General features: G+C 71.3%; 49 protein-coding genes. 25 read left to right on the top strand and 24 right to left on the bottom strand.

The genetic code is table 11. The features are described 5' to 3' along the window. Positions 1 to 464 precede the first annotated feature (464 nt). Positions 465 to 2465, top strand: a complete 2001-nt coding sequence (gene tkt / locus H0E84_RS17760) for a transketolase (protein ID WP_180679984.1) — start codon at positions 465 to 467, stop codon at positions 2463 to 2465. A 156-nt stretch (positions 2466 to 2621) separates the two neighbouring features. Here the strand turns inward: tkt and H0E84_RS17765 are convergent, their stop codons facing one another. From H0E84_RS17765 to H0E84_RS17775, 3 genes are all read right to left on the bottom strand, one after another. After that, a complete protein-coding gene (locus tag H0E84_RS17765) occupies positions 2622 to 3359 on the bottom strand; it encodes a M23 family metallopeptidase (protein WP_180679985.1) in 738 nt (245 codons plus the stop codon). A gap of 4 nt (positions 3360 to 3363) precedes the next feature. Beyond that, a complete protein-coding gene (locus tag H0E84_RS17770) occupies positions 3364 to 4299 on the bottom strand; it encodes a L,D-transpeptidase family protein (RefSeq protein WP_180679986.1) in 936 nt (311 codons plus the stop codon). 207 nt (positions 4300 to 4506) lie between these two features. After that, positions 4507 to 6468, bottom strand: a complete 1962-nt coding sequence (locus H0E84_RS17775; protein WP_180679987.1) for an acetyl-CoA hydrolase/transferase C-terminal domain-containing protein — start codon at positions 6466 to 6468, stop codon at positions 4507 to 4509. Positions 6469 to 6553: 85 nt separating this feature from the next. Here H0E84_RS17775 and H0E84_RS17780 point away from each other — a divergent pair, with 85 nt between their 5' ends. Beyond that, on the top strand, positions 6554 to 6922 hold the full coding sequence (locus H0E84_RS17780) for a BlaI/MecI/CopY family transcriptional regulator (protein ID WP_180679988.1): 369 nt from the start codon (positions 6554 to 6556) through the stop codon (positions 6920 to 6922). Beyond that, positions 6912 to 8282: a TonB family protein gene (locus H0E84_RS17785; RefSeq protein WP_180679989.1), complete on the top strand. Its 1371-nt coding sequence runs from the start codon at positions 6912 to 6914 to the stop codon at positions 8280 to 8282. The genes H0E84_RS17780 and H0E84_RS17785 overlap by 11 nt, the downstream gene beginning before the upstream one ends. Before the next feature lie 20 nt (positions 8283 to 8302). Here H0E84_RS17785 and H0E84_RS17790 read toward each other — a convergent pair whose 3' ends face one another. Genes H0E84_RS17790 through H0E84_RS17800 form a run of 3 tightly spaced genes read right to left on the bottom strand, consistent with a single transcriptional unit; the run spans position 8303 to position 10591 of the window. Beyond that, the gene (locus H0E84_RS17790) at positions 8303 to 9052 is read right to left on the bottom strand and encodes a sulfite exporter TauE/SafE family protein (RefSeq protein ID WP_180679990.1); all 750 of its coding nucleotides are present in this window, start codon (positions 9050 to 9052) and stop codon (positions 8303 to 8305) included. Between the two features lie 52 nt (positions 9053 to 9104). Continuing rightward, a complete protein-coding gene (locus tag H0E84_RS17795) occupies positions 9105 to 9911 on the bottom strand; it encodes a S1/P1 nuclease (RefSeq protein ID WP_180679991.1) in 807 nt (268 codons plus the stop codon). A 53-nt stretch (positions 9912 to 9964) separates the two neighbouring features. Next, the gene (locus H0E84_RS17800; RefSeq protein ID WP_180679992.1) at positions 9965 to 10591 is read right to left on the bottom strand and encodes an OmpW/AlkL family protein; all 627 of its coding nucleotides are present in this window, start codon (positions 10589 to 10591) and stop codon (positions 9965 to 9967) included. 174 nt (positions 10592 to 10765) lie between these two features. On the opposite strand from H0E84_RS17800, the gene gap reads away from it, so the two are divergent. The 12 genes from gap to H0E84_RS17860 all read left to right on the top strand — a co-directional run bounded on the left by gap (position 10766) and on the right by H0E84_RS17860 (position 26083). Beyond that, positions 10766 to 11770, top strand: a complete 1005-nt coding sequence (gene gap / locus H0E84_RS17805) for a type I glyceraldehyde-3-phosphate dehydrogenase (protein WP_180679993.1) — start codon at positions 10766 to 10768, stop codon at positions 11768 to 11770. Positions 11771 to 11905: 135 nt separating this feature from the next. Then, complete coding sequence (locus H0E84_RS17810; RefSeq protein ID WP_180679994.1) at positions 11906 to 13903, top strand: protein-L-isoaspartate(D-aspartate) O-methyltransferase; 1998 nt, start codon at positions 11906 to 11908, stop codon at positions 13901 to 13903. A gap of 264 nt (positions 13904 to 14167) precedes the next feature. Next, positions 14168 to 14356: a hypothetical protein gene (locus tag H0E84_RS17815; protein WP_180679995.1), complete on the top strand. Its 189-nt coding sequence runs from the start codon at positions 14168 to 14170 to the stop codon at positions 14354 to 14356. Positions 14357 to 14463: 107 nt separating this feature from the next. Next, the gene (locus H0E84_RS17820) at positions 14464 to 15003 is read left to right on the top strand and encodes a cysteine hydrolase family protein (RefSeq protein ID WP_180679996.1); all 540 of its coding nucleotides are present in this window, start codon (positions 14464 to 14466) and stop codon (positions 15001 to 15003) included. Then, positions 15004 to 15273 (top strand): hypothetical protein, encoded by a 270-nt coding sequence (locus H0E84_RS17825; protein WP_180679997.1) that lies wholly within the window; start codon positions 15004 to 15006, stop codon positions 15271 to 15273. It abuts the gene before it with no gap. Between the two features lie 143 nt (positions 15274 to 15416). Further along, positions 15417 to 15917 (top strand): YciE/YciF ferroxidase family protein, encoded by a 501-nt coding sequence (locus tag H0E84_RS17830; protein ID WP_180679998.1) that lies wholly within the window; start codon positions 15417 to 15419, stop codon positions 15915 to 15917. Between the two features lie 144 nt (positions 15918 to 16061). Continuing rightward, positions 16062 to 18476 (top strand): DEAD/DEAH box helicase, encoded by a 2415-nt coding sequence (locus H0E84_RS17835; RefSeq protein ID WP_180679999.1) that lies wholly within the window; start codon positions 16062 to 16064, stop codon positions 18474 to 18476. After that, positions 18473 to 19474, top strand: coding sequence for a ribonuclease H-like domain-containing protein (locus H0E84_RS17840; protein ID WP_180680000.1), 1002 nt, complete (start codon positions 18473 to 18475; stop codon positions 19472 to 19474). Before H0E84_RS17835 ends, H0E84_RS17840 begins: the two co-directional genes overlap by 4 nt. A gap of 197 nt (positions 19475 to 19671) precedes the next feature. After that, positions 19672 to 19860 (top strand): DUF6229 family protein, encoded by a 189-nt coding sequence (locus H0E84_RS17845; RefSeq protein WP_180680001.1) that lies wholly within the window; start codon positions 19672 to 19674, stop codon positions 19858 to 19860. A 78-nt stretch (positions 19861 to 19938) separates the two neighbouring features. Continuing rightward, positions 19939 to 22761, top strand: a complete 2823-nt coding sequence (locus tag H0E84_RS17850; RefSeq protein ID WP_219339814.1) for a type 2 lanthipeptide synthetase LanM family protein — start codon at positions 19939 to 19941, stop codon at positions 22759 to 22761. Positions 22762 to 22865: 104 nt separating this feature from the next. Then, a complete protein-coding gene (locus H0E84_RS17855; RefSeq protein ID WP_180680003.1) occupies positions 22866 to 24656 on the top strand; it encodes an ABC transporter ATP-binding protein in 1791 nt (596 codons plus the stop codon). Further along, positions 24653 to 26083: an FAD-binding oxidoreductase gene (locus H0E84_RS17860; RefSeq protein ID WP_219339815.1), complete on the top strand. Its 1431-nt coding sequence runs from the start codon at positions 24653 to 24655 to the stop codon at positions 26081 to 26083. The genes H0E84_RS17855 and H0E84_RS17860 overlap by 4 nt, the downstream gene beginning before the upstream one ends. Before the next feature lie 176 nt (positions 26084 to 26259). Here H0E84_RS17860 and H0E84_RS17865 read toward each other — a convergent pair whose 3' ends face one another. Continuing rightward, positions 26260 to 26745: a GNAT family N-acetyltransferase gene (locus H0E84_RS17865; RefSeq protein WP_180680004.1), complete on the bottom strand. Its 486-nt coding sequence runs from the start codon at positions 26743 to 26745 to the stop codon at positions 26260 to 26262. A 346-nt stretch (positions 26746 to 27091) separates the two neighbouring features. Here H0E84_RS17865 and H0E84_RS17870 point away from each other — a divergent pair, with 346 nt between their 5' ends. From H0E84_RS17870 to htpG, 4 genes are all read left to right on the top strand, one after another. After that, positions 27092 to 30139: a ligand-binding sensor domain-containing diguanylate cyclase gene (locus H0E84_RS17870; protein ID WP_180680005.1), complete on the top strand. Its 3048-nt coding sequence runs from the start codon at positions 27092 to 27094 to the stop codon at positions 30137 to 30139. A 209-nt stretch (positions 30140 to 30348) separates the two neighbouring features. Continuing rightward, positions 30349 to 31590, top strand: a complete 1242-nt coding sequence (locus H0E84_RS17875) for a diguanylate cyclase (RefSeq protein WP_425600505.1) — start codon at positions 30349 to 30351, stop codon at positions 31588 to 31590. Positions 31591 to 31755: 165 nt separating this feature from the next. Then, on the top strand, positions 31756 to 33747 hold the full coding sequence (locus H0E84_RS17880; RefSeq protein WP_180680006.1) for an SLC13 family permease: 1992 nt from the start codon (positions 31756 to 31758) through the stop codon (positions 33745 to 33747). 152 nt (positions 33748 to 33899) lie between these two features. After that, entirely contained in the window at positions 33900 to 35786 is a 1887-nt protein-coding gene (gene htpG, locus H0E84_RS17885) for a molecular chaperone HtpG (RefSeq protein ID WP_180680007.1), read from the top strand. Positions 35787 to 35950: 164 nt separating this feature from the next. Here htpG and H0E84_RS17890 read toward each other — a convergent pair whose 3' ends face one another. The 5 genes from H0E84_RS17890 to H0E84_RS17910 form a co-directional block, all read right to left on the bottom strand. Next, positions 35951 to 36721, bottom strand: a complete 771-nt coding sequence (locus tag H0E84_RS17890; protein WP_180680008.1) for a MauE/DoxX family redox-associated membrane protein — start codon at positions 36719 to 36721, stop codon at positions 35951 to 35953. A gap of 232 nt (positions 36722 to 36953) precedes the next feature. After that, on the bottom strand, positions 36954 to 37748 hold the full coding sequence (locus tag H0E84_RS17895) for an MOSC N-terminal beta barrel domain-containing protein (protein WP_180680009.1): 795 nt from the start codon (positions 37746 to 37748) through the stop codon (positions 36954 to 36956). Between the two features lie 189 nt (positions 37749 to 37937). Beyond that, positions 37938 to 38432, bottom strand: a complete 495-nt coding sequence (locus H0E84_RS17900; RefSeq protein ID WP_180680010.1) for a transmembrane transport protein — start codon at positions 38430 to 38432, stop codon at positions 37938 to 37940. Next, entirely contained in the window at positions 38429 to 38983 is a 555-nt protein-coding gene (locus H0E84_RS17905) for a sigma-70 family RNA polymerase sigma factor (protein WP_180680011.1), read from the bottom strand. Before H0E84_RS17905 ends, H0E84_RS17900 begins: the two co-directional genes overlap by 4 nt. 66 nt (positions 38984 to 39049) lie before the next feature. Further along, positions 39050 to 40156, bottom strand: a complete 1107-nt coding sequence (locus H0E84_RS17910) for a prephenate dehydrogenase (RefSeq protein WP_180680012.1) — start codon at positions 40154 to 40156, stop codon at positions 39050 to 39052. Positions 40157 to 40459: 303 nt separating this feature from the next. On the opposite strand from H0E84_RS17910, the gene H0E84_RS17915 reads away from it, so the two are divergent. After that, positions 40460 to 41020, top strand: a complete 561-nt coding sequence (locus H0E84_RS17915) for a DNA-3-methyladenine glycosylase (RefSeq protein ID WP_219339816.1) — start codon at positions 40460 to 40462, stop codon at positions 41018 to 41020. 66 nt (positions 41021 to 41086) lie between these two features. Here H0E84_RS17915 and H0E84_RS17920 read toward each other — a convergent pair whose 3' ends face one another. After that, positions 41087 to 41455, bottom strand: a complete 369-nt coding sequence (locus H0E84_RS17920) for a RidA family protein (RefSeq protein WP_180680013.1) — start codon at positions 41453 to 41455, stop codon at positions 41087 to 41089. A 182-nt stretch (positions 41456 to 41637) separates the two neighbouring features. Between H0E84_RS17920 and H0E84_RS17925 the strand changes: the two genes are divergently transcribed. The 3 genes from H0E84_RS17925 to H0E84_RS17935 all read left to right on the top strand — a co-directional run bounded on the left by H0E84_RS17925 (position 41638) and on the right by H0E84_RS17935 (position 43364). Further along, positions 41638 to 42069 (top strand): Lrp/AsnC family transcriptional regulator, encoded by a 432-nt coding sequence (locus H0E84_RS17925; RefSeq protein WP_180680014.1) that lies wholly within the window; start codon positions 41638 to 41640, stop codon positions 42067 to 42069. Between the two features lie 116 nt (positions 42070 to 42185). Continuing rightward, positions 42186 to 42563, top strand: a complete 378-nt coding sequence (locus H0E84_RS17930) for an RcnB family protein (RefSeq protein WP_180680015.1) — start codon at positions 42186 to 42188, stop codon at positions 42561 to 42563. Between the two features lie 243 nt (positions 42564 to 42806). Beyond that, a complete protein-coding gene (locus H0E84_RS17935; RefSeq protein ID WP_180680016.1) occupies positions 42807 to 43364 on the top strand; it encodes a hypothetical protein in 558 nt (185 codons plus the stop codon). 30 nt (positions 43365 to 43394) lie between these two features. Here the strand turns inward: H0E84_RS17935 and H0E84_RS17940 are convergent, their stop codons facing one another. The 3 genes from H0E84_RS17940 to H0E84_RS17950 form a co-directional block, all read right to left on the bottom strand. After that, the gene (locus tag H0E84_RS17940; protein ID WP_180680017.1) at positions 43395 to 44381 is read right to left on the bottom strand and encodes an NAD-dependent epimerase/dehydratase family protein; all 987 of its coding nucleotides are present in this window, start codon (positions 44379 to 44381) and stop codon (positions 43395 to 43397) included. 74 nt (positions 44382 to 44455) lie between these two features. Next, positions 44456 to 44965, bottom strand: a complete 510-nt coding sequence (locus H0E84_RS17945; RefSeq protein WP_180680018.1) for a nuclear transport factor 2 family protein — start codon at positions 44963 to 44965, stop codon at positions 44456 to 44458. Then, the gene (locus H0E84_RS17950; protein WP_180680019.1) at positions 44962 to 46173 is read right to left on the bottom strand and encodes a serine hydrolase domain-containing protein; all 1212 of its coding nucleotides are present in this window, start codon (positions 46171 to 46173) and stop codon (positions 44962 to 44964) included. Before H0E84_RS17950 ends, H0E84_RS17945 begins: the two co-directional genes overlap by 4 nt. 317 nt (positions 46174 to 46490) lie before the next feature. On the opposite strand from H0E84_RS17950, the gene H0E84_RS17955 reads away from it, so the two are divergent. Further along, positions 46491 to 46931 (top strand): Lrp/AsnC family transcriptional regulator, encoded by a 441-nt coding sequence (locus tag H0E84_RS17955; protein ID WP_219339817.1) that lies wholly within the window; start codon positions 46491 to 46493, stop codon positions 46929 to 46931. Positions 46932 to 46988: 57 nt separating this feature from the next. Here the strand turns inward: H0E84_RS17955 and H0E84_RS17960 are convergent, their stop codons facing one another. Further along, positions 46989 to 48428, bottom strand: coding sequence for an MATE family efflux transporter (locus H0E84_RS17960; RefSeq protein WP_180680021.1), 1440 nt, complete (start codon positions 48426 to 48428; stop codon positions 46989 to 46991). Positions 48429 to 48757: 329 nt separating this feature from the next. On the opposite strand from H0E84_RS17960, the gene H0E84_RS17965 reads away from it, so the two are divergent. Then, the gene (locus H0E84_RS17965; RefSeq protein WP_180680022.1) at positions 48758 to 49381 is read left to right on the top strand and encodes a dihydrofolate reductase family protein; all 624 of its coding nucleotides are present in this window, start codon (positions 48758 to 48760) and stop codon (positions 49379 to 49381) included. 66 nt (positions 49382 to 49447) lie between these two features. Here the strand turns inward: H0E84_RS17965 and H0E84_RS17970 are convergent, their stop codons facing one another. The 7 genes from H0E84_RS17970 to thiS form a co-directional block, all read right to left on the bottom strand. After that, positions 49448 to 49759 (bottom strand): hypothetical protein, encoded by a 312-nt coding sequence (locus H0E84_RS17970; RefSeq protein WP_180680023.1) that lies wholly within the window; start codon positions 49757 to 49759, stop codon positions 49448 to 49450. A gap of 49 nt (positions 49760 to 49808) precedes the next feature. After that, positions 49809 to 50969, bottom strand: coding sequence for an AAA family ATPase (locus tag H0E84_RS17975; RefSeq protein ID WP_180680024.1), 1161 nt, complete (start codon positions 50967 to 50969; stop codon positions 49809 to 49811). 33 nt (positions 50970 to 51002) lie between these two features. After that, on the bottom strand, positions 51003 to 52670 hold the full coding sequence (gene hutU / locus H0E84_RS17980; protein WP_180680025.1) for a urocanate hydratase: 1668 nt from the start codon (positions 52668 to 52670) through the stop codon (positions 51003 to 51005). A 165-nt stretch (positions 52671 to 52835) separates the two neighbouring features. Continuing rightward, entirely contained in the window at positions 52836 to 54680 is a 1845-nt protein-coding gene (locus H0E84_RS17985) for an SLC13 family permease (protein WP_180680026.1), read from the bottom strand. A gap of 212 nt (positions 54681 to 54892) precedes the next feature. Next, positions 54893 to 55633 carry a tRNA (guanosine(46)-N7)-methyltransferase TrmB gene (gene trmB, locus H0E84_RS17990; RefSeq protein ID WP_180680027.1) on the bottom strand — a complete coding sequence of 247 codons (741 nt, stop codon included), beginning with the start codon at positions 55631 to 55633 and terminating at the stop codon, positions 54893 to 54895. Positions 55634 to 55760: 127 nt separating this feature from the next. After that, the gene (locus H0E84_RS17995; protein WP_180680028.1) at positions 55761 to 56558 is read right to left on the bottom strand and encodes a thiazole synthase; all 798 of its coding nucleotides are present in this window, start codon (positions 56556 to 56558) and stop codon (positions 55761 to 55763) included. Positions 56559 to 56661: 103 nt separating this feature from the next. Then, positions 56662 to 56862 (bottom strand): sulfur carrier protein ThiS, encoded by a 201-nt coding sequence (gene thiS / locus H0E84_RS18000; protein WP_180680029.1) that lies wholly within the window; start codon positions 56860 to 56862, stop codon positions 56662 to 56664.

A 56862-nucleotide genomic window follows, 5' to 3' on the forward strand; every position in this document is an offset into this window, starting at 1 on the left:
GGCCGGACTCAGGGCCGCTGCACATCCATGTGCAGCTCTCCGCAACCCCCCCGGCGCGACTCCCGCTTGAACGTTTGTGGGCTTCGGACGGATGGGCCGCCATGCAGCCGGCAGTGAATCGCCGGTGCGGCGCCTGGGCCGGGAATATGCGGACAGCAGACCATGGATGGTCTGCGGCGGCGAGTCGGGCCATGGATGGCCCGACCGAGCCGGGGAGCATATCCCGGCCCGGGCGCCGCCGGCTCCGAAGCCCACGAACCCGCCGTTCTTTCCAGGCAGCGAAGCAAGAGCGTCTTCGTTAGCGCGCGCTGACGAAAGCCGCGCCAACCAGTCGCCGTCGCCCCAACGACGGTGATGCCACATCGTGACGGATGGGGCTGGGTGGCCCGCCGCGGGCATGACCCGCGCGGGCATGGGACAATGGCGGCCCGCCCGCCGCGCAGCCGCCAGACATTCCCCAATCCATGACCAAGCCGACCCGTCGCGACCTCGCCAACGCCATCCGTTTCCTCGCCGCCGACGCGGTCGAAGCCGCCAAATCCGGGCACCCCGGCATGCCGATGGGTATGGCCGACATCGCCGAAGTGCTGTGGAACGACTACCTCGGCCACAGCCCCGACAACCCGAAGTGGTTCAATCGCGATCGCTTCCTGCTCTCCAACGGCCACGGCTCGATGCTGCAGTACGCGCTGCTGCACCTGGCGGGATACGACCTGACGCTGGAGGATCTGAAGAACTTCCGCCAGCTCGGCTTCCGCACCCCGGGACATCCCGAGAACTTCGTCACCCCCGGCGTCGAGACCACCACCGGCCCGCTCGGCCAGGGCTTCGCCAACGCGGTCGGCTTCGCACTCGCCGAGAAGCTGCTGGCGCAGCGCTACAACCGTCCCGAATACGCCGTCGTCGACCACCGCACCTGGGTCTTCATGGGCGACGGCTGCATGATGGAGGGCATCTCGCACGAAGCCGCCTCGCTCGCCGGCACACTCGGGCTCGGCAAGCTGGTCGCCTTCTGGGACGACAACGGCATCTCCATCGACGGTGAGGTCGAGGGCTGGTTCACCGACGACACTCCGGCCCGCTTCGAAGCCTACGGCTGGCTGGTGATCCGCGACGTCGACGGTCACGACGCCGACGCCATCCGCAAGGCGATCGACCAGGCCATGGCCCAGGACGAGCGTCCGGTGCTGCTCTGCTGCCGCACCACCATCGGTTTCGGTTCGCCGGCGAAGGCCGGCAAGGAGTCCTCGCACGGTGCGCCGCTGGGCGCCGACGAGATCGCCGCCACCCGCAAGGCGCTCGGCTGGGAGTACGGCGCCTTCGAGATTCCCGACGCGATCTACGACGGCTGGCGCGCCAACGGTTCCGGCAAGGTGCGCGAGGAGCAGTGGAACCGCCTGTTCGACGCCTATGCCCAGCGCCATCCGCAGCTGGCCGCCGAACTGACCCGCCGCTCCCACGGCGAGCTGCCGGAGGACTTCGCCGCCGCCGCCGCCGCCTACATCGCCAAGCTTCAGGCCGATGGTCCCACGGTCGCCTCGCGCAAGGCCTCGCAGATGGCGATCGAGGCGTTCGCACCGCACCTGCCCGAGCTGCTCGGCGGTTCCGCCGACCTGGCCGCCTCCAACCTCACCCTGTGGAGCGGCAGCAAGACCGCGGCCGGCGACGATCCCGACGCCAACTACGTGTACTACGGCGTGCGCGAGTTCGCGATGACCGCGATCAGCAACGGCCTGGCGCTGCACGGCGGCTTCATCCCCTACGACGCCACTTTCCTGGTGTTCAGCGACTACGCGCGCAATGCGGTGCGCATGGGTGCGCTGATGGAGGCGCACGCGATCCATGTCTACACCCACGATTCGATCGGCCTGGGCGAGGACGGCCCCACCCACCAGCCGGTCGAGCACCTCGCCAGCCTGCGCCTGATCCCCCACAACGACGTCTGGCGCCCGTGCGACGCCGTCGAGTCGGCGGTGGCGTGGAAGGCCGCGATCGAGCGCAAGGACGGGCCCAGCTGCCTGGTGTTCTCGCGCCAGAACCTGCCGCACCAGGCGCGCACCGATGGGCAGCTCGGGCAGATCGTCCGTGGTGGCTACGTGCTGGCCGATGCCGAGGGCGGCGCACCGGACCTGATCCTGATCGCCACCGGCTCCGAGGTCGGCCTGGCCATGCAGGCGAGGGCGGCGCTGGATGCCGACGGCGTGCGCACGCGCGTGGTGTCGATGCCTTCGAGCGATGTGTTCGACCGCCAGGATCCCGCGTACCGCGAGTCGGTGCTCCCTGGCGGCTGCCGCAGGCGCTTGGCGATCGAGGCCGGCGTCACCGATTTCTGGCGCAAGTACGTGGGCCTGGACGGTGCGGTGATCGGCCTGGATCGCTTCGGCGCTTCGGCGCCGGCGGGCGCGCTGTTCGAGCATTTCGGGTTCACCGTGGAAAAGGTGCTCGAGGCGGCGCGGTCGCTGTAGCGCGGGCAGATCGGTGAAGGCCGGCGGCTGCCGGCCTTCGCGCGCCCCGGGTCCCGAGCAGCCCGCGAGGCGGGCTCCATGCTGTCGTCGGCCATGGCCGGCGCGACGTCCGACTGCTTGGGCAGGGCTCGTCGCCCGACGCGCCGGAGGCACGCCCTAGCGCGGCGCCGTGCCGTCGCGCAGAAACGGGAAGGGATTCACCGGCTCGCCCTGCCACCAGTTGCGCTCCGGGCCGAGGCGGAAGATCGCGAAGTGCAGGTGCGGCGCCTCCACGTCGGCGTTGCCGGAGCTGCCGACCGTTCCGATCACCTGCCCGCGGCGGAGTGCCTGGCCTTCCTCCAGCCCCGGCGCATAGGCCTGCAGGTGCCCGTAGTAGTACGCGTAGCGGCCGCCGGGCTCGAACTGATAGATCGTCAGGCCGCCACGCTCGCTGTCGAACAGCTTCTCGACGTGGCCGTCGGCCACGGCCAGCACCGGTGTGCCGGCGGGCGCCATGATGTCGATCGCATCATGGCGGCGTCCCCGGCCGCGGGCATCGCTGTAGGTGTCGAGCAGCGCGCTTCGGGCAACGCCCTGGACAGGGACCAGAAGTCCTCCTGACCCGGCTGCCGTGGCGGGCATTGCGGGAACGGTCGGCCGGGGAGCCGGCTGCCGGCGCGCGCCGGGGGCGAGGCCGGGTTCGCCGTGCTTTTCCGACGCCGCAGGCGCAGGCACGGGTGCGGCTTCGCGGCCGCTCCGTGGTCGTATCGGCGCGGGTGCGGCCGCCGGCTGGTCCGGCCGACCCGCTGCTGGCGCGGGCGGTACGGGGCTCGGGGACACGTGCACCGGCCGGGTCCACCAGAGCCACAGCGCCAGTGCGGTCGCAGCGACGACGGCGGCGACGACCGCGCGCACAGCGCTATTCCTGCATCACCACGGCCGTGCCCACCTCGAGCGCCGCGGCCACGGTCAGCGCGTCCCAGTTGGTCAGGCGCACACAGCCATGCGATGCGGTCTTGCCGACGCTGGCGGGCTCCGGCGTGCCATGAATCCCGTAGTGGGGCTTGGACAGGTCGATCCACACCGTGCCGACGGGATTGTTGGGGCCGGGCGCGATGTTGGCCTTGGCATCCGAGTCGTCGGCGTCCCAGAACAGTTCGGGGTTGTAGTGGAAGGTGGGGTCGTGGGCGATCGCCTCGACGGTCCATTCGCCGATCGGCAGCGGATCGTTCTCGCTGCCGGAGGTGACGGGAAACTGTGCCATGGTCCGGTCGTTGCCGTCGAGCAGCACCAGCGTGCCGCCGGACTCGTCGACGACGACCCTGGCCGCCTTCTCCAGCGCCGGCAGGTCGCGGACGTTGGGCACGCGCAGGGTCGCGCCGGCCGTCGGTTCGACATCGGGATTGAGGGAGCGCAGCAATTCGGGACTGGCCTGGAAACGCTCGCCGAGCGCCTCCCAGGCCGAGGCGTAGCCGAGCCGGTCCAGCTCGGCCTTCTCGAGCATGTCTTCCGGGATCTCCGCGTAGGGGGCGGCGAGATCCTCTCCGGTCAGCGCGTGCTCGACGAGCGCGGGAGCGCCGTCGTCGAGCGCCTCCCAGGTCGCATCGTCCAGTTTCCCGCTTGCCGGCAGGTCGCGCGCAGCCTGGAACCCGCGCAGCGCCCGCGCCTGGTTGGAGCCGGCGATGCCGTCGATCTCGCCTGGCGAGAAGCGCGCGCGTGCCAGCAGCACCTGAGCGTGCAGGTCGCCGCCGGCCTGCGCCGGATCCGCGTCGTCCGTAGCCGGATCGGCGGCGCGTGCGGCCGGAAATGCGCAGGCCATCGCCAGGAAGATCGCAACGACGAAGCGGATGGACATGGGCGTCTACTCCGTGCTTGGGAGGCCGCACCATGGCGGGACCGATGCATTTCGCGCGTGAAGCGCCGACGCAGAGCCGACGGAGCGTTCAGGCAAACGGGCGGTGACGATGGCCCGGGCGGCGCAGCGCCCGCCACGCGGCAGGGCGGCGCGCGGCTGCAGGGCCCGCTTCCGGGAGGCGACGAAGGCGCCCGCGGTCTCCCAGGTTCAGGGGCCATGCGCGGCTGTCGCCAACGCCAGCGCCAGCAGCCGACGCTCGATCCACGCGCGTGCCGAGCGCGGTCGTTGCAGATCCATGCGCGCGAGCGCCGCGTCGTCGCCGGCTGCGGTCGCGCGCAGCAGCGCCCGTGCCAGGGTGCGGGCCTTGCCGACCGGCGTGGCGGTCTCGTCGCGCAGCCATCCGAGCGCACGAACGAGGCGTTGTTCCACTTCGGTGAAGTCGCTGCCGAGCGGATAGTCGGGGAGAGTGCCGTCGCCGCGCAGCGGCGCCAGCGCCGCGCGCAGCCGCGCCGGGGCGTTCCGGCGCCAGCGCGCAGGGGCGACGAAGTCCTTACGCAGCTTGCCCGCCCGCTGCGCGCGCTCGAGCAGCCCGCCCTGGAAGCGCGCGTCGGCGATGCCCGCCATCGCGATCACGCAGTCCTCGTCGGCCAGGCCGCGCACGTCGGCGATGCCGTACTCGGTCACGTAGAGGTCGCGCAGGTGGCGCGGGATGGTGACGTGGCCGTAGTTCCAGCGGACGTTCGACTCGGTCGCCCCGCCGGCCCCGCGGGTAGCGCGCAGCAGCAGCGCCGAGCGACCGTCCGCAAGCGCATGCGCCATCGCCACGAAGTTGTACTGGCCGCCGACTCCGGACACCACCCGTCCGTCTTCCAGCCCGTCGGAAACGGCGGCACCGAGCGCGGTGGCCATCATGCAGGAGTTGAAGAAGCGCGCGTCGCGCCGCTGCAGGCGCTCCAGCGCTTCGTCGAGCCCGTAGAGCTCGTTGACCTCGGACACGCGCTTCATGCCGATGCCGCGCCGGGTATCGTCGTCCAGCCCGCGCAGCCAATCGTAGAACTCCGGTGAACCGAGGTAGAACGCGCCATGCAGAAACTCGCCGTCGCGCTCGACCAGTTCCCGGTCCAGCGCGCTGGCGCTGCCGTCGTTCATCCGCTGCATCAGCGCTGCCTTGTCGACCACCTTGCGGCGGATCACCCCCGCCTCCACCAGGCGCTTGAAGCCCTCGTTGATCATCTCGCTGCAGCCGTACAGGCCCTGCTCGAACGGGCCGAGACCGCCGCAGGCGCGCACCGCCGGATGCGATTCCAGGTCCGGGTCCAGCGCACCGAGCACGCGCCGGTAGGCGGCGTTGTCGGTGTGCCGCAACGCCAGCGCATGACAGAGCGCGTCGGCCAGCGCACCGATGCCGATCTGCAGTGTGCCGCCGTCGCGCACCAGCGCGCTGGCATAGAAACCGATCGCGTAGTCGGCGTCGCCCAACGGCTGCCTGGGCAGGCCGAACAGCTGCGGATGCGGCGGCGGCGGCGCCACCACCGCATCGAAGAACGCCGCATCCACTTCCGCGGCGCCGCCCAGCCAGGGCAGGTGCGGATCGATCTCCGCGACCAGCAGCGGGCGCGGCAGGCCGCGTGCCACCACCGCATCCACCGCGTCGAAGGTGAGGTCGGTGTTGGAGGAGAGCGACAGTCGGCTGCCGTCTTCACTGGCGGCGACCTTCTGGACCACGCAGTTGAGTCCCCGGTCGGCCAGCGCGCGGGCGACGTGGGTGTAGTTGAGGCTGGCGTAGCGGCGCTGTGCCTGCACCGAGCCGAGCAGCGCGCCGGATTGCAGGTAGAACTCCTCCACCTCGATGTGCGCAGGCAGGGCGTCGCGGCGCATCGCGGCGACGTAGGCCAGGCGCGGAAAGTCGTCGCCGAACTGCCGGGCGACGAAGGGTGCGAGGAAGCGCCCTTCCAACCCGGCGCCTCCCGTCGGCGGGTCCAGCGAGAGCGCGGTGTACAGCGCCAGGGGCCGCGACGGGTCCGCTTCGATGCGCGCGTAGAGGGCATTGAGCAGCCGATGCGGCTTGCCGAGGCCGAGCGGGGCGCCGATGCGCAGCGGTCCGTCGATGCGCCCGAGCATGAAACCGACGGCGTCGTCGAGCGCCTGGAACCGCTGTGGCGTAGTCATGTCCCGAGTATCTCACCCGGTCCGCGAGCGCCTTGACAAGATCGATTACAGGCGTAATCTATCGTAAAGATTACGGATGTAAACGATGCAGATCAGCGAGGCGGAATCGGCGGTGATGGACGTGCTCTGGAGCCGCAGCCCGCGGACGGCCGAGGAGGTGGCCGAGGCCCTGCGCGAATCGCGCGACTGGCAGGAGCCCACGGTCAAGACCCTGCTCAACCGCCTGCTGAAGAAGGGCGCGATCGCGGCGGAGCGCGACGGACGGCGCTACCTCTACGCGCCGGTGCTGGCGCGCGAAGCCTGGGTGGCGCAGCAGAGCCAGGGTTTGGTGCAACGCATCTTCGGCGGCCGGGTCGCGCCGCTGGTGGCGCACTTCAGCGAACAGGGCCGGCTCACTCCGGAGGACATCGCCGAACTGCGGCGGCTGATCGACGGACTCGACGATGGACACTGAATTCCTGCTGCGCTGGCTGGCGGAAAGCACGGCGGCGACCGCCGTCGCCGCCTGCCTGGTGCTGATGCTGCGCCGGCCGCTGCGGCGCGCGTTCGGCGCCGGCGCGGCCTACCTGGCGTGGGCGCTGGTGCCCGCCGCGCTGCTTGCGGCTTCGCTGCCGCGCCCCGCCGTGGATTCGCCGCTGCTGCAGGCCCTGCCGCTCCACCCGGGCGTGCTCGTGGGCGGCGCCATGCCGCTGGACGGGCAGGGCGCCGGCGTCTCCGATGCGGCATCGGCGGCGGCGCTGCTGTCCGCCTGGGCCGTCGGGGCGGTGCTGCTCGGACTGCGGCTGGTAGCCCGCCAGCGGCGGTTCAACGCCGCCCTGGGCGCGCTGCGGCGCCGGCCCGACGGCGCCTGGGAATCGAGCGGCGGCCAGGGTCCGGCGGTGGTCGGCGTCTGGCGTCCGCGGATCGTGGTGCCGCCGGATTTCGATGCGCGCTATCCGAAACGACAGGCGGCGCTGATCCTCGAGCACGAGCGCGTCCATGCCCGGCGCGGCGACGTGCCGGCCAGCCTCGCGGCCACCGTGCTGCGCTGCCTGTACTGGTTCAACCCCCTGCTGCACGCGGCAGCCGCGCGCTTCCGCCTCGACCAGGAACTGGCCTGCGATGCGGCGGTGCTGGCGCGACACCCCGGCGCCGGGCGCAGCTACGGATACGCGATGTTGAACACGCAGCTGGCCGTCCCCGGACTGCCGGCCGGCTGTCATTGGCAGTCCAGCCAATCCTTGAAGGAGCGCATCACCATGCTCGGAAATCCCCAACCAGGCGTCATCCGGCGTCATCTCGGAAGCTCGATGCTTTGCGTCCTGCTGGCCGGCAGTGCCTACGCCGTGTGGGCGGTGCGGCCGGCACTGGCCACTGCGTCGCCGGCAGCGCCGGCATCGTCCCTCCAGGCTGGACCAGCGGCGGCGGGCGCGGAGAGGGCGCCCGCTGCAGCCCGGCCGGCCGGAGCAGGCATTGCCGACGCAGGCGCCGGCGATGGCGGACCGGATTCCGTCACCCCGCCACCCCGGTATCCCGCCGCGGCGGTCGCCGCGAAGCAGAGCGGGCGGGTCGTGCTCAGACTGCTGGTGGGGGTCGACGGCAGCGTGAAGGACGTGGTGGTCGAGGCCTCCGAGCCGGCAGGGGTCTTCGATGCGGCGACCATCGATGCGGCGCGGCAGTGGAAGATCGCGCCGCGGATGCAGGAGGGCGAGGCCATCGAAGGCTGGGTCAGGGTGCCCGTCACGTTCGAGATACCGCCCGAGGAACCGGCCGGGAACGCCGTCGACGGGGTGGCGCCGGCGCGGGCTGCAGACCGGCACGGAGCGGCCGGCTGAGCCGGTGCTCCGTCCCCGCCTCACGCCAGTAGCAGCTTGCCGGCGGCCACCAGCAGCACCAGGCCCAGCACCCGCCGCAGTCCCGTCAGCGGCAGCCATGACAGCCCGAACTGGGTGCCGAGCAGCGCCCCGACCGCCACCACGCACAGCCACAGCGGCAGCGCGTCGGGCAGGGTGCCCTCGGCGCGCAGCAGCCCCGCCAGCGCGGCGAGGGAGTTGATCCACACGAACGCCACGGAGGTGCCGCTGGCCTCGCGCGTGGGCATCCAGTGCATGAACAGCAGCAGCGGGGTGAGGAAGATCGCCCCGCCGGTGCCGGTCAGTCCCGACAGGGCACCGATCGCCGCGCCCGCGATCAGGCCCGGCAACCACGGGACGCGCCGGCCGGCGGCGCGCGCGTCGCTGGCGGCGGCGGCGCCGGCGCTGCGGAAGACCCCGGCGGCTGCGACCAGAAGGACCACGCCGAGCAGGACCGAAAACTCGCGCTCCGGCAGGGAGACCCCGGCGGCGAGGAACGCGGCCGGGGCGGAGGCGAGCGCGAAGGGCAGCACGTTGCGCCAGCGCACGTGGCCGGCGCGGTGGAACCGCACAAGGCCGATCCCGCCCACCAGCAGGTTGAGCGCCAGCGCGGTCGGGCGGATCTGTTCCGGCGCCAGCCCGGCCAGCGCCATGGCGGCGATGTAGCCGCTGGCCCCGGCGTGTCCTACGGACGAGTAGAGCGTGGCGACGAGGAAGAACAGCAGGGCCAGCAGCAGGACGGTCTCGCTCATCGCGAAATGGTAGCGGCTGACTTGCTGTGGCAGCGTCGCGCCGCCGCGCCGTTCAGTCGTCCAGCGCCTGGTTCAGCAGCATCGCCAGTCTGCGGCCGCCGAGCACGAGCTGGCGCTCGGCCACCGGGCGCCATGTCCGGTAGTAGGCCGGATCGAGCGTCGCGCGAGCGGGGTAAACGCCCGGACGGCGGACGATGCGACACGATTCCTCGGCCCAGCGGGCCGGGTCCACCCCGGCGCCGGCCGTCGCGGTCGCGGCCGGCAGCGCCCGCAGGCGCGCCAGCTGGCGGGACTGCGACTCGTGCCGGCTATCGAACAGGCCGCTGTCCCACAGCGCGTGCAGGTTGCTGCCGCGGCCGTCGCGGCTGCCGTCTGGAAGGTTGACCTGCACCGTGTTGCCGCCCTTGTCGCGGGCGTAGCCGGCATGCATCGGCTGGTGCACGTCGCCGACGAAATGCACCACGAACTTCAGCGCCTGGAGGCGCTCTTCAGGTGGGCGGGCGCGATCGGCGAGGATCGCGGTCTGGTCGACGATCGCCTCGACCACGCAGGCGCCGTCGGGGCAGTCGCGGGCGGCGACGTAGCTGCAGCCGGACTCGCCGAGGTTGACGTAGTGCCACGGGGCGCTGGCGCGGCCGAGGTCGGGGTCCTCCGAGCGCAGCGCGTCGGCCCAGTTGGCCACCCCGGCGAGGGTGGGCTCGGATTCGTCGCGCAACAGCGCCTGGACTTCGGCGCGCGCCGATGGGGTGAGCCCGGCGTCGGCCAGTTCCGCCACCAGGCGGTGGCCGCGCGGCCCCCAGGCGGAGGCGGGCGCCATCGCCAGGGACAGCAGCAGTACGGCAAGAAGGGAGCGGACCATCCAGGCATTCTACCGGCACGGCCGCTCCACCCCCTGTCCATTCGAACGTCCGCTCAGAACCGCAACACCCAGGCGGCGCCGTAGACCAGCGGATCGATCTGCGCGGTGCCGAGCCGGACGCCGTCGACAGACACGTCGGTGTCGATATCGATCCAGCGTGCGTCGATGCGCAGCGAGCCGCGCTCGCCGATGCGGAAATCCAGGCCGGCGTGAGCGGCCAGGCCCCAGGAGTCGCCCAGCGACAGGTCGCCGCCGGCCAGCGCGCCGCTGGTGTCTTCGCTGAAGAACTTCGTGTAGTTGAGGCCGATGCCCAGCAGCGGCGAAACGCGTCCGCCGCGGTTGAAGTGGTACTGCAGGCTCGCCGTGGGCGGCAGGTGCCGGGTGCTGCCGACGCGGCCCAGCCCGTCGATGGAGACGTCGTGCTGGAACGGCAGCGCCGCCAGCACCTCCAGGCCGAAACCGTCTCGCAGGAAGTACTCCACTGCGAAGGTGGGGCGGACGTCGCTGCCGACGTCCAGCGGCAGGGTGCCGCCGGCGAGCGCGCCGTTGTCGGACTTCGGGTCGATCCGGTGGGCGCCGAGGGCCAGGGTCCAGTCGCCGGCCGGCTGCGCGGCGGCGGGCAGGGCGGCGGCGGAGAAGAGCGCGGCGGCGAGGAGAGTGGCGAGCGGTTTGCGGGTCATGGGCGTGCCTCGATCGGGAATGCCGGCAGTGTTCGCGCCGCAGCGCCGGCGCGCCTTGATCGCGATCAAGGCGGCGGCGCCCGGGTACGGCCCGGGGCGGGCGGCGCGGGCCTGCTAAAATCCAGGGTCCGTCCACCCCCACCGCGCCTCGGCGCGACCGCAGGAGTCCGCTACATGACGATCAAGGTTGGCATCAACGGCTTCGGCCGCATCGGCCGCAACGTGCTGCGCTCGGCGTTCCAGAACTTCGGCGACGACATCGAGATCGTGGCGATCAACGACCTGCTGGAGCCGGACTATCTGGCCTACATGCTGCGCTACGACTCGGTCCACGGCCGCTTCGACGGCGAGGTCTCGATCGACGGGGCCACCCTGGTGGTGAACGGCAAACGCATCCGGCTGACCCAGGAGCGCGATCCCGCCAGCCTCAAGTGGGACGAGATGGGCGCCGAGGTGGTGATCGAGTCGACCGGCCTGTTCCTGACCAAGGAGACCTGCCAGAAGCACCTGGACGCCGGCGCGAAGAAGGTGATCCAGTCGGCGCCGTCCAAGGACGACACGCCGATGTTCGTGTTCGGCGTCAACCACGAAAAATACGCCGGCGAGGCGATCGTCTCCAACGCCAGCTGCACCACCAACTGCCTCGCCCCGGTGGCGAAGGTGCTCAACGACAAGTGGGGCATCGAGCGCGGCCTGATGACCACCGTGCATGCGGCGACCGCGACGCAGAAGACCGTCGACGGCCCCTCCAACAAGGACTGGCGCGGGGGCCGCGGCATCCTGGAGAACATCATTCCGTCCTCCACCGGTGCGGCCAAGGCGGTCGGCAAGGTGATTCCCGAGCTCAACAAGAAGCTCACCGGCATGGCGTTTCGGGTGCCGACCTCCGACGTGTCGGTGGTCGACCTGACCGTGGAGCTGGAGAAGGGCGCCAGCTACGAGGAGATCTGCGCCGAGATGAAGGCGCAGTCGGAGGGCGCGCTGAAGGGCATCCTCGGCTATACCGAGGACAAGGTGGTCGCGACCGATTTCCGCACCGACCCGCGCACCTCGATCTTCGACGCGGATGCGGGCATCCAGCTCGATCCCACCTTCGTCAAGCTGGTCGCCTGGTACGACAACGAGTGGGGGTATTCCAACAAGTGCCTGGAGATGGTGCGGGTGGTGGCGGCGAAATAGTCCCGCCGCTGCCGCGTCAGCATGCGAAGGCCCCGCCCAGGCGGGGCCTTCGCTTTTTCCGCTGCGCTCGGCGGTGACGCCGGCTGCACGGCAGGCCTGATAGAACGCAGGCGTCATCCGGCCGGTACGGCAGACATGCGCGATCCGCAACGCGCCCGCGAACGCATGGTCGAAACGCACATCGCCGCCCGCGGCGTGCGCGACCGTGCCGTACTCGACGCGATGGCCACGGTGCCGCGCGAGCGCTTCGTCGAGCCGGGGATGGAAGAGTTCGCCTACGAGGACAGCCCGCTGCCGATCGGCGCGGGCCAGACCATCTCGCAGCCCTACATCGTCGCGCTGATGATCGAGGCGGCCGGCATCGCCACCGGCGACCGCGTGCTGGAGGTCGGCGCCGGTTCGGGCTACGCGGCCGCCGTGATGAGCCGGATCGCCGACCGGGTGCATGCGGTAGAACGCCACGCTTCGCTCGCGGAAGCGGCACAGCGGCGCTTCGACGCCCTCGGCTACCGCAACATCGAGCTGCGCACCGGCGACGGCAGCCGGGGCTGGCCGGAGGTGGCGCCGTTCGATGCGATCCTCGTCGCCGCCGGCGCACCGGAGCCGCCGCGCGCGCTGCGCGAACAGCTCGCCCTCGGCGGCCGGCTGGTGGTGCCGGTCGGCGACGACGTCGCCGGGCAGCGGCTGCGCCGGATCACCCGCGTCGCTGACGACGACTACGACGAGGAGGACCTGGGCGGCGTGCGCTTCGTCCCGCTGATCGGCGAGCAGGGGTGGGCCGAGGACGGCAGCCGCGCGGCCAGCAACCACAGTGCCGGGCATGCGCGCGGGCGCTCGCTGCCGCAATTGATCGCCGAGGCCGCGGAGCCGTTGCCGGCGCCCGATGCGCCGGACTTCGCCGCCGCCTTCGACCGTTTCGCAGCCTGTCGCGTCGTGCTGCTGGGCGAATGCAGCCACGGCACGTCCGAGTTCTACCGCGCCCGGGACGCCATCACCCGGCGTCTGATCGAGCGGCACGGCTTCCGCTTCGTCGCCGTGGAAGCCGACTGGCCCGACGCCGCGGCGGTCAACCGCCACGTGCGCCACCTGCCGCAACGCGCCGGGGCCGAACCGATATTTCAGCGCTTCCCCACCTGGATGTGGCGCAACGCCGAGGTCGCGGCGCTGGTCGACTGGCTGCGCGCGCACAACCGCGAGCGGGACGCCGCGCGACAGGCCGGTTTCTATGGCCTGGACATCTACAACATGAGCGACTCGATCGCCGCCGTGCTGGCCTATCTGGACGAGATCGATCCCGAGGCCGCGGCGGTCGCGCGTGAGCGCTACGGCTGCCTGACGCCGTGGCAGAGCGACCCCGCAACCTACGGCCGCGCCGTGTTGCGCGAGGGATACCGCAAATGCGAGCAGGCGGTGGTGCGCCAGTGCCGCGACCTGCTGGAGAGACGGTTGCGCTACGCCGAGGCCGACGGCGAGCGCTTCCTCGATGCCGCCCAGAGCGCGCGCCTGGTCGCATCCGCGGAGCGCTACTACCGGGTGATGTACTACGGCGGCGCGGAGAGCTGGAACCTGCGCGACACCCACATGTTCGAGACCCTGAACCATCTGCTCCAGGCGCACGGCGACGACGCGAAGGCGGTGGTCTGGGCGCACAACTCGCACATCGGCGACGCCCGCCACACCGAGATGGGCGCCGCGCGGGAGGAGCTGAACATCGGCCAGCTGTGTCGCGAACGCTTCGGCGACGCGGCGGCGCTGATCGGTTTCGGCACCCATGCCGGTACCGTCGCCGCAGCCAGCGACTGGGGCGGCGACATGCGGATCGCGCGCGTGCGGCCTTCGCATCGCGACAGCGTCGAACGCCTGTGCCACGACGCGGACGTGCCGCGCTGCCTGCTCGACCTGCGCGCCGGGCGCCACGAGGCGTTGCGGCGCGGCCTGCTGGCGCCGCGGCTGGAGCGCTTCATCGGCGTCATCTACCGCCCCGACACCGAGCTGCAAAGCCACTACGCCGAGGTTTCGCTGCCGCAGCAGTTCGATGCCTACGTCTGGTTCGACCAGACCCGGGCGGTGACGCCGCTGGGCCCGCAGCACCCCGAGGCAGGACCGCCGGAGACCTTCCCGTTCGGCCTGTAGGACAGCGCGGACGTGCACCGCGGGCGGCCGCCCGCGATCGCTGGAAGGGCGACTCCAGGACGTGCCGAATCGCTCGGCCGCCTGTGCCGCGACATTCGGCCACGAGCGGTGGGCCCCCGGCGCCTCGAAAGACGAACCGCCCACGGCGACTCCGATTCGTGCTGAACGGTTCAGTCCGGCATAGACGGACCGTTGCTCGCTTCACGCCGTATCGCGCGCGCCCTGCATAGCCTGTCCCGCCAGATCGAGAACGACGGAGGACAGATGGCAAGCCAGCAACAGGGAACGCCGCTCCCGGGCGGTTCCGGCCCGGCAGACGCCCCGGACCTCAACAACCCCGGCCGCAACCCGGACGACCCGTCGCGACAGCCGCCGGACCATCCCGGGCGCGACGACCGCCGCGGGGGCGAGCGTGGCCAGGAGCCGCCGGGGCAGGGCCATCCGCGCGACTGAGGCGCGGACATCGTCTGCCGGCGCCGCCATCGGGTGCCTGCACCTTCCCTGGACGCGGGCGCCGCGACGATCGCGCGCCGCCGTTACCCGGAACGCCGCCAGCCCCCATGCCGAACCGTGCCGTCTCGCTGCTGATCCTCGACATGATCAACCCGTTCGATTTCCCCGCCGCGGGAAAACTGCGCGCGCGTGCGCTGCGGATGGCGCCGCGCCTGGTGCGGCTCAAGCGCCGGGTCAAGGCGGCGGGTGGCAGCTGCGTCTACGTCAACGACAACTTCGGCCTGTGGCAATCCAACTTCCGCGAGCTGCTGGCGAGGGTCCAGGAGACGCCCGGCGCGGAACTGGCCAATCGCCTCGCCCCGGACGAGGACGACCGCTTCGTGCTCAAGCCCCGCAATTCCGGCTTCTTCCAGACCCCGCTGGAGCTGCTGCTGCAGCACCTGGGCGCGAAACGGGTGATCGTCAGCGGCATCGCCGCCGAGTCCTGCGTGCTGGCGACCGCGCTCGACGCGCACATGCGCGAGCTCGACTGCCGGGTCCCCTCCGACTGCACCGAGTCGGTTTCGGACGCGCGCAAACAGGCGGCGCTGCAGGTGCTCCGGGCGGCACGGATCGAGACCGGCGCCTCTGCGGGGCCGACTGCATGAATGGAGCGCTTCGCAGTGTCGCCTGACATCGTCGGCTGGGCTGCCTCTGCGATCCTCCTGGCCACCCTGTCCCGGCAGATCCATACCCAGTCGAAGGACCCGGACGCCCGCGGCGTCTCGAAGTGGCTCTTCGCCGGCCAGATCGCCGCCTCCACCGGTTTCATCGTCTACAGCTGGCTGCTCGACAACTGGGTGTTCATCGTCACCAACGCCGCGATCCTGGTCACCGCGATGGTCGGGCAGGTGGCGGTGGCCAGGAAGAAGCGCTGAGCCCGTCCCCGGGGTCCCGCACCCAGGAAATTGCTCCGATCCGGTGAAGGCAGGGAGGCGTTTTTTTCACCGCGGTTTTGCCCCGCCGGCCGTAACTTGCGCCGGCACCATCCCCCGAAACGACCAAGCAGGAGATTCCCCCGATGTCCGTGAAAACCATAGAAGACCTTTTCATCCACGAGCTCTCCGACATACACAGTGCCGAGCGGCAGCTGACCAAGGCGCTGCCGCGGCTGGCCAAGGCGGCCGACGCGCCGGAGCTGGCGTCGGCGTTCGAGGCGCACCTGGAAGAGACCAACGGCCAGATCGAGCGCATCGACCAGGTAGTCGAGCTGCTGGGCATCAAGCTCAAGCGGATCAAGTGCGCGGCGATGGAAGGATTGATCGAGGAGGGCAAGGAAGTGATCGACGAAGTCGAGGCCGGCCCGCTGCGCGACGCCGCGCTGATCGGCGGCGCGCAGAAGGTCGAGCACTACGAGATCGCCTCCTACGGCACGCTGTGCGCGCTCGCCAAGCAGCTCGGCTACAAGGATGCGATCCCGCTGTTGCAGGAGACGCTGGACGAGGAAAAGGCCACCGATGAGAAGCTGACCATGCTGGCCGAGAGCGGCGGCAACGCGCGCGCGGCCAGGCAGGCCGCCTGACCGCAAACCGGGTGGCCAGGGCGCGCCGCAAGGCGCGCCTTTTTCGTGTCGCAGCCGCGGGAACCCTGGCTCAGCGGCATTGCAGACTCATCGAGTGAGACGCGACCGGCCTACAACGGCATTCCCTGCCGCCACGGGCCGACCTTGAACGCGATCCTCCGCTCCGCCGACCATCCCATCGTCCGTCCCCGCGCCGCCGGCGACGGCACCGCGCTCGCCGAGCGCCTGGCCCGCCGCTACGGGGAACGCATCACCGGCAGCTTCCTGGTGCCCGGCCGGGAAGGCCGCTTCGCGCCGTTCCCCGCCGATCTCCCGCCCCGACTGTGCGCCGCCCTGCGCGCGCGCGGGCTGGAGCGCCTGTACAGCCACCAGGCCCAGGCCTGGGAAGCCTGCCGGGCGGGACGGAGCATCGTGGTGGCAACCCCCACGGCCTCGGGCAAGTCGCTGTGCTACACCCTGCCGGTGGTGGCGGCGGCGCTCGAGGCGGGCAGCAAGGCGCTGTACCTGTTCCCGACCAAGGCGCTGGCGCAGGATCAGGTGGCCGAGCTGCTCGAACTCAACCGCGCCGGCGCGCTGGGCCTGCGCGCGGCCACCTTCGACGGCGACACCCCGGGCGATGCGCGCCAGGCGATCCGCCTCAACGGCGACATCGTGGTCAGCAACCCCGACATGCTGCACCAGGCGATCCTGCCGCACCACACCAAGTGGGCGCAGTTCTTCGAGAACCTGCGCTACGTGGTGATCGACGAGGTGCACACCTACCGCGGCGTGTTCGGCTCGCACGTGGCCAACGTGGTCCGGCGGCTGAAGCGGGTGTGCGCGTTCTACGGGGTGGCGCCGCAGTTCATCCTCTGCTCGGCGACCATCGGCAACGCCGCCGCGCACGCCCGGGCGCTGGTGGAGGCGCCGGTGGAAGCGGTGACCGAGAGCGGCGCTCCCCACGGCGACCGGCACATCCTGCTATGGAACCCGCCCATGGTGAACCCGGGCCTGGGCATCCGCGCCTCGGCGCGCTCGCAGTCCAACCGCATCGCCCGGATCGCGATCAAGGCGGGGCTGAAGACGCTGGTGTTCTGCCAGTCCCGGCTGATGGTGGAGGTGCTGACCAAGTACCTGAAGGAGGTGTTCGACCACGATCCGCGCAAGCCGCGGCGGATCCGTGCCTACCGGGGCGGCTACCTGCCCACCGAGCGCCGCGCGGTGGAGCGGGCGATGCGCGCCGGCGACATCGACGGCATCGTCAGTACCTCGGCGCTGGAGCTCGGCGTCGACATCGGCAGCCTCGACGTGGTGGTGCTCAACGGCTATCCCGGCAGCGTCTCGGCGACCTGGCAGCGCTTCGGCCGCGCCGGCCGCCGCCGCAAGCCCTCGCTCGGGGTGCTGGTGGCGAGCTCGCAGCCGATGGACCAGTACATCGTGCGCCATCCGGAATTCTTCGCCGCCGCTAATCCGGAGCACGCGCGGATCGAGCCCGACCAGCCGCTGATCCTGATGGACCACATCCGCTGCGCCGCGTTCGAGCTGCCGTTCGCCGACGGCGACGCGTTCGGACCGGTCGAGCCCGGCCCGTGGCTGGAAGTGCTGGCCGAGAGCGGCGTGCTGCACCGCGAGGACGGGCGCTGGGAATGGATCGCCGACAGCTACCCGGCGCAGGCGGTCAACCTGCGTTCGGTGGCCGACGGCAACTTCGTGGTGGTCGATCGCACCGACGGCCGCCAGACCATCCTCGCCGAGGTCGACTACTCCGCCGCCGCGCTCACCCTGTACGAAGGCGCGATCCACATGATCCAGTCCGAGCCGTTCCAGGTCGAACGCCTGGACTGGGAAGGCCGCAAGGCCTACGTGCGCCGCACCCACGTCGACTACTACACCGACGCGATCGACTACACCCGGCTCAAGGTGCTCGACCAGGCTGAGGCCGCGCCAGCGGGCGAAGGCGACGCCAGCCACGGCGAGGTGCACGTGGTGCGGCGGGTGTCCGGCTACAAGAAGATCCGCTTCCATACCCACGAGAACATCGGCTACGGCCCGGTCGCCCTGCCCGACCAGGAGCTGCATACCACTGCCGCATGGTGGCAGTTGCCGCAGCGCGTGCTGGATGCCGCGTTCGGCAGCCGCCAGCACGCCCTCGACGGATTCCTGGGCGCCGCGCATGCGCTGCATCTGATGGCGCAGCTGCTGGTGATGGCCGAGGGCCGCGACCTGCAGAAGGCGGTCGGCAGCGGCGACGGCGCGTGGTTCGCCAGCAGCGACGCGGCCGGGCGCGGCAGCTGGCGCAATGCCGGCGGCGAGGCGGGTGCGCCGGACGACCTCCGCGGCTTCACGCCGACGCTGTATCTCTACGACAACTACCCCGGAGGCGTAGGACTGTCGCTGCCGCTCTACGAGCGCCGCGCGGAACTGCACGCACGCGCGGTGGAGCTGGTGCGCGGCTGCGCCTGCACCGGCGGCTGTCCTGCCTGCGTGGGCCCGGTGCTGGCCGCGCAGGAAGAGAACGGCGCGGACGCGCCGAAGCGCCATGCGCTGCGCGTGCTGGAACTGCTGCGCGAGGCGGCATGAGCCGGTTGGCGAGGCGTCTGGCCGGGCTGCGGCAGCAGGCGGGCGCCGCGGGGGCATCCGCCGTTCGTGGGAGCCCCGTCGCCGCTGGGGCGATGGACGCCGTGGTCAAGACGCCGCCGACCGAGTTGGTGCGCATCGTGCCCGCGGCCGCTGCTTCCCTGGCGGCCTGTGCGGCAAACGCCGATGCGCCGGATCCGCAATCGGTGCGGGAGAACGACACAGGAACAGGAGGCGCGCCCGCGCGCGAGGCAGCGCTCGCCAGGCTGCGGCGCCTGCTCGACCTGCGGCCTCGGCCGCCGCTGCAGCCGGCGCCCGCGGCCGATCGCGTGCTGGACGGCGTGGAAATCGCGCCAGGCCTACGCTACGTCGAGACCTGGACGCCCTGGGAAGCGCGCGGGCCGCTGTCGCTGTACGGCATCGGCCAGGGCGAGGTGGCGCGCGAACGCCTGCTCGCGTTCGATACCGAGACCACCGGCCTGGCCGGCGGCACCGGCACCCGCGCCTTCATGATCGGTGCCGCCGACTGGCGCGATGGCGGCCTGCGCCTGCGCCAGCTGTGCATCGCCACATTGGCCGCCGAGAGCGAGATGCTGCGCGTCTTCGCCGGCTGGCTCGGGGACGACACGGTGCTGCTCAGCTACAACGGCAAGAGCTACGACCGGCCGTTGCTCAGTACCCGCTACCGGCTCGCGCGTCAGGCCGACCCGCTGCCGGCCTGCGGCCATATCGATCTCCTGCATCCGGTGCGCCGCCGCTATCGCGGGGTATGGCCGAACTGCCGCCTGGCCACCGTCGAGCGCGAACTGCTGGGGGTGCTGCGCGAGGACGACCTGCCCGGCGCCGAGGCCCCCGCGGCATGGCTCGGGTACCTGCGCGGCGGCAGCGCAGCCAGGCTGCGCCGCGTCGGCGCCCACAATGCCCAGGACCTGCGCAGCCTCTGCGGGCTGCTGGAGCGGCTGGCGGACGAGACCGGGACATCGCCGCGCGAGCGCGGCTAGCCGCGGCCGCGCCGACGCGATTCTCGCTCCGGTTCTGCAACCCGTGTCACAGTCGCAAGGGTCGCCCGTGTGTAGGTTGCAGCTGTGCCGGGGCTGTCACAAGGCGTGACGGTTGAAGGGTATGAAGCAGTATCGGTTGCGCCTGCGCGCGCTTCCGGCACGCGTTTTCCCCTCAATTTTTTCAAGGAGAGAGAAAGATGAAGAACGCTTCCCAGAGTGCCGAGCTCGTCGCGCAGTGGCGCAGCAATGCCCAGGCCGGAAATCCGGCGGGTCCGCTGTTCGTGTCGGGCGAGTTCGCCGAGGCGGACATCGTGTGCGAGACCGGCACCGGCAGCGGCCAGTGCGGAACCGCCTGTTCGGGCTCGCTGACGCGCATGTGCTGCTGAGGCGTCATGGTGTCTGTGGCGCCTGTCGCGGACGCTGAAAACTTCGATGCATCGCTGGGTTGCCTGATCTCGCCCGCAATGGGCGGGCTGGCAACCCGGCTCGCTTCCATCGAAGGGCTGCGGGCGGGCGAGCGTGCCGTCGTCGTCGAGGCAACGCGCGAGGCGTTGCGCGACGTGCTCCATGCCAAGCTCGGCCGCCTGCTCGTACTCGAACTCAACGCTGCCCGCGTGACCGGGCGCCTGCGCGCCGCCACGGCCGGGGACAGATGGCGCGAGTTCCTGGAAATCTCTTCGCGGCGGGCCTTCTGGGACGACCTGTCCGAACACTACCCCCCGCTGCACGCGCGCGTCGAAACGATCCTGGACAACCGCTGCGCGGCATCGGTCGCGCTGGCCCGCCACTGGGTCCGCGACCGCGAGCACCTGTCCGCGCTGCTGGGGGGGCCGCCGGGCGCAATGCTGGAGCTCCGCTTCGGCGCCGGCGACAGCCATCGCGGCGGCAGGACCGTGGCGATGATCCGCGCCGAAGGCGGGCGGACCGTCTACAAGCCGCGCTCGCTCGCGGTGGACGCAGCGCTGGCGGACTTCATCGCCTTCGTGGCGGAGCGGCACGCAGGTGCAGTGACCATGCGCGTGCCGCGCAGCTGGAGCGGCGCCGACCACGGCTGGGTGGAATTCATCGAGCACCGCCACGCGCGCGACGACGGCGAACTGCGGGGCTTCTATCGCGGCATCGGCCACTGGCTGGCGCTGATGCGCCTGCTCGCGGGCAGCGACCTGCACGCGGAGAACCTGATCGCTCACGGCGGCGAGCCGGTCGTGGTGGACTGCGAGACGCTGTTCACCCCCGTGTTCGCGCCGAGGGTCTCCGACTACGGCCAGGCGCAGGACCGCGCCGCCGGCCTGGTCGCGAGGACCGTGCTCAACGTCGGGCTGCTGCCGGGCCGCGGCGTCGGCCTCGGCTGGCGCGGGATCGACAGTTCCGCGCTCGGCATGCTTCCGGGGCAGCAGCCGATGGTCGCGCAGCCGGGCATCCTTTCCGCCGGCTCGGACCAGGCCCGCATCGGCACGACGCTGGTCGCTGCGCCGGTCGCCAGGAACCACCCCAGCGAGCATCCGGCGCTGGCGCAGTATTGGCCGGAGGTGCTGGCCGGATTCGATGCGATGACCGCGACCCTCCAGCGCCTGGATCGCGACGGCGTGCTGCGGGCGCGGCTGGAGCCGTTCGCCGCCTGCCACACGCGGGTGGTGCCGCGGGCGACCGAAGTCTATGCCGAGGTCGGCCGCATGCTGTGGCACCCGGTCTCCCTGCACGACCCGGAACCCGCGCGGCAGCGCGCGTTCGAACTGCTCCGGAAGATGGCCGGCAACGTCGCCACCGCCCCGGACGATCCGGCGGTCGTTCACGCCGAGATCATGGACCTGGAGGAAGGCGACATCCCCTTCTTCGCAGGATGCGTCGGCGAAGGGGTGTACTCCGGGCCCGGAGGCACGCGCTGGGGTCCGGGCGGCAACCTCGTCGACCAGTCCCTGGCGCATTGGCGGACGGCCGACTTCGGGCTCGAGCGGGGCGTGATCCAGGCATCGCTGGTCAGCGCCTACATCAACGACGGCTGGATGCCGGACGAGGCCTCGATGCTGCCCGAGCGCGGCCGCGGCGGGGATCTCGACGCCCGGCGCAGGCGCCAGGCCGCCTCGATCGTCCAGGCGATGGCGGACCGTTCGATCAGGGCCGGGGACGGCAGCATCGCCTGGATCGCGCCGGTGCTCGACCCCACCGGCTGGTCGGTGCAGCCGCTGCAGCAGGATCTCTACAGCGGGATGTCGGGGCTGGCGGTGCTGGCCGGGGCGTATCTGCAGGAAGTCGCGGGCGGGCGCGCCGATCCCGTCGCAGGGCTCGACGCGGTCCTCGACGACACCCTGCGCACGCTGGGGCTCTTCGAGGCCAAGCGCGAGCGGCTCCAGCGCCAGGGGCTCAAGGTCAGGCCGCTCCCGCCGGGCGGCTACATCGGGCTGGGATCGCAGATCTGGACCCACCTGCTGCTGGCGCAGTGGGGACTGGACGGCGGGCGCGGCATCGAGCGCGCCGAAGCGCTGGCGGCGCAACTGCCCGTGTCGATCGCCGCGGACGAGGTGCACGACCTGCTGTCGGGTGCCGCGGGCGCGATCGTCCCGCTGATCGCGCTCGCGGAAATCTCCGGCGATTCCCGCCACCTCGGGCTCGCGCGCGAAGCCGGCGACCGGCTGTGTGCGCATGCGGTGCGCCGCGACGGCAGGGCCTGGTGGGTGCACGGCCAGTGGCCGGAGGGCGTCGGCGGTTTCGCCCACGGCGTCACCGGGATCGGCTGGGCCCTGCAGCGGCTCGCACGGGCCACCGGCGAGGAACGCTACGCGGAGGTCGCCGCCGGCGCGTTCGCCTTCGAGGACGCGCTGTTCGATGCGACCGAGCGCAACTGGCGGGACCTGCGCAACCTCGAGGGCGGGACCGGGACGGCGGCGGCGTGGTGCCATGGCTCGGTCGGCATCGGGCTGGCCCACCTCGACCTCGATCCGGCGCTTGCGGACGGGCGCACCCGCGCGCTGGTGCGCGACGCGGCCCTGGCGACGCATCGCCTCGGCTTGGGCTGGAACCACTGCGCCTGCCATGGCGATGCCAGTGCGTGGGAGCTGCTCGACCGGGCCATCGCCGCCGGAGAGGGCCCCGACGGCATGCACCGCGACCGGCTGCTCGATCTCCTGCTGACCAGCCTGGAGGAGCATGGCCCGTCCTGCGGCCTGGCCCGCGACGCCTTCGTGCCCGGCCTGCTGCCGGGGGTCGGGGGCGTGGCCTACCAGTTGCTCAGGGCCCATCCGGACAGCCGCCTGCCCACCATCCTCACGCCCGGGGGCGGCCTCGTCTGAGCGTCGACCCGGCCACGGCGGAGGAGCTGCAGGTCCCCTATTGGCGGCTGGAGGAGGAGGCGCAGGCGCGCCCCGGGCTCTGGGCGCTCACTCGCAGGCTCGGGATGGCGGTGCGCCCGGTGATGCGGATCCTGCGCAGGGCGGCCCCGACGTCTTCCCTGGTGATCCTGGCCGCGCAGCTGGGCTCGGGCGTGGCGACCGCCGGCCTGCTGCTGCTCACCACCGACATCCTGTCGAGCCTGCTGGCGACGGTGCCCAACGCGGACCGGCTGCGGGCGGCGTTGCCGGCGCTGGCGATGCTGGCGGCCGTGTACGTCGTGAAGATGATCCTCGATGCCGCCGTGCTGCATGCCCGGGCGCACCTGGTGCCGAAGGTGCGCAGGCTTGCGGAGGAGGAGTTGTTCCATGCGAGCCTGGGCGTGGAGCTGGCCGCGTTCGACGATCCCGGCTTCTACGACCAGCTGCACCGGGCCCGCGATCGCGGCGTCATGCACCTGGAGGGCGCCACTGCCTGCCTGGTCGATGCGCTGAGCGCGGCGTTCGCGGTCGCGGGCGCCGCCGCGGCGCTGTTGCTGTTGCACCCGCTGCTGCTGGTGCTGCTGGTGCTGGCGTTGCTGCCCGAGGGCTGGGCCGCCCTGCACGCGGCCAGGCTGCAATACGGGGGCATGCCCCTCACCATCGCGTATACGCGCCGCGCCCAGATGATGGGCGAGCTGGCGACCCAGCGCGAGGCCGCGCCGGAGATCCGCGCGAACCAGGCGCAGGAGTACGTGCTGTCCGAATTCCGCCGCTGCGCCGGCGAGCTCCAGGACCACCTGGTGCGGCTCGGCATCGCGGAGGCGCGGGCCACCACGTCGGGGCGCCTGCTGTCCGGCGCCGGACTGGTCGGGACGTTCGTCGCGCTGGGCTGGATGCTGCACCAGCAGTGGCTGGACCTCGCGGTGGCGGGCACGGCGGTGATCGCGATCCGCGCGACGTCGGGATCCTTGCGCATGTTCATGCAGATGGTGCACGAACTCTTCGAGAAGGGGCTGTACATCAGCGACTACCGGGAGTTCACCGAGAACTCGGCGGCACTCTCGCGGCCGCGCCGCGGCACGGCCGCGCCGGCCAGTCCCGGCCGGATCGCGCTCGAGAACGTGGGCTTCCGCTATCCCGGCGAACACGGCCGCACGGCGCTGCGCGATCTCACGCTGACGATCGAGGCCGGGCAGACGGTCGCCCTGGTCGGGGAGAACGGGTCCGGCAAGACCACGCTCGCCAAGCTGCTCGCGGGGCTCTACCGGCCGGGTAGCGGGCGGATCTGCTGGGATGGCGTGGACATCCGCGAGATGGATCCGGAAAGCCTGGCCGACCGGGTGGTGATGGTGCAGCAGCATCCGATCCGCTGGCCGCGCAGCGCCGAGGACAACATCCGCCTGGGGCGGTACGCGCGCACCGATCCGGAAGAGGCCGCGCTCATGGAGGCCGCACGGCAGGCGCGGGCCACCGAGGTCGTCGAAACCCTTCCCGACGGCTGGCGCACGCTGCTGTCGCGCGAATTCCGCGGCGGACAGGACCTGTCGGCAGGGCAGTGGCAGCGCCTGGCGGTGGCGCGCGGCCTGTACCGCGATGCGCCGCTGGTGATCTGGGACGAGCCGACCGCGCCGCTCGACGCCCGTGCCGAACACGCCGTGTACGAGTCGCTTCGCGGCTTGTCCCGCGACCGGACCGTGGTGATGATCACTCATCGCCTGGCCAGCGTGCGCAACGCGGACCGGATCTTCTTCCTCGAGCGCGGGGCGCTGGTGGAGCAGGGCACCCATCGCGAACTTCTGGCCATGGACGGACGCTACGCAGAGCTGTACCGGCTGCAGATGCGGATGCACGGCCCCGAGCCCGTGGGCGAACCGTGAGCGACGCGGCCGACCCGGCCCGCGGGCTGCCATGGGAGCGACTCGCCGCACGGATGCGGGGCGAGGTGATCGCGGCCGGCGACGACAGGATGCTGCTCGCCAGCAAGCACTTCGCCGCGGGCAGGCCGCTGGCGTTCCCGGAAAGGCTGCTGCGCTGCGCCAGGCCGGACGACGTGCGGACGTGCCTGGAATTCCTGCGCGAGCACGGTCTCGATTTCGCCCTGCGCAGCGGAGGGCATTGTTTCGCCGACCTGTCCTCGAGCGATTCGGTGATCCTCGATGCCGGTCCGATGGACGCGGTGGTGCCGGAGGGCGACCTGGTGAAGCTCGGGCCGGGTGCGCTGGCCGGCGACGTCAGCCGGTCTCTCGCCGCCGCCGGACGCGCGATCCCCACCGGCGGCTGCCCGCTGGTCGCCGTCGGCGGGCTCGGGCTCGCCGGCGGCTTCGGTTTCCTCGGCCGCCGCCACGGCCTGACCACCGACCAGATCGAGTCGATGCAGGTCGTGACCGCCGACGGGCAGCTGCTGTCGACATCGGCCGAGAGCCATCCGGACCTGTTCTGGGCGCTGCGTGGCGCGGGATGCGCCGGCTTCGCCATCGTGACGTCGCTGACGTTGCGGACCCGCCCGCTCCAACCGGCCACGGTCTGCCGAGCGGTCTGGCCGATGGAACACGCGGCGGACGTGATCGCCCTGTGGCTGTCGTGGGGTCCGGACGCGTCGGACGAGGTGAACCTGGAAATCGGCCTGTACTGTCCGGACGATCCGGAGCGGCCCTGCCACGTCGAACTGTTCGGTGTGGTACTGGGCGAGGGGGTGGGCGCGCGCGCGCAGGTCGCCACGGTGCGGGCCGCGCTCGGGCCGCACGGCGCCGCGCTGCGGACCTGGGAGCTGGCCGGCCCTGCCGCGTCCGCGTACATGGTCGGACAGTTGAATCACCAGACCGGCGACGCCTGGCTGCCGAGCCGGCCGTACCGCGACGTCGGGTTCCAGTTCACCCGTTCGGATTTCTTCGACGCGGCACCGGACGCGGACGCGATCGGCCACCTCGTCGATCGTTTCCAGTCCGACCGCCGTTTTCCCCAGTGCCGCGAGCTGGAACTGGTCCCCTGGGGCGGCGCCTACGCGCGGCCGAACGCGCACGCCTGCTTCCACCACCGTCGGCCACGCCTGCTGGTGCGGCATACGGCGATGGTCGGCGCCCGCGCGCCCGTCGACCTGCGCGAGCACGCGCGCCGCTGGGTGGACGCCTCGCAGGCGGCCCTGGCCGCGCACGCGAACGGGCACGCGTATCAGGGCTACGCGGATCTGCAGCGGTCCGGCTGGGCCGATGCCTACTATGGCGACGCCTGGCCGAGGCTGCGGCAGGTGAAGCGACGCTACGATCCGGACCAGGTGTTCCGGCACGCGCAATCGGTCGCCCCCTGACGGCGTCGCACCCGGAGCCGATTCGCGCGTAGACAGGTAGGGGCGGGCATCGCGCGGCGCTGCCCGAACAGAGCCCCGTCCGGCGGCCAGATGGGTGCCGCGAGGGTCGTTTCACGGTCGCGATGGCGGCTGCTGCGGCGCATTCGAAAACCGTTCAGTGCGACGCCGCGCCGGACTCACAGCATCCGGGTCATGAACACGCTGTACGGATCCTCCACGTAGCCGTCGAACGGGCCGCAAGGCGCGAAACCGAAACCGGCGTAGAGGGCGCGGGCGGGGGCGAACGCCGCCATCGAGCCGGTCTCCAGGCTGAGCCTGCGGTATCCGCGCCGGCGCGCTTCGCCGAGCACGTGGCGCAGCAGCGCAGCCGCCACGCCCTTGCGCAGGTGGGCCGCCGCGGTGCGCATGGACTTGAGTTCGCCGTGCTCAGGGTCGAGCTGCTTGAGTGCGATGCAGCCGGCCAGCGTTCCGTCCAGCCAGCCGCTCCAGAAGGTGATGCCGGGGCCGCGCAGCCCGTCCGGGTCGAGCGCATGGATGCTCTCCGGGGGCGAATGGCGCGCCACGTCGCGCAGGTGCTCGCGCAGCAGCCCGGAGATCTCGGGACCGGTCAGGGGGTCGAGCTCGATCTGCAGCGCGGTATGCACGGTGCGGGGCGCTGGCATGCCGAGGTCCCGGGGGAGGAGCGCAAAAGCGTGCAGCGACGGCCGAGTCGCGGTCAAGACCTGCGGCGCGAGAACCGGACCAGCGCCTCGCCGCGGCCGGTGTCGCTCCACGACGGACCGCTGACGGCCTTCACCGGTTGGCCGGGGAGACAGGGTCGATCCCGGATGGCTCCCGGCGGCCTGGCTGCGGCGGGTCAGGAATCCGGCCTGGCGGCCGATACACCGGACGAGACCATTGCCCGGAGGAACCGCCCGGACCAGCGCAGTGCGCGGCGACGCGCGCGTGCCGCCCCCAGGGCGGCCACGGCCTGGACCGGTCATCGACGCCATGCCGCCAGGATCGCGCATGTTCGGATCACGCCGCGCGCCAACGCGCCTGGCGACGTGCGCCCTGCTGCTGGGCGCCGCGACCGCGGCCTGCGCCGAGCCGCAGCAGTTCCGCCACTATTCGGCGGTGGACGGCCTGCCGCAGGCCCAGGTCACGGCGCTCCACCAGGACCGGCACGGCTTCCTGTGGGCGGGCACGTTCGGCGGGCTCGGCCGCTTCGACGGTCGCGCGTTCGCGCAGTTCACCACCGCCGACGGGCTCAGCAGCAATACCGTGCAGGCGATCGCCAGCGAGGCCGACGGCACCGTCTGGGCCGGCCAGTCCCGCGGGCTGTGCCTGCTGCGGGCACCGCGGGCGCGCTTCGAGTGTCCCGATCTCGCGGGGATCGCCCAGGCGAACGTGCAGGCGCTGCTGGTCGTCGGCGACGCGCTATGGGTCGGCGCCCGCGAGGGTCTCTATCTGCTGCGCAGGGACGCGGAGGGGAACGCCGACGCGGAGACCGTCGTCGACGACGACGTGGCCGCGCTGGCCCCGGACGGCGAGGGCGGTGTCTGGGTGGGCGGCCGGCAGGGGCTGCGCCGCATCGGGCCGGCGGGCCCCGGGCCGATGCTGGCGCTGCGCGACGGCGCCGGGGTGCGCGCGCTGCTGCGCGATGGCGAGCGGCTGTGGATCGGCACCGACAGCGGACTGCTGCTGTACCGGCACGGGCAGGTGACGGACGCCCCCGGACTCGACCCGGCCCTGCCGGCGCTCGAGGTGCGGGGCCTGGCCCTGGGCCCGGACGGCCGGCTCCGCGCCGCTACCCGCCTGGGCCTGCTCCACGCACAGGAGGAGGGCTTCGTCCTGCTCGGGCAGGAGAGCGGGCTGGCCAACGACAACCTCTATGCGGTGCTCCGCGACCGCGAGGACATCCTGTGGATCGCCAGCGATGCCGGCCTCAGCAGCCTGGTCGACGGCGCCTTCGTCGGCTACGGCGAGCGCGACGGCCTGTGGCAGGGCTTCGTGCGCGCCCTCGCCGAAGACGAGCGCGGGCGGCTGTGGCTGGGAACGCGCCGGGGCGTGCAGGTCGTGGCGGTGGATGCGGCGGGGCGGCTGCACGAACAGTTCCGGATCACCCACGAGGACGGGCTGGTCGACGACCGCATCTACGACATCGAGTTTCCCGCGCCCGGCGAGGCGCTGCTGGCGACCGGCAACGGCCTGGCGCACTGGCGCGAGGGCGAAGGGCTGCTGCGGCTCTATACCGAGGACGATGGCCTGCCCGGCAACGGCGTGCGCGCGCTGCAGCCGCTGCCCGGCGGCGACGTCTTCGTCGCCACCCGGGGCGGGATGGCCACCCTGCGCGACGGCGCCGTCGTTCCCATCGGCTGGCCGGCGCTGGCCCAGGCGCAGGTGATCAGCATCAACCGCGGCGACGATGGCCGCGTCTGGTTCGGTGCGCTGCAGGGCGGGCTGCTGCGGCTCGACCGCGACGGCGTGGTGCGCCGGTTCGACGCTGCCGCCGGGCTCAGCGACGAGACCATCTGGGACGTCGCCCCCGATCGCCATGGCGGTGCGTGGGCCGGGAGCAACGGCGACGGCCTGTTCCACGTCGCCGCCGACGGCGCGATCTCCCGCCATACCCGCCGCGACGGCCTGGTCGACGACTTCGTCTGGCAGGTGCTGGTGGACCGCGGGGGCAGCGTCTGGGCGTACACCAATCGTGGCCTGTCGCGCTTCGACGGCGGCGATTTCTCCAACTACGGGCTCGACGACGGCCTGCTGGACCAGGAGGGCGCCGCCACCGCCGCGCTGGAAACCGCCGCCGGCGACCGCTGGTTCGCCTCCAACGACGGCCTGATGCGCTACGTCGACAGCGAGCGCGATACCGCTGGCCCTGCGCCGGTGGCGGTGATCCATCAGGCGCTCGCGGCTGGCGAACCGATCGTCCAGGATGGCGCTCTGCAGGCGGGCTCGCGCAGCCTCGAGTTCCATTTCTCCGCGCCGCTGTTCCGGCGCAACCCGGATCTGCTGTATCGCTACCGCCTGCGGGGTGCCGACGAGGCCTGGGTGGAGATGCGCGCCAACCGCCCGATCGCCTATGCGAACCTCGGCCCGGGCCGCTACGTGTTCGAGGCGCAGGCGCGCAAGGCCGGCCAGCCCTGGCCGCAGTCGACGGCGGCGTTCGGGTTCGAGGTGCGGCCGCCGCCGTGGCAGACGCCGCTCGCTCGCGGGATGCTGGCGCTGTTCGCGGTGCTGACGGTCTGGGGGCTGGTGCGACTGCGGATCCGTCACGTCGAGGCCAGGCGCAGGGCGCTGCAGCAGCTGGTGAGCGAGCGCACGCGGGCCCTGGAGCAGGCCAACGACCGGCTCGAGCATGCATCGTTCACCGACCCCCTCACCGACCTGCGCAATCGCCGCTTCCTGGCGCACCAGGTCGTCGCGGACGTCGCCGAAGTCCGGCGCCGCCACGCCGGCGGCGCAGCCCATCCGAACCGCGACATGATCTTCGCGATGGTCGACGTCGACCACTTCAAGCGGATCAACGACACCTTCGGCCACGCCGCCGGCGACCGCGTGCTGCGCACCTACGCTGAAGTGATCCGCGCGGTGATCCGCGAGTCCGACTACGCGGTGCGCTGGGGAGGGGAGGAGTTCCTGCTGGTCGCCCGGCACACCGAGGCGGCGCAATGCGGCGCGCTGGCGACCCGGCTGGTCGAGCGCGTGCGCGCCACCCGTTTCGTCGTCGACGACGCCGGGACCGCCATCGACTCGACCTGTTCCGTGGGCCTGGCGCGCTTCCCCTTCGCCGGCAGCGACGTCGCCGGGCTCGGCTGGGAGCAGGTGGTCGACGTCTGCGACGCCGCGGTCTACCTCGCCAAGGCCGGCGGCCGCGACGGCTGGGTGGCGATCCAGGGCGCCCCCGGGGTCGACCTCGGCGAGCCGGCCCGATTCATGCGCCGGCTCAAGCGCGATCCGCTGGCGCTCGCCGCCGAGGGCTCGATCGTCCTGTCCGGGACCCGCTGCCCGGCGGACCCGGACCGCCCGGCGCCGGGAAGAGCGCCCGGTGCCGTGGGCGCGACCTGAGCCTCCGCCACGGGCGGCGGTGCCCGTCCCCGAGCCCCGGGAACGGCCGGGCCTCGCGCAGCGCCTCGGGCGGAAACCTACAGATTCCCGGGCAGAGGTCGATATCCGGCTGGCATCCTGGCTCCCGAGGGGTCCCCTTGCATCCCGTCATCCGCAGCGTCGCAACGAGAGATTCCCGGTCCGGACCGCGCGCCAACGCGATCCTGCTCGTGGACAACTCGCGTTCGTTCGCGCTGATGGTGGCCACCGCGGTCGGCGAGCGGCTGGACCTGCCGGTGACCGTGGTGGCGTCGCTGGCGGAGGCGCGGGAGGCCCTGGCCGAGACGGATCGCTATTTCCTGGTGCTGACCGGCCTGGTGCTGGCCGATGCCGAGCCGGGGGCGATCCTCGACTTCTTCGCCGCTGCCGGCGTGCCCACCGTGGTGGTCTCGGGAAACTACGACCAGGCCACCCGCGAGGAGATCCTGGCGCGCCCGGTGGTCGACTGCGTGCTCAAGAACACGCCGGGCAACATCGACTACCTGGTGTGGCTGGCGCAGCGCCTGGACCGCAACCGCCGCATCGGCGCGCTGGTGGTCGACGATTCGCCCTCTGCGCGGAAGCTGGCCGCCTCGCTGCTGCGCATGTACGGATTCCGCGTGGTCGAGGCGGGCACCGGCGAGGAGGCGCTGCGGGCGATCGCGGCGGACACCTCGGTGCGCCTGCTGATCAGCGACTACGAGCTGCCGGGCATCGACGGGCTGGAACTGATCCGGCGCCTGCGCGCGACCCATGCCCGCGACCGTCTGTCGATCATCGGCATCTCCGGGTCCGGATCGCCTTCGCTGCTGGCGCAGTTCCTCAAGCACGGCGCCAACGACTTCCTGCACAAGCCCTATTCGCGAGAGGAGTTCTTCTGCCGGGTCTCGCAGAACGTCGACAATCTCGATCTGATCGGCACCCTGCAGGACCTGGCCACGCGCGACTTCCTCACCGGCCTGCCCAACCGCCGCCACTTCTTCGACCGCGGCATGCAGATGTTCGAGGCCGAACGATGCGGGCTGGCCGCCGGGATGATCGACATCGACCATTTCAAGCACATCAACGACAGCTACGGCCACGACGCCGGCGACGTCGCCATCAAGGCGGTGGCCGATCGTGTGGCCCGGCACGCGCGCGTGCAGGACCTGCCTTCCCGCTTCGGCGGCGAGGAGTTCGCAGTGCTCGTCCCGGGGCTGAGCGGCGATGCCGCCCGCGCCCACTTCGAACGCCTGCGCGCCGACGTCGAGGCGATGGCGATTCCGCTGGGCGACGGCCGCAGCATCCGCCTGACCATCAGCATCGGCGTCTGCACCACCGGCGGCGACCTCTCGGCGATGCTCGCCGAGGCCGACCGACGCCTGTACCTGGCCAAGGCCGGCGGCCGCAACCGCGTCGAGCCGCGAGCCGGGGTGCTGACCGCGGTCGCCTGAGCACGGCGGTCCGGGGCGCCGTCCGCGGCAACGACCGGCTCCCGCGCGGCATCGCCCGGCGGGCGTGGCCATCCGCCGCCCTCGGCGTTGCCCGTCCCCCGGCCGCCTCAGCGCGCGGGCGCGAGTACGTTTAGGCTGTGCGGTCCTGTGCCGAGGACGCATGCGATGCGCCCAGACCAGATCCAGATCCTCGCCATCCTGGCGGCCACCGTCGGCCTGTTCCTGTGGGGGCGCTGGCGCCACGACATGGTGGCGGCGGCCGCACTGCTGGCCTGCGTGCTCGCAGGCCTGGTCCCGGCGGGGCAGGCGTTCGCCGGGTTCGGACACCCGGCGGTCGTCACCGTGGCCTGCGTGCTGGTGCTCAGTCGCGGCCTGCAGACGTCGGGCGCGGTCGACGCGCTGGCGCGCGCGGTGTTGCCGGCCGCGGCCGGCCCGATGCTGGCGATCGCCGCGCTTACCGGGCTCGGTGCGCTGCTCTCGGCATTCATGAACAACGTCGGTGCGCTGGCGCTGCTGATGCCGGTGGCGGTGCAGATCGCGCGCAAGCAGGAGCTCGCCCCCGGGCAGGTGCTGATGCCGCTGGCGTTCGGGTCGATCCTCGGCGGCATGACCACCCTGATCGGCACGCCGCCCAACCTGATCGTCTCGGGATTCCGCGACAGCGCCGGCGCCGGCGGCTTTTCGATGTTCGACTATGCGCCGGTCGGCGTCGTCGTGGCCGTCGCCGGCGTCCTGCTGATCGCGCTCGGCGGCTGGAAGCTGGTGCCGGTGCGCCGCAACGCCGCCGCCGAAGGGTTCGACACCGGGGCCTACCTCACCGAGGCGCGCGTGCCCGACGGCGCGAAGGCGGTCGGCAGGACCGTGCGCGAGATCGAGGCCGTGCTCGAGGAACACGACGCCCAGGTGGTCGGCATGGTGCAGGGCGAGTTCCGCGTCCATGCCCCCAATCCGATGCGCAGGGTGAGCGCCGGCGACATCCTCGTGATCGAGGCCGAGGCGGACTCGCTGGCCAACGCGCTGTCCAGCCTGGGGCTGCGGCTGGAGGAAGAACTGCGCGACGATGACCGGGAGGACGAATCGGCGCGGGACGGGGAGGTGGCGTCCGCGGACGACGCTTCCCGCGGGGCGGCTCCCGACGGAACCGGAACGCGCTCGGCCCGGACCGCGCACGAGCCCGGGTCGCGAGGCGACGGGGCGAACCAGGACGGTGCAGGCGAGGCCGGCAGCGAAGGCAACGGCGACGACGCGGCAGCGGAAAAGGACGCGAAGAAGGACGGCGACCGCACGCCCGCCAGTTCGGTGGTGTTGCAGGAGATCGCGGTGCTTCCGGGTTCGGCGCTGGCCGGGCGCTCGGCCAGCGACCTGGCGCTGCGCACCCACTACAGCATCAACCTGCTCGCGATCTCGCGTGAAGGCCAACGCTCGATGACCCGCCTGCGCTCGCAGCTCTTCCGCGAGGGCGACCTGCTGCTGCTCCAGGGCACGCCGGAATCGATCGGCGAGCTGGCCTCGACCTACGGCGGCGTGCCGCTGGCCGAACGCGCGCTGCGCATCCCAGACCGGCGCAAGGCGATCACCGCATCCGCGATCCTGGCGCTGTCGATCGGCGCCGCGGCCCTGGGGCTGGTGCCCGCCCCCGTCGCCTTCGCACTAGGCGTGCTCGCGTCGATGGTGCTGCGCACGGTTCCGCCGCGCGAGGTGTACAGCGCGATCGACTGGCCGGTGGTGGTGCTGCTGGCAGCGCTGATCCCGGTGGCGGGCGCGATGGAATCCACCGGCACCGCCGGCCTGATCGCCCGGTTCCTGTTCGACACCGTGGCCCAGGGACATGCGGTGGTCGGCCTGGCGCTGATCCTGGTGGTGACGATGACGCTCTCGGACCTGATGAACAACGCCGCCACCGCCGCGGTGATGTGCCCGATCGCGCTGGGCGCGGCCGGCGCGCTCGGGGTCAGCGCGGATCCGTTCCTGATGGCGGTGGCGGTGGGCGCGTCGTGCGCGTTCCTGACTCCGATCGGACACCAGAACAACACCCTCATCCTCGGCCCCGGCGGCTTCCGCTTCGGCGACTACTGGCGGCTCGGGCTGCCGGTGCAGCTGCTGGTGATCGCCGTGAGCATCCCGATGCTGCTGCTGGTGTGGCCGCTGCGGGGCTGAGCGCACACCCGCCAGGCACGCCCAGCGTTCCACGCCGACGGTCTGCCGCTGCCAGGCAACGTCCGGGTTCGTCCGGTGCGGCGGCCGGACTTGAATTCGCCGCCCGCGCACCCATCTTCCGGGCCTGACGCCAGCCCCGGACACGCCACGCCATGAGCCAAGTCGCCGCCGAGACCCGCAGCTTCGAAGCCGAGGTCGCCCAGGTCCTGCACCTGGTCACCCACTCGCTCTACTCGCACAAGGAGATCTTCCTGCGCGAGCTGATCTCCAACGCCTCCGACGCCTGCGACAAGCTGCGCTTCGAGGCCATCGCCGCCCCGGAGCTGCTGTCCGGCGATGGCGAGCTGCGCATCGAGGTGAGCTGGGACGCGGACGCGCGCACCGTGACCGTGCGCGACAACGGCATCGGCATGGGCCGCGACGAGGTGGTGGCGAACATCGGCACGATCGCCAGTTCGGGCACGCGCCGTTTCCTGGAGGCGATGAGCGGAGAACAGAAGGCCGACGCGCGCCTGATCGGGCAGTTCGGCGTGGGCTTCTATTCGGGCTTCGTGGTGGCCGACCGCGTCACCGTCCTCAGCCGCCGCGCCGGCGCCGCGGCGGAGGAGGGGGTGAAGTGGGAAAGCGACGGCCAGGGGCAGTACACCCTGGAGCCGGTCGAACTGCCCGCGCGCGGCACCACCGTGATCCTGCACCTCAAGCCCGACGAGGACGAGTTCCTCGCCGGCTGGAAGCTGCGTTCGCTGGTGCACCGCTATTCCGACCACGTCGCCTTCCCGATCCGCATGCCGAAGGATGCGGCGGACGAGGGCGGGGAGGCCGACGCGGAGCAGTGGGAGACCGTCAATTCCGCCTCGGCGCTGTGGACCAAGCCGCGCACCGAGATCTCCGACGAGGACTACCAGGGCTTCTACAAGGCGCTGGGCCACGACTTCAACGACGCCCTGGCCTGGACCCACAACCGCGTCGAGGGCAGCCAGAGCTTCACCACGCTGCTGTACCTGCCGGCGCAGCCGCCGTTCGACCTGATGATGGGCGGGCGCGACGAGCGCAAGGGCCTGAAGCTCTACATCAAGCGGGTGTTCGTGATGGACGCCGCCGAGGAACTGCTGCCCAGCTACCTGCGCTTCGTGCGCGGCGTGGTCGATGCCGACGACCTGCCGCTCAACGTCAGCCGCGAGCTGCTGCAGCAGAACCGCCAGCTCGACCGCATCCGCGGCGCCTGCGTCAAGCGCGTGCTCGATCTGGTCGAGAAGCTGGCCCGCGACGAGCCGGAGAAGTTCGCCGCGTTCCACAAGGCGTTCGGCAACACCCTCAAGGAGGGCATCGTCGAGGACGCAGGCAATCGGGAGCGCGTCGCGAAGCTGCTGCGCTTCGCCTCGACCAAGGGCGAGGGGGGCGCGCAGACGGTTTCTCTGGACGACTACATCGGCCGCATGGCGGTGGGCCAGGACACCATCTGGTACGTCACCGCCGACAGCCACGCCGCCGCTGCGGGCAGTCCGCAGCTGGAGGCGTTCCGGTCCAGGGACATCGAGGTGCTGCTGATGTCCGACCGCATCGACGAGTGGATGCTCGGCTCGCTGCGCGAGTACGCCGGCAAGAAGCTGCAGCACGTCGCCAAGGGCGAGCTGCCGCTCGACGCCGCCGACAGGGAGAAGCAGGACGAGGCCGCCAAGGCCGCCGAGCCCCTGCTGCAGAAGCTCAAGGGACTGCTCGGCGACCGGGTCGCCGACGTCAGGGTCTCCGCGCGCCTCACCGATTCGCCCTCGTGCCTGGCGCTGGCCGACCACGACATGGCGCCGCATTTCGTGCGCCTGCTGCGCGAGGCCGGACAGGAGGTCCCGGAGAGCAGGCCGACCCTCGAGATCAATCCGCAGCACGCCCTGGTCAAGCGCGTCGAGACCGAGACCGACGAAGCTAAATCCCAGGACCTGGCCAGCCTGCTGCTGGAGCAGGCCGAGATCGCCGCCGGCGCGCCGCTGGCCGACCCGGCGGCGTTCGTGCAGCGGATGAACCGGGTACTGCTGGGAAGCTAGCCGGGGGCGAAGACCGACGAGGGGCGGCGCTCCGGCGGCACGGTCTCCCGACCCCGGGCCGAAGGTGCTCGGGCACTAGCCGGCTCAGGCGGCCGCTCCCGCCTGCGGCTGCCCGCCCGACGCCCGGGCGCGCGCCGGAGCGGCCGCAGTCGCAGCGGCTACGTCTACGGCTCTGGGGCAACCATCCCCGACCCCTTGAGCAGCATCCACACCGCCATCGCCACCATCATCAGGTTCTCGGTGAGCGAGACGAAGCCCAGCGGGACCCGGCTGCCGCCGCCCACGCAGGCGCAGCGGATCTCGCGCCGGTCGACGTAGACCGCCTTGATCACCGACACCGTGCCCACGCTGCCGATGAACAGCGCCACCGGCGCCGCCAGCCAGAGCCCCGCACCGGCGAGCATCAGTACGCCTGCCAGGCCCTCGCCGTAAGGGTAGAGCCAGGCGTAGGGCACCCAGCGCCTGGCCAGCAGGTCGTAGTTGAGGAACATGCTGGAGAAGCTCTCGACATCCTGCAGCTTCAGCAGCGCCAGCGTGCACATGCTCAGAGCGACGAACCACTCCGCCGTGCGCACGGTCAGCGCTGCATCGAAGACGGCGTGGCCGAGCGCCAGCGCCATCAGCGCGGTCATCGCGAACAGGGCGGCTACCGGCCGGTAGCTGGTCGCATCCGGATCCTGCACGTGCAGCCCGAAATGCCGGCGCAGGTCCTCGTAGCCGCCGACCCGCCTGCCTTCGATGAACGCCTGCGGGGTGGTGTCGACGCCGTGTTCGGCCTGGAAACGGTCGGTCTCGGCGCGCGTGGTCAACCAGTGGTCGTCGACCTCGTAACCCTTGCGCTCGAGCAGGTACTTGGCCTTGAGCCCGTAGGGGCACAGGTGTCCGGGCATCACCATGCGATAAAGGCGGGCGCGCGGGCGCGCTTCGCGGCTCATGCGTCCTCCGGGGATTCGCTCGCGGAGGCCCCGTATACCGCGGCGGCGCGCGAGGGACCGTGACGGCCGCGCGCGCCGTACCGCCGCATGGGACACCGCCGGTAGGAGCGGGCCATGCCCGCGAAAGCCCACGCCGGTGCCGACGCCGGGAATCACCGCCGATCCCTCGGAGACCTCCGCCGCCCACCGCGCACTCCTGCGGCCGCGCCGCATGACCGCACCCCGCGTCGGGTCACGCCAGCACGGTCACCGCATCCGTCGTGTGGATGGTGCCCGTAGCGCGTGGAATCAGCAGTTGGCCGAAGGAGGCGCCCTTGTCGCCGCGCCGGTAGTCCAGCAGCGTGCGCAGCGGCTCGCCGTCGGCGTCGCGCTCGCCGCGATCCGGGTCGACCGTGGTGAAGACGCAGCGGATGCAGGGCTTGGCGATATCGAACTCGACGTCGCCGACGCGGATGCGGTGCCAGCCGTCCTCGGCGTGCGCCGGGACGCCGTCCACCACCAGGTTCGGACGGAAGCGCAGCATCGACACCGGTCGCGACAGCCGGGCGTTGAGCCCGTCCAGCGCGGCGCGCGAGACCAGCAGGACCGGCATCGAATCGGCGAAGCTCACCTCGTCGCCCGGCAAAGCGCCGCGATGAACGATGGGGCGTTCCGCGGCGGAATCCATGTGCACCAGGCGCGCAGGTTGCCCCAGGAAGCCGCTGAGCCATGCGTCCGCGACCGCGCCGGCGGCCCGCGCCGCCACTTCGTCCTTCCACACACCGACCCGCAGGGTCTCCCCCGACACCGGCCTCGGCACGCGCAGAGGCGACATGCCGGGCCCATCGAGGACGATGCCGTCCGGATCCGGCCGTGCCCGCAGCAGCGTCAGCCGCGGCAGCTTGCGGCCGGTGAGAAAGCGCCCTGCGCCGTCCACCGCCATCCAGCGGCGGTCGTGGCGCAGCCCGCGCGGCTCGACCTCGGCCGTTCCGGCATCGAAAGCGGCGCCGGACTTGACCGGATACAGATGGATGCTCGACAGGTACACGCGGACCCCGGACTGGAGGAAGTCGGGAGCAGGGTAACCCGCCCGCCGCGGGAGCTACGCCTCGGCGCGCCGATGGAGGGCGACCGTGCGGCCGGTCTCGGCAGCGATCCATCGCGATGCGGCTTTCGTCCCTACACGGCGACAGGGCCGCAGCTGGACGTCCAGCGTGTCGGCCGGAGGGAGGCGTGCTCAAGCCCGCCTGGGTTCGGGGTCCTGCTGCAGGGTCCGCAGCCGCGCCAACAGCTCGGCCCGATGGCGGTGCGCACGCACCAGCAGCGCCAGCGCCGCGACCAGCATGGCAGCGCCGAGCCCGGCGGAGAGCAGCAGCGCGGCGTTGCCGGTGGACAGCCCCAGGCCGAACGCTCCCGCGGTGAACAGCGTGGTGAACGCCACGCTCATCCGCCCGGCGACGATGCGATGGTTCGCCAGCAGCGGACGGCGGCTCGAGAGCACCCACAGCGCGTAGCACACCCATGCCAGGCCGACGGCGAGCAGCACCGCGAACGAAACGCCCGTGCGCGCGGGCAGGGCCCGTTCCGTGGCCAGCAACGAAGCCAACAGCACGCTCATCGCGAGCGCTCCGAGCAACAGCGCCACGTGGCCAACGCGCGAGCGCATCGACAGCGCCCGCGAGGTGATACGGTCGAGTTGCTCGATCCGGTCGCGGCATTCTGGATGTTTCATGGCGTCTCTCCTTGGAAAGTGCCGCGCAGCAGCGCGCGCGCACGGAACAGGCGGGATTTCACCGTCCCCACGGGCACCTGCAGCACCGCGGATACTTCGGACAGGGACAGTTCCTGGAGGTAGAACAACGTCAGCACGTCGCGCTCGACCACAGGCAGCCGCGCGAGGCCGAGTTCCACCTGTCGCGCGGTCTCGGAGCGTTCGACGCTGTCGTCCTCGAACGCCAGCTCCGCGACGTCGATATGCGGTTCCGGCGGCGCGGCATACTTCAGGCGCAACCGGTCCATCGCTGTGCGGTGTGCGATGCCGAACAGCCACGCGCGAAAGCGCGAGCAGTCGCGCAGGCGCCCGATGCCCTGGATCGCCTTCAGCCAGATGTCCTGGACCAGTTCGTCGCCGGCGTCGCGGGAACCGGCGATGCTCGCGGCGTAGCGATGCAGGGGGCCGGACCAGCGACGGATCAATACGTCGAAGGCGGCGTGCTCGCCCAGCTGGCAGCGGATCGCCAGGGCTTCGTCGATGCGTTCCTGCGGATGGGGCCGCTCGGCCACTGATCGGTTCCTGCTGTGGTGTTCCCCGGAGTAGTCGGTGCAGAGGCGAAAAGGTTCACGTCCTCGCTACAGCACCCGGCCGATCCCCTCGCGCTCGATCTGCGCGCCGACCTCCAGCAGCAGTTCCGGCGCGCACGTCGCCGCGAACCCGATCCGGAAATGCACCTCGCCCTCCGGGGTGCGCGCGGAATGGATCGACGACAGGCTGATGCCGAGCCGCTCGAATACGTGCAGCAGCCGCCGCAGCGCTCCCGGTTCGTCCAGGGGCAGGTGCACGCTGAGCGCCCGGACCTCCGCCAGGTCCGCCAGCAGCCAGCCGAGCCGCTGGAAGCCGTGGTTTCCTTCGCGCAGGGCCGCGGCGCCGAACGCCTCGCGATTGTCGAGCAGGAAGTGCTGCCGGAATCCGCTGCGCGCCTCGTCGCCGCCGCGATGCACCGCATCGCGCAGCCGCGCCAGCTCGCCGGCCAACGCGTCCAGCACGCCGGGGACGTGCGGGTTCTCGAACTGGATGTCCTCGTAGATCGCCGGGTTCAGCGAGAGGATGCGCGCCACCACCGCGGAATCCAGCTCGAACGAGGCGGAGCGGAACGGCATCAGCCCTTCCAGCCCGCCGAGCTGCGCAGCGTGCGTGCGCAGTACCCCGGCCTGGGCCAGATGGCTCGCGTGCACCATCGCCTGCACCAGCGCCATGACCCGGTCGTGGCGGTCGGGGTCGCTGCGCACGGACTGCGCTTCCAGCGCCGCCAGCAGCCTCTGCAGCCAGCCGCGCCAACGTTCCAGACGTACCTCGCAGACCACCAGTACCCGTCCCTTGAGGGTGGGCGCGGCCGGCGGCGCGGTCATCGGGTGCAGGCCGACGACTTCGGCACGCGAGCGCACCATCGCCGCCACCGGCGCCGCCTTGATGGACGTGACGTCGATCCACAGCTGGCGATGCTCGCGTCCGCCTGCGATGCGGACGTATTCGTCGATCGTCGCGGCGGTGCGGCGGATCGGCACCGAGAACACCAGCACGTCGCTGCGCTCCACCAGCGCTTCCGGGGCCAGGCCGGCCGGATCGGCCGGATCCGAGCCGAGGACTTCGGACCCCATCCGCTTGGCGAAGAATGCCTGCAGCCAGCGCCCGTAGGCGCCCGCGCTGCCGACGATGCCGATCACGGGCGGGGAGGACATGGCGGTGCTCGTGGGCGGTGGAGCTGCATTGTAGGCAGGGGCCCCGTCCGCTTGCCCCCTGCCGGGCTGCCGTTCACTCCGTACGCGCCCCGTATCGGTAGAGTTGCGGCATGCCTCGCCAAGTCATCCAAGGGCCTCGCATGCACCGGCCTGACGCGGCCCTGCCTGGCGCGACGGCGACGCCGGTTGCAGGCGTCGGCGCCCGGGCCGCCGTCCGGGCGTCGGCGGACGCCGGAAACGGCGCAGCCGCCTGCGACGACGGTTCCCGCCACGGGCGGCGGCACCGGTGGGTGCTGCGCGGCCTTGGGTCCTGAGTTCGGGCGCGGACTGCCCCGCGCCTTCTTCGACCGCGACGTGCTGGAAGTCGCCCCCGAGTTGGTCCACCGGGTCTTCGCCGTGGCCGACGGACGCGCAGGCCGCATCGTCGAAGTCGAGGCCTACCGCGGTGCCGACGACCCGGCCGCCCATTCCTTCCGTGGCAGGACCGCGCGCAATGCCACCATGTTCGGCCCGCCCGGCCACCTCTACGTCTACCTCAGCTACGGGCTGCACTGGTGCTGCAACGCCACCTGCGGCAACGGCGCCGGCGTGCTGATCCGCGCGGTGCGGCCGCTCGCCGGCATCGAAGCGATGCGCGCGGCGCGCGGCCGGCCGCGGCGCGAGATCGACCTGGCCAACGGCCCCGGCAAGGTGGGCCAGGCGTTCGGCATCGATAGAGGACACGACGGCGAGGACCTCGTCGCCGGCAGCCGGGTGGCCATCCTCGACGACGGCCACCGCGACACGCGGCCGCTGCTGGTGACGCCGCGGATCGGCATCAGCAAGGCGGCCGACTTCCCCTGGCGGTGGGTCGCGCCGGACTGACGCCCGATCCGCACCGGGGCGCTCGGGGCGGTCGCCGACGGCCCGTCGGGCGACGACAGGCGGCGTTCATGCCGCCGCCACCGCTTCGATCTCCAGCAGCCAGGCGGCGTCGTAGATGCCTGCGATCACGATGGTCAGCGCCGGCGAGCAGTCGCCAAGCACCTGCTGGCGCAGTCCGGCGCTTTGCGCGATCAGGTCCCGGCTGGACAGGAAGATCGTGACCTTGACCAGGTTGTCGAAGCCCATGCCCGCAGCCGCGAGTTGCGCCTCGACGTTGGCCCAGGCAAGGCGGTACTGCTCGGGATAGCCGGCGGGTACCTTGCCCGAGGCGTCGGCCGGCACCTGGCCGCTGACGAATAGCAGCCGCGAGAATCCCGTTACTTCGCAGGCCTGGGCGTACGCGTTACCGGTCGGTTGCTGCGGTCTGATGCGCATGTCGGATCCTCGTGTGGCGGACGGCTGCAGGGAGGTGGCGGCCGCGGCCGCGATGAGCTGGCAGAATTGGCGGCGCTGCATGGCTGATGCCTACCCCTGGCCAGGCTCCATGCTGACACCCCGCCTCCGCTGCGGGTCCCGTCATTTTTCCGGAACGCCCCGACAAATGGACGGACGCCGACTTGGATGACATCGATCGCCGCCTGCTCGCGCTGCTGCGCGAGGATGACAGCCGACCGCTGAAGACCCTCGCCGCCGCGGTCTCGCTGTCTCGCAGCAGTGTGCGCGACCGCATCGCGCGCATGCAGGCCGATGGCACCATCCGCCGTTACACGGTCGAACTCGCGCCGCCGGCGGGCGCGCTGCACGCCATCCTGCTGGTGCGGCTGCAGCAAACCCCCGACGCCCAGGTGGTGGCGGCGGTCACCGCCGCCGCCGAAGTCGAGCGTTGCTATTCGCTGGCGGGCGAGGTCGACCTGCTGGTGGAACTGGCCGGCCAGGACACCGCCACCGTCAACCGCGCCCGCGATCGCATCGCGGCGCTGCCGGGCGTCGCCAGCGTGGTGACCGCGCTGGTGCTTAGCCGCGACAAGGCGCCGGAAGCGGCGCGCTGAGCCACTGCGGCCGCGGCTGAACCGTTGCGTAGGATTCAGCCCCGCGTCCCGGCCCGTTCACTGCGTCGGCCGTAGGCTCGGCCCACTCGATTCATCCGAATCCGAAGGAGGCCCCGATGAACAATCGAATCCTGACCGCATCGCTCGTCGCTCTCGCGCTTGCGTCTTCGCCGGTGCTGGCCGGCAAGAACAAGGGACACGAACGGGAAGGTCACGGCGGTCCGCCGGCTCATGCCCAGGCCCATCGCGACAACCCGCCGAAGGCGCACGGCCGCCACGACAACGGCCGACACCTCGGCTGGCAGAAGCAGGCCTGGAAGCGCGGCGACCGGATCCCGCTGGAGCACCTGGAGCCGGCGTACTACATCGACGACTACCGTGCCTACCGGCTGGACAGCCCGCCGCCGGGTCATCGCTGGGTGCGTCCGGACGCGGATCGCTACCTGTTGGTGGAAGCGGCGACCGGGTTGATCGTGGAGGCGCTCGGTTACTGAGCAGCGTCGGCAGCGATCGATCCCAGCGCGCACGAGGCCCCGTCCATCGGGGCCTCGTGCATTTTCGGAGCAAGGCAGCCGCGTGCCGGGGTAGCCGATCCGACCGGGATCGGCGACGATCCGTCTCCGGCCGCCTTTGGAGTCGCCTCGCTTGGAACGCCTCGTCTCCCGGGCCGTGTCCGCACCCGCCTGTCGCCACCGTCTGGTGCGTCGCGGTGAGCACAACCGTCGCCGGAGCGCTCCGTGAAGCCAACGCGTAGCGCCGACCCGGCAGCGAGGCCCGCACGCCGCCGCGAGGCGATTGCGATATCCGGGCCCGGTCTCGGCAAGGACGCGCTCGGCCGCTTCGCCTACCCGTTCTTCATGTTCCACATGCTGCTGTTCGGACTGTCGGGCTTCTATATGGCCTATGCCGACAGCGGGCCGGGCATCGGGTTCGTCTATGCCCACGGCGGCATCGCCATCGTGGTCTACATGGTGTTCTATCTCGCGCTGTTCGGGCTGGACCAGGTCAAGTGGATGCTGATCAACGCCGGTCTCGGCATCCTCGGCATCTACGCCCAGGTCGGCTGGATCCTGGCGCGCTTCGGCAGGCAGATCGGCGACTACGCCTGGTACGTGCATGTCGTGCCGTTCCTCTACTACATCCTCTACATGTTCCTGCTTCGGCAGTTCCTCCTGGACGTCACCGGGTCGCGGCACGATGCCCGGCGGCGGGCATGGGTGGAGTCCGGCTACGTGGTCGTGTCGCTGCTGTTGTACGCCACGCTGCTCTGGCGGACCACCGGCGCAGCACGGTGATCGGGCGGGGCCGCATCGGTGCAGCCGTGCTCAAGGGTCCACGGGATAGAGCCCGTCGGCGTAGGCGCCGGCGTGATATCCCTTGGCGCCGATGTCCTGCGCCAGCGGGCTGCGCGGATCCTGGCCGGCTTCCAGGCACGCCAGCACGTGGGCGAAGTCGTAGCGCGGCCGCCAGCCGAGGCGGTCCCGGGCCAACGCATTGACGTAGACCCGATCGATGCCGGGGAACATGCTCCAGCCGTGCCGCGCATACACGGCGTGGTAGCCGGGAAAGTAGCTGGCCACGACGGCGGGCGCGTCGCGACGCAGCTCCGCCAGGTCGTCGCGGACGAAGGGCGTGGTCGCGCTGAGGATGTAGCGGCCGAAGCCGATGTCCGGTGCACGCTCGACCGCCAGCAGGTGCGCATCCACCAGGTCCTGCACGTCGGCGCGCCGGTACAGGAACTCATTGGCCTTGAGGTTGCCGTCGGCGTAGGCGCCGCGCTTGCCGGCATCGTCGTCCGCTTCCGGGAAGAAACGCGAGGTGCGCAGTACCAGGCAGGGCAGGCCATGGTTGCGGTGGAACAGCCGGCACAGGTCCTCGGCGGCGGTCTTGGTCGCCCCATAGATGTTCTTGGCTACCGGCACCACGTCCTCCGTGATCCAGGCCGCGGGCTCGCCGTCGCCAGGCACCAGCGCATCGCCGAATGCGCTGGTGGTGCTGGTGAAGACGAAGGCCTGGACCCCCTGCGCGACTGCCGCTTCCAGCAGATTGAGCGTGCCGGCAACGTTGGTGTCGACGAAATCCTGGCGGGAATGCGTGGCGACGTGCGGCTTGTGCAGGGTGGCCGCATGCAGCACCGCTCGCACGCCCGCCATGGCCCGGTCCACGAACGCGCGATCCGCGATCGAGCCCACCAGGCCGGTATGCGGGGAGGCGACGCGGTCCAGGCCGACGGCATCTCGGCCCTGCGCGCGCAGCGTGCGCATCAGGGCTTCACCCAGGTGTCCGGCGCTGCCGGTGACGAGAACGGTCATGTGCGACTGGGAGTGCGAAGTGGGGGGTGCCGTCACGCAAGGCCAATGGCAGGCCGGAGTGCAGGTGGTCGTGCCTACGGAGTCCGGTGATCGTAGCTGAGGGCGCGCACGATCTTCCAGCCGGACTCTCCGTGCTCCCATACGTGCACGAACCTGGCGATCTCGACCAGCCGTTCCTCGTCGCCCTCCTCGGTGAGGTAGAAGCGATGCGAACCCTCCTGGATCGCGCCATGGCCGGGCACCGGGTACACCTTCAGGCTGCCTTCCACCACTTCGCGGCGAAGCGTCACCCGGCTGTTGGCGCAGCGTTCGCGGGCCATCCGCTCCATGCCGCTGCGGCCTTTCGTCAGGCCTCCCTTGTCGTGGTAGAACTCGACGTCCTCGTCCACCATCGCCATGTGCCCGTCCACGTCGCAGGCGTTGAACGCCGCGAAGAATTCCGCATCCAGCGCGTTGATGCGCTGGGCGAGGGCCTCGTCTCGGATCGCGGCGCCCTCGTCCGCCCGTACGAGCGCCGGGGGTGCCAGCACCGCAGCAATGGCCAGCCCCAGGCGAAGCATCGTTGGATATCCGGTGGCCTTCATCGTGTCTCCCTGGTTGGATTGATCGCATGTCCGGGACCCGGTGCGATGGGCGCCGGGGAAGCAGGATCCGGCGCACCCAGCGCGGCCGTCGCCAGCCGGCGCGCGATCAGGTCGACGCTGCCATCGCCGCGCCCGGTGGCGTTGCGCACCACGGCGACGGTGATCTCGCCCTCGGGCAGGTACAGCAGCATCGAGACGAAGCCGAGGATGCCGCCGCTGTGCTCGTACATCGGCAGCCCCTCCAGGGTCGATGCACGGATGCCGAAACCATAGCGATGCCCGGCATCGGCGGCCGGCCCTTCGGGGGCGACCATCCGCCGGTAGCTCTCCGCGGACAGCACCCGGCCGCCGTGCAATGCGCGATTCCAGCGCCAGAGGTCGTCCACGGTCGACAGCAGCGCGCCGGCCGCATGGGGTTGAGTCATGTCCAGGGGGCGTGCCGGCGACACCGTTCCGTCGTCCTCGATGCGATAACCGGCCGCGTGCCCCGGCACCACGCTGCGGGTGGCGCCGCCCCGGGTGCGTTCCAGGCCGAAACGCTCGAACAGTTCGCTCTTCAACCAGTCGTCCCAGGCCTGGCCGGTCACCTTCTCGATCACCGCACCGACCAGCACGTAGCCGGAATCGTTGTAGGCGTAGCCCTGGCCCGGGCCGAAATCGACGGGATGGTCGCCGAACACGGCGACCAGGGACGCGGTATCGATCTCCCGGTGGATCGATTCGTCCATGTGGCTGGGAATGCGGGTATAGCTGCGGACTCCGGACGTATGGTTGAGCAGCTGGGCGAGCGTGATCCGGTGCCCGCCGGGAAACTCCGGCAGGTATGCCGAGAGCGGATCGTCCAGCTTCACCTTGCCCTGGTCGACCAGCCTGAGCAGGCCCGCCGCGCTGAACTGCTTGGTGATCGATGCGATCCGGACCACGTGCCCGGCCTGCAGCGGGACGCCCAACTCCACGCTGGCCATGCCCCGCGCATCTCGGAACAGCACCTGGTCTCCGCGCGCAACGAGGACCGCGATGCCGGGGCCGGAGACGTCTTCGACGTGCTGCTCCAGCAGCCGGGCCGCTTCCGCGGCTACCTGGGCGGAGGCCTCCGAGGCGCCCGCATGCAACGGCGGCACGGGGCCGGCCACGGTGAACGCGAGCAGGGCACCGAGAACCCCGCGGATCGCGCGGGAAGGAGCGGTGGACAGGCACGGACGGCGCATGGTGTTTCCCGACGGTGAGCCGTGGCCGAGGATCCGGCCGGCGACGCGGTCATGGTACTTGCGTCGCGGCGTCGTTTTGCGGCCGAGCGCCGGCCATCGGCGCCGCGATGCGGCGATCCGCGCCTCGACGTGGTGGCGTCCTGCACCGGCAGCAGGTATGCCATTTGGCCCGTGGACGATCCGTTCCCACGTGCCAGCATTGCGGCAGTTCACTCGATGGCCGCTCCATGCATGCAGGGAACGCCCGCACCGTCCTGCAACCATCCACGCCTCGCCGTGGCGCGGCGCTCGCCGGCGTACGTGGACATCCGAGGCACGTGCTGGATGCCTTCGATCGCAGGATCCTGGACATCTACCGGGCCGACACCCGCCTGGCGGCCGAGGCGATCGGCGAGGCCGTCGGCCTGTCGGCGACGGCGGTGCAGCGCCGGCTCAAGCGCATGCGCGAATGCGGCGTCATCCAAGCGGAGGTTGCGCTGGTATCGCCAGCCGCGCTCGGGCTGGGGACGACCTGCATCGTCGGCGTGGACCTGGAACGCGAGGGGCCCGAGGCGCTCGACCGCTTTCGGGCGAGGATGGCGCGGTGCAGCCAGGTCGTGCAGTGCTACTACGTCACCGGCGCGAGCGACTTCGTGCTGATCGTGCAGGTCGAGGACATGGACGCCTTCGTCGATTTCACCCGCGAGTGGCTGACGCCGGACGACAACGTGCTCGCCTTCACCACGCAGGTGGTCATGGACCGGGCGGCAGCCGGATAGCGGCGGCGGCACAACCGCGATCGTGCGTGCGCCCGGTCGGCGCTGCGGCTGGCGAGCCTACACCTGCATGGTCTTCCACTTCCCGCGCGAGAACAGCCACAGGGTGAACAGGCCCACGGTGGTCTCGGAGACGAACACCGCCCAGAACACGCCGGTGTGCTGCCAGTCCAGGGTGATCGCCAGCCAGTACGACAGCGGGATCTGGATCAGCCAGAAGAACACCAGGTTGATCTTGGTGGGGGTGACCGTGTCGCCGGCGCCGTTGAAGGCCTGCACCGCCACCATCCACCAGCCGTAGACGAAATAGGAATACGACAGGATCAGCAGCCAGCTGCCGCCGATCTCGATCACGGTGGGGTCGTCGGTGAACACGGCGATCAGCCGGTCGTGGAACAGGAAGAACACCACCGACACCGCCACGGTGAAGACCATGTTGTACCAGCCGATCCGCCACACCGAGGCCTCGGCGCGCTCAGGCTGGCCGGCGCCGAGGTTCTGCCCCACCAGCGTGGCCGCGGCGTTGGACATGCCCCAGGCCGGCATCAGCGTGAACATCATGATCCGGATCGCGATCGTCGCGCCGGCGACCGCCTCGCTGCCGATGCTGGCCAGGATCCGCATCAGGAAGATCCACGAGGTCATCGCCACGATCATCTGGCCCACCCCGCCCAGCGAGGTGCGCACGATGTTGAACAGCACCGCACCGCGCCACACCAGGTGCGCGCCGGTCACCCGGATGTGCTTGCCGCCGCGGAACAGGATCCACAGCTGCATCAGCACGCCGGCGCCGCGGCCGATGTTGGTGGCGATGGCGGCGCCCTCGATGCCCATCGCCGGGATCGGGCCGAATCCGAAGATCAGGATCGGGTCCAGCACGATGTTCAGGCCGTTGGCCACCCACAGCACGCGCATGGCGATGGCGGCGTCGCCGGCACCGCGGTAGATCGCGTTGATCACGAACAGCAGCATGATCACCGCGTTGCCGCCGAGCATCCACTGCATATAGCGGTAGCCGTGCTGCAGGGTCCAGTCGTCGGCGCCCATCACCCGCAGCAGATCCTGGGCGTAGAGGATGCCGACCAGGGCGAACGGCACCGACACCAGCATCGCGAGCAGGATGGCCTGCACGGCGGTGATCGCGGCTTCCTCGGGTTTGTGCTCGCCGATGCGCCGGGCGATCACGGCGGTCACGGCCATCGCCAGGCCCATCGCGATCGAGTACAGCAGGAACAGGTAGCTTTCGGTCAGGCCCACGGTGGCCACCGCGGACGAGCCCAGCTTGCCGACGAAGTAGATGTCCACCACCGCGAAGGTGGACTCGAGCACCAGTTCCAGCACCATCGGGACGGCGAGCAGGAACACCGCCTTGCGCATCGGGATCTTGGTGTAGTCGGCGCCGGTGCCGCGGATCGCGTCGCGCAGGGCCGCCCAGACCGAGCCCTTCGGCGGAGGCGGGGCGGCGACGGCTTCGGCGGTCTGGGTCGGTTCGGTGCTCATGGAGGCGACTCGCTGGAGATAGGGAAGACCCGGGCGGACCTGCCGCCATGGCGGCATCGAGGCGACGGACGGGGACCCCGGGAATCGACACGGCGTGTCGCGATCGGCGCCACGGGCCCGTGCGGACACGAAGCCGGCGAAACTACCAGCCCCGTTGCCGCGGTTCCAGGCCGGAAGTCACCTGCAAATGTGCGCAGGTCGGCAACTCGGCCATTTGGCGCTCCAGCCGGCACGTCGATCGATGTCGAATCGCGCCCCTCCGGGCCGTCGCCACCACAGGATACGGGCGAGGGCCCGATCGATACCAACCACAGCAAGGGAGCAGACCAATGCGCAAACTCATCGTTGCCGCTTTCACCAGCCTCGACGGCGTCATGCAGGCGCCGGGCGGGCCCGAAGAGGACACCGACGGCGGTTTCGCCCACGGCGGCTGGCTGGTTCCCCATGTCGACGAGGCGTTCGGCACGGCCATGGACGAGCTGTTCTCGCGCCCGTTCGAGCTGCTGCTCGGGCGGCGGACCTACGACATCTTCGCGGCGCACTGGCCGCGCGTGCCGGCCGACGCGGAAGACGCAGGTATGGCTGCGTTGTTCAACGGCGTGACCAAGCACGTCGCCACACACCGCCCCGCCACCCTGGCGTGGCAGAACAGCCGGGGGCTGGGCGAGGACGTCGTCGCGGCGGTGCGCGAGTTGAAGCGGCAGGACGGCGCGGACCTGCTGACCCAGGGCAGCAGCGAGCTGGTCCAGCGACTGCTCGCCACCGACATGGTCGACGAGCTGCGCCTGCTGGTGTTTCCGGTGCTGCTCGGCAAGGGCAAGCGGTTGTTCCCGGACGCGGGCCAGGCAGCCGCCTTTCGCCTGGACGAGTCCGTCGCATCGCCGAACGGCATCCTCATCTCGCGCTACCTGCGCCAAGGCGAGGTGCGGACCGGGTCGTTTGCGCTGGAGTGATTTCGGCCCGACCGGCGCCGGTCGTGGTGCCGGTGAGGCCGAAGCGCCGATGAGCCCCGGTCTTCGTCAGGGGAGTTTGAACCTGCGCGTCGCGCGCAGCGGCCACAGCGAGGTGAACTCCGCGCCTCCGACCAGGCGGTAGGCGGCGGAAACGCCGTGCGTCACCCCGAGCCGCTCCAGAACGGCCTTTGCGCGACGGAACGAATGGCGGGGGTCGGCCGTGAGCATGAAGAGGTTGATCTCCTTCGGGCCGACGTCGTGCCCCTCCTGCTCGGCGGTATCGCCGAGCGCCTGGTTCAGTTCCTGCTCGATCGTGGCGAGAAACGCTTCGTCCGGCAGCGAGGGACGCCAGAACTTGATGACCAGCTGATAGTCCATGACCCGATTGTAGGCCGCCACCGCAACGTGCGCGCCAGGTAGACAGCATCTACCGCTCCGGCCAGTGCCAGGCCGGAGCGTCCAGCATGCCCTGGTCCTCGATCGAGGTCCGGCTGTCCCGTTTGACCAGCCGGACCGAATTGCAGTCGGGTGTCTGCTCCAGCGCGGCGATCAACCGGCTGGCGTGCGACACCACCCATACCTGGGTGCGCTGCGATGCCTGGGCGATCAGGCGGGCGAGCGCCGCCAGCAGGTCGGGGTGCAGGCTGGTTTCCGGTTCGTTGAGCACCATCAGCGGCGGCGGCCGCGGGGTGAGCAGGGCGGCGATCCACAGCAGGTAGCGCAGGGTGCCGTCGGAGAGTTCTGCGGCCGACAGCGGCCGCAGCAGCCCGTGCTGGCCGAACTGGAGCGAGAAGCGACCGCCCTCGACGAGGACTTCGACGTGGGCGCCAGGAAAGGCATCGGCCACGGCGGCGTCCAAGGCCGTCGGATCGCCGATCTCGCGGATCGTTGCCCAGGCCGCGGCGAGGTCGTGGCCGTCGTGGCTGAGTACCGGCGTGCGCGTGCCCGGTTGCGGCAGCCGCGCCGGCGCGTCGGCATCGGCGCGGAAGTGGTCGTAGAAGCGCCAGCCGCGGATCGTCTCGCGCAGCTGCAGCACCTCCGGGGCGTTGCGCGGATCGGAAAGCTGGGCGAACAGGCTCTCGAACGCGCCGAGGTGCTCGCCGGCGACCCGCCAGCCCCGGCCGTCCCTAACCCGCGCCAGCGGCCCGCGACGGTCGACCAGCAGATTACCCTGGCGCAGGAACGGGCCGCTCCAGATCGCCTCGCGTTTGACCTCCGGGTCGCGCGAGAACAGCGACTGCGAGGGCGTCGGCAGCCCCAGGTCGATGGCATAGCCGAAGTCGTCGCCGGCGAAGCCCAGTTTGAGCGAGACCGGCTTCTGGCGCTGGCTTCCCTCGACCGGCGCCTCGCCCCGCCGCATGCGGCCGCTGAGCGTTTCGGGGCCGGCCCACAGCGTGGACGCCAGGCCTCCCTCGCGCGCCAGTGCCGGGACCACGCCGCCCTGGGCGGTCTCGGCAAGCAGGCGCAGCGCGCGGTACAGGCTCGACTTGCCGCTACCGTTGGCGCCGGTGACCAGATTCAGCCGCCCCATCGGGACGACGAGCTCGTGCAGAGAACGGTAGTGGGCGACGGCAAGGGTGGCGAGCATGGGTTCCTGACATCTTCCGGCAAGTTGGTGCCGCTATGCCATCGGCAGCTTCAGTCCCTGCTCCAGGGCGCACTGCTTCGCGGTGTCGTAGCCGGCATCCGCATGCCGCATCACTCCCGTGCCCGGGTCATTCCACAGCACTCTGGCGATGCGCCGGTCGGCCTCGGCGGTGCCGTCGCAGACGATCACCACGCCGCTGTGCTGGCTGTAGCCCATGCCCACGCCGCCGCCGTGGTGCAGGCTCACCCACGTGGCGCCGCCGGCGACGTTGAGCATGGCGTTGAGCAACGGCCAGTCGCTGACCGCGTCGCTGCCGTCCTGCATCGCTTCGGTTTCGCGATTGGGCGAGGCGACGCTGCCGCTGTCCAGATGGTCGCGGCCGATGACTACCGGCGCCTTCAGCTCGCCGGTGCGGACCATCTCGTTGAACGCCAGGCCCAGCCGGTGGCGCTGGCCCAGGCCCACCCAGCAGATGCGCGCGGGCAGGCCCTGGAAGTCGATGCGCTCGCGTGCCATGTCGAGCCAGTTGTGCAGCGGAGCGTCCTCGGGGATCAGTTCCTTGACCTTGGCGTCGGTCCTGTAGATGTCCTCCGGGTCGCCCGAGAGGGCGACCCAGCGGAACGGGCCGATGCCGCGGCAGAACAGCGGGCGCACGTAGGCGGGCACGAAGCCCGGGAAATCGAAGGCGTTCGCGCAACCCTCGTCCTTGGCCATCTGGCGGATGTTGTTGCCGTAGTCGAAGGTCGGCACGCCCTGCCGGTGGAACGCGAGCATCGCCTCGACGTGGGCGCGCATGGATCGCTTGGCCTCGTCGCGTACCCGCTCCGGGTTCGCCTGCTGTTCGGCGAGCCACTGCTCGACGGTCCAGCCGATCGGCAGGTAGCCGTGGATCGGGTCGTGGGCGCTGGTCTGGTCGGTGACGGCGTCGGGGCGGACGCCGCGGCGGACCAGTTCCGGCAGCACCTCGGCGGCGTTGCCGAGCAGCGCGATCGACCTGGCCTGACCCGCCTTCGTGTACTTCTCGATACGGGCGAGGGCATCGTCGAGGTCGCTCGCCTGCTCATCGACGTAGCGAGTCTTCAGGCGGAAGTCGATGCGGCTCTGCTGACACTCGATGTTGAGGCTGCAGGCGCCGGCTAGGCTGGCGGCCAGGGGTTGGGCACCGCCCATGCCGCCGAGGCCGGCGGTGAGGATCCATCTGCCGGCGAGATTGCCGCCGTAGTGCTGGCGGCCCATCTCGACGAAGGTCTCGTAGGTGCCCTGGACGATGCCCTGGCTGCCGATATAGATCCAGCTGCCGGCGGTCATCTGGCCGTACATCATCAGGCCCTTGCGGTCCAGCTCGTGGAAGTGCTCCCAGTCGGCCCAGGCCGGTACCAGGTTGGAGTTGGCGATCAGCACGCGCGGCGCATCGGGGTGGGTGGGGAAGACGCCGACCGGCTTGCCGGACTGCACCAGCAGGGTCTCGTCGTCGCCGAGGGTCCTGAGCGTCTCCAAGATCCTGTCGAAGCAGTCCCAGTCGCGCGCGGCGCGGCCGATGCCGCCGTAGACGACCAGGTCCTCCGGGCGCTCGGCCACTTCCGGATCCAGGTTGTTCTGGAGCATGCGGAACGGGGCTTCGGTCAGCCAGGACCTGCAGCTGAGCTGGCTGCCGCGCGGGGCGCGGATGCGGCGGGAGGGGTCGTGGCGGGGGTCGGACATCGGGGCCTCCGGTGCGGGAGTCTGGAGATGCGGGGCGCTGTCGTCGACGGGCGCGGATGCGGGATTATCGCATCGGCCTTCCGGCATCGGCGGCTGCGACCGCGACCGGCGGGCGATTGGCGATTGGCGATCCATGCCCCTGCGGGGGCGAGGGCCGCGCGGCGCTCAGAACAGCAGGTTGACCATCGCCACCACGACCAGGGTGTAGACCAGCGAAAGCGGCAGGCCGACGCGCCAGAGGTCGCGGGGCTGGTAGCCCGCGGGGCCGGTGATCATCGACAGTACCGGGTTGGACTGGGTCATGAAATTGTTGGAGGCCGCCAGCGCCACGATCAGGGCGAAGGCAGTGGGGTCGCCGCCGGCGGCCAGGGCCAGGTTGATGGCCAGCGGCACCACCACGATGGTGGCGCCGACGTGGCTGATCACCAGCGAAAAGGCGGTGGTCAGGAACGCCACGGCGATCTCGATCGCCCAGATCGGCAGGCCGGCCGGTAGCTGTTCGATGGTATGCCCGGCCACCCAGGCGGCGGCGCCGCTGGAGTCCATGGCCCAGCCCAGCGGGATCAGGCAGGCCATCAGGAACACGGTCTTCCAGTTGATGGCGCTGTAGGCCTCGTCCATCTTCAGCACGCCGAACACCAGCATGCCGACCACGCCGGTCATCAGCGCGATCGAGGTGGGAATGCGCGAGGACAGGGCGATCAGGATCGTCACCGCGAAGATCGCCATGGCGATCTTGAACTTGTGCGGGCGCTGCTCGCCTTTCGGGTAGTCGGTCACCATCACCAGGTCGCGCCTGGCGGTTCCCGTCAGCGCCTGCCAGAAGCTGTGCAGCACCAGCATGTCGCCGGCGCGCAGCGCAACGTCGCGCACGTTGTCGCGGATGACCTCCTCGTCCTTGCCGCGGTTGATCGCCAGCAGGCGGATGCCGTGCTGGCGCCGCAGCTGCAGTTCGTTGGCGGTCTTGCCGATGAACTGCGAGGTCGGCGGCACCACCGCCTCGGAGATGCCGGCGCGGGCGGGGTTGAACAGGTCGCCGAAGGTGCGCAGCCGGGTGCTCAAGCGCAGGAACTGGTTCTGCGCGAAATCCGCCACCTGCTGGCGCGTACCCATGGCGCCGATCACGCTGCCCACCCAGATGCGCGAGTCGGCGGCCGGCGCCAGCTTGGCCTCGCTGTCGGCTTTCAGCGCCAGCAGCACCGGTGCGTTGTGCAGGGTCTCGGCCTCGCCGAAGGTCATGCCCACGAGCGGGCTGTCGGCGGTAACGGTGAGCTCGAACACGTCGCCGTCGATGCCGTAGGCGCGGGCGAAGTAGCTCTGGGTGCGGGCGGGGGTGACGCCGCCGTCGTCGTCGCCGTCCCGCAGCTGGCGGTTGCCGAAGAAGTGGAAGTAGGCCAGCACCATCGCCAACAGCGCCAGGCCGATGGGCAGCGGCGCGAACATGTTCAGCGGCTCCAGCGTGGCCACGCCCGAGGGCAGGTTGGCGTTGGCCGCCACCAGCAGGTCGTTGAGCAGGATCAGCGGCGAGCTGCCGACCATGGTCAGGGTGCCGCCCACCACGATCGCCGCGCCGATCGGCAGCAGCAGCCGCGACAGGGTGATGCCGGTGCGCGAGGCCAGCCGCGAGGCCACCGGCAGGTACAGCGCCATCACCGACGGGTTCTGCATGAAGGACGAGTTGAGACCGGCCACCGCCGAGGTGAGCAGGAACAGCCGCTGCTCCACGCCGTGCGCGCGCCGCAGCAGCCAGCCGGCCAGGCGGTTGAGCGCGCCGGTGCGGTCCAGGCCCATGCCGAGGATCATCGTGGCGATCACGCTGATCACGGCGTTGGAGGAGAAGCCGTTGAACACGTCTTCCGACGCCACCTGCCCGGACAGCCCCAGCAGCACCAGCACCACCAGCGCCACCAGATCGGCGCGCACGCGCTGGAACACGAACAGCAGCATCGTCAGGCTCACCAGGGCCAGGACGATCTTCATGTCCGTGGTAAGCGCGAGTGCGGTGTCCATGGGGCCGGGGTTCGTGATTGGTGATTCGTGGTTGGGAAAGGCGGGCTGCAGGCGTCGGACCGTCAGCCGGTGGCCCCCGGATCGTCATCCGGAAGGCCAGGATCCGTTTCGCGATGCCGGGAAATCCAGGTGGATGGCCAGCCTTCGCCTGTCGTGCGGCGCTTCCGGCCCTACGGGTGCTTCAAGAAACTGCCGCTTTTTCGGCTCAGCAATCACGAATCACCAATCACCCGGTCGTACAACAGATCCCAGACCCCATGGCCCAGGCGCTGGCCGCGCGTCTCGAAGTGGGTCTGCGGGCGCCAGGGAGGCCGCGGCACGTGGCCGCGCGGGCCGGCGCTGTTGCGGAGACCGGCGGTGGCGTCTAGCACGTCCCACATCTGCTCGGCATAGTCCTGCCAATCGGTGGCGAGGTGCAAGCGCCCGCCTGCGGCCAGCTTGCGCACCAGCAGGTCGGCGAACGCCGGCTGCACCAGGCGGCGCTTGTTGTGGCGCTTCTTGTGCCAGGGATCGGGGAAGTAGATGCGGATCTCGTCGAGCGAGGCGTCGGCGATCTCGTGCTCGAGCACTTCGACGGCGTCGTGATGGTAGACGCGCACGTGGTCGCTGCCGTCCTCCGCCAGGGCGTTCAGCAGCCGGCCCACGCCGGGGGCGTGGACCTCGATGCCGATGTAGTCGCGGTCCGGGTCGTGGCTGGCGGCATGGCGCAGGGCCTCGCCGTTGCCGAAGCCGATCTCGAGCACGCGCGGCGCGCGACGGCCGAATGCGGCGTCGAGATCGCGCGGGACGGGCTGCACGGCGGGCGAGCGGTGGTCGAGGCCGAAGCGCGGCCAGAGCTGCTCGAACGCGCGCTGCTGCGCCTCGCTGAAGCGGCCCTGGCGCAGCACGAAGCTGCGCACCCGGCGCCGGCCGGGCTCGACGGTGAAGGGCTTGTCGCGGCCCGCCTCGCTCATGCCCCCGCCCGCCCCCGTAGAGCGGAGCTTGCTCCGCTACGGGGGCTCCGGAGCCGCCAGCAGCGGAGCAAGCTCCGCTCTACGGGAGGGGGGCGACGGCGACGGGGATTGATGCGGCGCATCGCCATCAGCCGATCAGACCATCCACCGGGCTGGAGGCGCTGGCGTAGCGCTTGCGGGGGATGCGGCCGGCGAGGAACGCGTCGCGGCCGGCCTCGACCGCCAGCTTCATCGCCCGCGCCATCCGCACCGGGTCCTTGGCGCCGGCGATGGCGGTGTTCATCAGCACGCCATCGCAGCCGAGTTCCATCGCGATCGCGGCGTCGGAGGCGGTACCGACGCCGGCGTCGACCAGCACCGGCACCTTGGCGTTCTCGATGATCTCGAGCAGGTTGTACTTGTTCTGGATGCCGAGGCCGGAACCGATCGGCGCCGCCAGCGGCATCACCGCCACGCAGCCGATCTCCTCCAGGCGCCGCGCCAGGATCGGGTCGTCGCTGGTGTAGACCATCACCTCGAACCCGTCGGCGACCAGCTGCTCGGCCGCCTTCAGGGTCTGGACCACGTCCGGGAACAGCGTCTTCGGGTCGCCCAGCACCTCGAGCTTGGTCAGGTTGTGGCCGTCGAGCAGTTCGCGCGCCAGCCGGCAGGTGCGCACCGCGTCCTCGGCGGTGTAGCAGCCGGCGGTATTGGGCAGGATGGTGTAGCGGTCCGGCGGCAGCACGTCCAGCAGATTGGGCTCGTCCGGGTTCTGGCCGATGTTGGTGCGGCGGATCGCCACGGTGACGATCTGGGCGCCGGCGGCCGTGGTGGCGCGGGCGGTCTCGTCGAGATCCCTGAATTTGCCGGTGCCGGTGAGCAGGCGCGACTGGTAGCGCTTGCCGGCGATGACCAGCGGGTCATCGGAAGGTGTGAAAGCGGTCATCGCGCAATTATTGCGCAGATGGACCGGCTTGCGGCGGCGCCGTTCGCGCGGGGTTCATTGCCGGTGGACCGCCGCCGAAATGCGCGCGCGTCGGCCGGCGCAGTCAGCCGCCGCCGAGCGCGTGCACGATCTCCACGCGATCGCCGTCCTGCAGCGCGTGCGCATCGTGCCGGCCGCGCGGGACGATCGCGCCGTTGACCTCGACCGCCACCCGCCGGCCGGCCAGGCCCCGGGCCTGCAGCAGGTCGGCGATGGTGGACGGGTCGGAGAGGGCGAGCGGGTCGCCGTTGAGGATGATGTCCAT

The organism is Luteimonas salinisoli, from assembly GCF_013425525.1.
GTDB classification, from domain to species: domain Bacteria; phylum Pseudomonadota; class Gammaproteobacteria; order Xanthomonadales; family Xanthomonadaceae; genus Luteimonas; species Luteimonas salinisoli.

What these genes read in the sequence shown, in the direction of transcription:
- H0E84_RS17970 (WP_180680023.1), bottom strand. Translation starts at nt 49,759, where the DNA reads ATGGACTATCAGCTGGTCATCAAGTTCTGGCGTCCCTCGCTGCCGGAC.
- H0E84_RS17785 (WP_180679989.1), top strand. Translation starts at nt 6,912, where the DNA reads ATGGACACTGAATTCCTGCTGCGCTGGCTGGCGGAAAGCACGGCGGCG.
- H0E84_RS17850 (WP_219339814.1), top strand. Translation starts at nt 19,939, where the DNA reads ATGGGCGGGCTGGCAACCCGGCTCGCTTCCATCGAAGGGCTGCGGGCG.
- H0E84_RS17780 (WP_180679988.1), top strand. Translation starts at nt 6,554, where the DNA reads ATGCAGATCAGCGAGGCGGAATCGGCGGTGATGGACGTGCTCTGGAGC.
- H0E84_RS17965 (WP_180680022.1), top strand. Translation starts at nt 48,758, where the DNA reads ATGCGCAAACTCATCGTTGCCGCTTTCACCAGCCTCGACGGCGTCATG.
- H0E84_RS17815 (WP_180679995.1), top strand. Translation starts at nt 14,168, where the DNA reads ATGGCAAGCCAGCAACAGGGAACGCCGCTCCCGGGCGGTTCCGGCCCG.
- H0E84_RS17775 (WP_180679987.1), bottom strand. Translation starts at nt 6,468, where the DNA reads ATGACTACGCCACAGCGGTTCCAGGCGCTCGACGACGCCGTCGGTTTC.
- H0E84_RS17950 (WP_180680019.1), bottom strand. Translation starts at nt 46,173, where the DNA reads ATGCGCCGTCCGTGCCTGTCCACCGCTCCTTCCCGCGCGATCCGCGGG.
- H0E84_RS17820 (WP_180679996.1), top strand. Translation starts at nt 14,464, where the DNA reads ATGCCGAACCGTGCCGTCTCGCTGCTGATCCTCGACATGATCAACCCG.
- H0E84_RS17945 (WP_180680018.1), bottom strand. Translation starts at nt 44,965, where the DNA reads ATGAAGGCCACCGGATATCCAACGATGCTTCGCCTGGGGCTGGCCATT.
- H0E84_RS17920 (WP_180680013.1), bottom strand. Translation starts at nt 41,455, where the DNA reads ATGCGCATCAGACCGCAGCAACCGACCGGTAACGCGTACGCCCAGGCC.
- htpG (WP_180680007.1), top strand. Translation starts at nt 33,900, where the DNA reads ATGAGCCAAGTCGCCGCCGAGACCCGCAGCTTCGAAGCCGAGGTCGCC.
- H0E84_RS17865 (WP_180680004.1), bottom strand. Translation starts at nt 26,745, where the DNA reads ATGCCAGCGCCCCGCACCGTGCATACCGCGCTGCAGATCGAGCTCGAC.
- H0E84_RS17910 (WP_180680012.1), bottom strand. Translation starts at nt 40,156, where the DNA reads ATGTCCTCCCCGCCCGTGATCGGCATCGTCGGCAGCGCGGGCGCCTAC.
- H0E84_RS17790 (WP_180679990.1), bottom strand. Translation starts at nt 9,052, where the DNA reads ATGAGCGAGACCGTCCTGCTGCTGGCCCTGCTGTTCTTCCTCGTCGCC.
- tkt (WP_180679984.1), top strand. Translation starts at nt 465, where the DNA reads ATGACCAAGCCGACCCGTCGCGACCTCGCCAACGCCATCCGTTTCCTC.
- H0E84_RS17845 (WP_180680001.1), top strand. Translation starts at nt 19,672, where the DNA reads ATGAAGAACGCTTCCCAGAGTGCCGAGCTCGTCGCGCAGTGGCGCAGC.
- H0E84_RS17830 (WP_180679998.1), top strand. Translation starts at nt 15,417, where the DNA reads ATGTCCGTGAAAACCATAGAAGACCTTTTCATCCACGAGCTCTCCGAC.
- H0E84_RS17930 (WP_180680015.1), top strand. Translation starts at nt 42,186, where the DNA reads ATGAACAATCGAATCCTGACCGCATCGCTCGTCGCTCTCGCGCTTGCG.
- H0E84_RS17810 (WP_180679994.1), top strand. Translation starts at nt 11,906, where the DNA reads ATGCGCGATCCGCAACGCGCCCGCGAACGCATGGTCGAAACGCACATC.
- hutU (WP_180680025.1), bottom strand. Translation starts at nt 52,670, where the DNA reads ATGTCCGACCCCCGCCACGACCCCTCCCGCCGCATCCGCGCCCCGCGC.
- H0E84_RS17880 (WP_180680006.1), top strand. Translation starts at nt 31,756, where the DNA reads ATGCGCCCAGACCAGATCCAGATCCTCGCCATCCTGGCGGCCACCGTC.
- H0E84_RS17770 (WP_180679986.1), bottom strand. Translation starts at nt 4,299, where the DNA reads ATGTCCATCCGCTTCGTCGTTGCGATCTTCCTGGCGATGGCCTGCGCA.
- H0E84_RS17795 (WP_180679991.1), bottom strand. Translation starts at nt 9,911, where the DNA reads ATGGTCCGCTCCCTTCTTGCCGTACTGCTGCTGTCCCTGGCGATGGCG.
- H0E84_RS17800 (WP_180679992.1), bottom strand. Translation starts at nt 10,591, where the DNA reads ATGACCCGCAAACCGCTCGCCACTCTCCTCGCCGCCGCGCTCTTCTCC.
- H0E84_RS17825 (WP_180679997.1), top strand. Translation starts at nt 15,004, where the DNA reads ATGGAGCGCTTCGCAGTGTCGCCTGACATCGTCGGCTGGGCTGCCTCT.
- trmB (WP_180680027.1), bottom strand. Translation starts at nt 55,633, where the DNA reads ATGAGCGAGGCGGGCCGCGACAAGCCCTTCACCGTCGAGCCCGGCCGG.
- thiS (WP_180680029.1), bottom strand. Translation starts at nt 56,862, where the DNA reads ATGGACATCATCCTCAACGGCGACCCGCTCGCCCTCTCCGACCCGTCC.
- H0E84_RS17870 (WP_180680005.1), top strand. Translation starts at nt 27,092, where the DNA reads ATGTTCGGATCACGCCGCGCGCCAACGCGCCTGGCGACGTGCGCCCTG.
- H0E84_RS17890 (WP_180680008.1), bottom strand. Translation starts at nt 36,721, where the DNA reads ATGAGCCGCGAAGCGCGCCCGCGCGCCCGCCTTTATCGCATGGTGATG.
- H0E84_RS17985 (WP_180680026.1), bottom strand. Translation starts at nt 54,680, where the DNA reads ATGGACACCGCACTCGCGCTTACCACGGACATGAAGATCGTCCTGGCC.
- H0E84_RS17840 (WP_180680000.1), top strand. Translation starts at nt 18,473, where the DNA reads ATGAGCCGGTTGGCGAGGCGTCTGGCCGGGCTGCGGCAGCAGGCGGGC.
- H0E84_RS17900 (WP_180680010.1), bottom strand. Translation starts at nt 38,432, where the DNA reads ATGAAACATCCAGAATGCCGCGACCGGATCGAGCAACTCGACCGTATC.
- H0E84_RS17975 (WP_180680024.1), bottom strand. Translation starts at nt 50,969, where the DNA reads ATGCTCGCCACCCTTGCCGTCGCCCACTACCGTTCTCTGCACGAGCTC.
- H0E84_RS17940 (WP_180680017.1), bottom strand. Translation starts at nt 44,381, where the DNA reads ATGACCGTTCTCGTCACCGGCAGCGCCGGACACCTGGGTGAAGCCCTG.
- H0E84_RS17995 (WP_180680028.1), bottom strand. Translation starts at nt 56,558, where the DNA reads ATGACCGCTTTCACACCTTCCGATGACCCGCTGGTCATCGCCGGCAAG.
- H0E84_RS17960 (WP_180680021.1), bottom strand. Translation starts at nt 48,428, where the DNA reads ATGAGCACCGAACCGACCCAGACCGCCGAAGCCGTCGCCGCCCCGCCT.
- gap (WP_180679993.1), top strand. Translation starts at nt 10,766, where the DNA reads ATGACGATCAAGGTTGGCATCAACGGCTTCGGCCGCATCGGCCGCAAC.
- H0E84_RS17855 (WP_180680003.1), top strand. Translation starts at nt 22,866, where the DNA reads ATGGCGGTGCGCCCGGTGATGCGGATCCTGCGCAGGGCGGCCCCGACG.